Source organism: Streptomyces sp. NPDC007907 (assembly GCF_042959365.1).
Taxonomy (GTDB): Bacteria; Actinomycetota; Actinomycetes; order Streptomycetales; family Streptomycetaceae; genus Streptomyces; species Streptomyces indiaensis.
On record NZ_JBIBKR010000005.1, the window covers coordinates 1 to 55,511 of the forward strand.

The 55,511-nt window shown below is 72.0% G+C and carries 51 protein-coding genes and 1 pseudogene (1 of these 52 running past the window's edge); 19 read left to right on the plus strand and 33 right to left on the minus strand.

The window, feature by feature from the left end; translation table 11 throughout:
• Positions 1–529: 529 nt before the first annotated feature.
• On the plus strand, positions 530–1,564 hold the full coding sequence (gene trpS / locus ACFZDI_RS20630; protein ID WP_391252303.1) for a tryptophan--tRNA ligase: 1,035 nt from the start codon (positions 530–532) through the stop codon (positions 1,562–1,564).
• 45 nt (positions 1,565–1,609) lie between these two features.
• On the opposite strand, the gene proC is transcribed toward trpS, so the two are convergent.
• The 6 genes and pseudogenes from proC to ACFZDI_RS20660 form a co-directional block, all read right to left on the minus strand.
• Positions 1,610–2,422 (minus strand): pyrroline-5-carboxylate reductase, encoded by an 813-nt coding sequence (gene proC / locus ACFZDI_RS20635; RefSeq protein ID WP_234850017.1) that lies wholly within the window; start codon positions 2,420–2,422, stop codon positions 1,610–1,612.
• Between the two features lie 104 nt (positions 2,423–2,526).
• Complete coding sequence (locus ACFZDI_RS20640) at positions 2,527–3,306, minus strand: ABC transporter permease (RefSeq protein ID WP_234850018.1); 780 nt, start codon at positions 3,304–3,306, stop codon at positions 2,527–2,529.
• Positions 3,303–4,106 carry an ABC transporter ATP-binding protein gene (locus ACFZDI_RS20645; RefSeq protein ID WP_234850031.1) on the minus strand — a complete coding sequence of 268 codons (804 nt, stop codon included), beginning with the start codon at positions 4,104–4,106 and terminating at the stop codon, positions 3,303–3,305. The genes ACFZDI_RS20640 and ACFZDI_RS20645 overlap by 4 nt, the downstream gene beginning before the upstream one ends.
• A gap of 294 nt (positions 4,107–4,400) precedes the next feature.
• Positions 4,401–4,562, minus strand: a pseudogene (locus ACFZDI_RS20650) (hypothetical protein); the annotation flags it as partial.
• A 23-nt stretch (positions 4,563–4,585) separates the two neighbouring features.
• The gene (locus ACFZDI_RS20655) at positions 4,586–5,101 is read right to left on the minus strand and encodes an EamA/RhaT family transporter (RefSeq protein ID WP_391252306.1); all 516 of its coding nucleotides are present in this window, start codon (positions 5,099–5,101) and stop codon (positions 4,586–4,588) included.
• Positions 5,102–5,143: 42 nt separating this feature from the next.
• Positions 5,144–5,458, minus strand: coding sequence for an SH3 domain-containing protein (locus ACFZDI_RS20660; RefSeq protein ID WP_234850020.1), 315 nt, complete (start codon positions 5,456–5,458; stop codon positions 5,144–5,146).
• Positions 5,459–5,639: 181 nt separating this feature from the next.
• Here ACFZDI_RS20660 and ACFZDI_RS20665 point away from each other — a divergent pair, with 181 nt between their 5' ends.
• Positions 5,640–7,802, plus strand: a complete 2,163-nt coding sequence (locus ACFZDI_RS20665; RefSeq protein ID WP_391252308.1) for a PQQ-binding-like beta-propeller repeat protein — start codon at positions 5,640–5,642, stop codon at positions 7,800–7,802.
• Positions 7,803–7,864: 62 nt separating this feature from the next.
• On the opposite strand, the gene ilvD is transcribed toward ACFZDI_RS20665, so the two are convergent.
• From ilvD to ACFZDI_RS20685, 4 genes are all read right to left on the minus strand, one after another.
• The gene (gene ilvD, locus ACFZDI_RS20670; protein WP_234850022.1) at positions 7,865–9,718 is read right to left on the minus strand and encodes a dihydroxy-acid dehydratase; all 1,854 of its coding nucleotides are present in this window, start codon (positions 9,716–9,718) and stop codon (positions 7,865–7,867) included.
• A 194-nt stretch (positions 9,719–9,912) separates the two neighbouring features.
• Complete coding sequence (locus tag ACFZDI_RS20675) at positions 9,913–10,545, minus strand: TetR/AcrR family transcriptional regulator (RefSeq protein WP_234850023.1); 633 nt, start codon at positions 10,543–10,545, stop codon at positions 9,913–9,915.
• On the minus strand, positions 10,542–11,366 hold the full coding sequence (locus tag ACFZDI_RS20680; protein ID WP_234850024.1) for a sugar phosphate isomerase/epimerase: 825 nt from the start codon (positions 11,364–11,366) through the stop codon (positions 10,542–10,544). The genes ACFZDI_RS20675 and ACFZDI_RS20680 overlap by 4 nt, the downstream gene beginning before the upstream one ends.
• Positions 11,367–11,461: 95 nt before the next feature.
• Positions 11,462–12,394 carry a Ppx/GppA phosphatase family protein gene (locus ACFZDI_RS20685; RefSeq protein ID WP_234850025.1) on the minus strand — a complete coding sequence of 311 codons (933 nt, stop codon included), beginning with the start codon at positions 12,392–12,394 and terminating at the stop codon, positions 11,462–11,464.
• A gap of 83 nt (positions 12,395–12,477) precedes the next feature.
• Between ACFZDI_RS20685 and ACFZDI_RS20690 the strand changes: the two genes are divergently transcribed.
• Complete coding sequence (locus tag ACFZDI_RS20690; RefSeq protein WP_234850026.1) at positions 12,478–13,287, plus strand: hypothetical protein; 810 nt, start codon at positions 12,478–12,480, stop codon at positions 13,285–13,287.
• An 8-nt stretch (positions 13,288–13,295) separates the two neighbouring features.
• On the opposite strand, the gene ACFZDI_RS20695 is transcribed toward ACFZDI_RS20690, so the two are convergent.
• Positions 13,296–15,020 (minus strand): hypothetical protein, encoded by a 1,725-nt coding sequence (locus ACFZDI_RS20695; protein WP_391252311.1) that lies wholly within the window; start codon positions 15,018–15,020, stop codon positions 13,296–13,298.
• 198 nt (positions 15,021–15,218) lie between these two features.
• Here ACFZDI_RS20695 and radA point away from each other — a divergent pair, with 198 nt between their 5' ends.
• Together radA and disA are read left to right on the plus strand one after the other, a co-directional pair.
• Complete coding sequence (gene radA / locus ACFZDI_RS20700; RefSeq protein WP_234850027.1) at positions 15,219–16,628, plus strand: DNA repair protein RadA; 1,410 nt, start codon at positions 15,219–15,221, stop codon at positions 16,626–16,628.
• 80 nt (positions 16,629–16,708) lie between these two features.
• Complete coding sequence (gene disA, locus ACFZDI_RS20705; RefSeq protein WP_234850028.1) at positions 16,709–17,833, plus strand: DNA integrity scanning diadenylate cyclase DisA; 1,125 nt, start codon at positions 16,709–16,711, stop codon at positions 17,831–17,833.
• 110 nt (positions 17,834–17,943) lie between these two features.
• On the opposite strand, the gene ACFZDI_RS20710 is transcribed toward disA, so the two are convergent.
• Positions 17,944–18,798, minus strand: a complete 855-nt coding sequence (locus ACFZDI_RS20710; RefSeq protein ID WP_234850029.1) for a hypothetical protein — start codon at positions 18,796–18,798, stop codon at positions 17,944–17,946.
• A 729-nt stretch (positions 18,799–19,527) separates the two neighbouring features.
• Here ACFZDI_RS20710 and ACFZDI_RS20715 point away from each other — a divergent pair.
• From ACFZDI_RS20715 to cseC, 5 genes are all read left to right on the plus strand, one after another.
• On the plus strand, positions 19,528–20,484 hold the full coding sequence (locus tag ACFZDI_RS20715) for an A/G-specific adenine glycosylase (protein WP_344369404.1): 957 nt from the start codon (positions 19,528–19,530) through the stop codon (positions 20,482–20,484).
• Positions 20,485–20,767: 283 nt separating this feature from the next.
• Positions 20,768–21,307 (plus strand): SigE family RNA polymerase sigma factor, encoded by a 540-nt coding sequence (locus ACFZDI_RS20720; protein WP_053673910.1) that lies wholly within the window; start codon positions 20,768–20,770, stop codon positions 21,305–21,307.
• Positions 21,295–21,951 carry a hypothetical protein gene (locus ACFZDI_RS20725; RefSeq protein ID WP_234850348.1) on the plus strand — a complete coding sequence of 219 codons (657 nt, stop codon included), beginning with the start codon at positions 21,295–21,297 and terminating at the stop codon, positions 21,949–21,951. Before ACFZDI_RS20720 ends, ACFZDI_RS20725 begins: the two co-directional genes overlap by 13 nt.
• 168 nt (positions 21,952–22,119) lie before the next feature.
• On the plus strand, positions 22,120–22,821 hold the full coding sequence (cseB, locus tag ACFZDI_RS20730; RefSeq protein WP_234850349.1) for a two-component system response regulator CseB: 702 nt from the start codon (positions 22,120–22,122) through the stop codon (positions 22,819–22,821).
• A 14-nt stretch (positions 22,822–22,835) separates the two neighbouring features.
• The gene (cseC, locus tag ACFZDI_RS20735) at positions 22,836–24,185 is read left to right on the plus strand and encodes a two-component system sensor histidine kinase CseC (RefSeq protein WP_391252316.1); all 1,350 of its coding nucleotides are present in this window, start codon (positions 22,836–22,838) and stop codon (positions 24,183–24,185) included.
• Between the two features lie 15 nt (positions 24,186–24,200).
• Here the strand turns inward: cseC and ACFZDI_RS20740 are convergent, their stop codons facing one another.
• From ACFZDI_RS20740 to ACFZDI_RS20750, 3 genes are all read right to left on the minus strand, one after another.
• The gene (locus ACFZDI_RS20740) at positions 24,201–24,647 is read right to left on the minus strand and encodes a VOC family protein (RefSeq protein WP_391252318.1); all 447 of its coding nucleotides are present in this window, start codon (positions 24,645–24,647) and stop codon (positions 24,201–24,203) included.
• A 71-nt stretch (positions 24,648–24,718) separates the two neighbouring features.
• Positions 24,719–25,144, minus strand: a complete 426-nt coding sequence (locus tag ACFZDI_RS20745) for a helix-turn-helix domain-containing protein (protein WP_391253206.1) — start codon at positions 25,142–25,144, stop codon at positions 24,719–24,721.
• 113 nt (positions 25,145–25,257) lie between these two features.
• Positions 25,258–26,841, minus strand: coding sequence for an MDR family MFS transporter (locus ACFZDI_RS20750; RefSeq protein WP_234850352.1), 1,584 nt, complete (start codon positions 26,839–26,841; stop codon positions 25,258–25,260).
• A gap of 124 nt (positions 26,842–26,965) precedes the next feature.
• On the opposite strand from ACFZDI_RS20750, the gene ACFZDI_RS20755 reads away from it, so the two are divergent.
• Positions 26,966–27,562 (plus strand): TetR/AcrR family transcriptional regulator, encoded by a 597-nt coding sequence (locus ACFZDI_RS20755; RefSeq protein WP_234850353.1) that lies wholly within the window; start codon positions 26,966–26,968, stop codon positions 27,560–27,562.
• A gap of 22 nt (positions 27,563–27,584) precedes the next feature.
• On the opposite strand, the gene ACFZDI_RS20760 is transcribed toward ACFZDI_RS20755, so the two are convergent.
• A complete protein-coding gene (locus ACFZDI_RS20760) occupies positions 27,585–28,283 on the minus strand; it encodes a M23 family metallopeptidase (RefSeq protein WP_234850354.1) in 699 nt (232 codons plus the stop codon).
• A 440-nt stretch (positions 28,284–28,723) separates the two neighbouring features.
• Here ACFZDI_RS20760 and ACFZDI_RS20765 point away from each other — a divergent pair, with 440 nt between their 5' ends.
• Positions 28,724–29,362, plus strand: coding sequence for an HAD family acid phosphatase (locus tag ACFZDI_RS20765; protein WP_391252320.1), 639 nt, complete (start codon positions 28,724–28,726; stop codon positions 29,360–29,362).
• Between the two features lie 66 nt (positions 29,363–29,428).
• Here ACFZDI_RS20765 and ACFZDI_RS20770 read toward each other — a convergent pair whose 3' ends face one another.
• The gene (locus tag ACFZDI_RS20770) at positions 29,429–31,954 is read right to left on the minus strand and encodes an ATP-dependent Clp protease ATP-binding subunit (RefSeq protein ID WP_234850356.1); all 2,526 of its coding nucleotides are present in this window, start codon (positions 31,952–31,954) and stop codon (positions 29,429–29,431) included.
• Positions 31,955–32,384: 430 nt separating this feature from the next.
• Here ACFZDI_RS20770 and ACFZDI_RS20775 point away from each other — a divergent pair, with 430 nt between their 5' ends.
• Positions 32,385–33,080 carry an SCO3374 family protein gene (locus ACFZDI_RS20775; RefSeq protein WP_391252323.1) on the plus strand — a complete coding sequence of 232 codons (696 nt, stop codon included), beginning with the start codon at positions 32,385–32,387 and terminating at the stop codon, positions 33,078–33,080.
• Positions 33,081–33,089: 9 nt separating this feature from the next.
• Here ACFZDI_RS20775 and ACFZDI_RS20780 read toward each other — a convergent pair whose 3' ends face one another.
• From ACFZDI_RS20780 to ACFZDI_RS20825, 10 genes are all read right to left on the minus strand, one after another.
• A complete protein-coding gene (locus ACFZDI_RS20780) occupies positions 33,090–33,425 on the minus strand; it encodes an Lsr2 family protein (protein WP_010048839.1) in 336 nt (111 codons plus the stop codon).
• A gap of 264 nt (positions 33,426–33,689) precedes the next feature.
• A complete protein-coding gene (locus ACFZDI_RS20785; RefSeq protein ID WP_234850358.1) occupies positions 33,690–34,223 on the minus strand; it encodes an amino-acid N-acetyltransferase in 534 nt (177 codons plus the stop codon).
• Between the two features lie 9 nt (positions 34,224–34,232).
• A complete protein-coding gene (locus tag ACFZDI_RS20790; protein ID WP_234850361.1) occupies positions 34,233–34,679 on the minus strand; it encodes a BlaI/MecI/CopY family transcriptional regulator in 447 nt (148 codons plus the stop codon).
• A 184-nt stretch (positions 34,680–34,863) separates the two neighbouring features.
• Positions 34,864–35,052: a hypothetical protein gene (locus tag ACFZDI_RS20795; protein ID WP_234850359.1), complete on the minus strand. Its 189-nt coding sequence runs from the start codon at positions 35,050–35,052 to the stop codon at positions 34,864–34,866.
• A gap of 18 nt (positions 35,053–35,070) precedes the next feature.
• Positions 35,071–35,733, minus strand: coding sequence for a hypothetical protein (locus tag ACFZDI_RS20800; RefSeq protein ID WP_391252326.1), 663 nt, complete (start codon positions 35,731–35,733; stop codon positions 35,071–35,073).
• A 354-nt stretch (positions 35,734–36,087) separates the two neighbouring features.
• Positions 36,088–36,885 (minus strand): type III pantothenate kinase, encoded by a 798-nt coding sequence (locus tag ACFZDI_RS20805; protein ID WP_234850973.1) that lies wholly within the window; start codon positions 36,883–36,885, stop codon positions 36,088–36,090.
• 14 nt (positions 36,886–36,899) lie between these two features.
• Positions 36,900–37,874, minus strand: coding sequence for a carboxylating nicotinate-nucleotide diphosphorylase (nadC, locus tag ACFZDI_RS20810; protein ID WP_391252328.1), 975 nt, complete (start codon positions 37,872–37,874; stop codon positions 36,900–36,902).
• 5 nt (positions 37,875–37,879) lie between these two features.
• Positions 37,880–39,589, minus strand: coding sequence for an L-aspartate oxidase (locus ACFZDI_RS20815; RefSeq protein ID WP_391252331.1), 1,710 nt, complete (start codon positions 39,587–39,589; stop codon positions 37,880–37,882).
• On the minus strand, positions 39,586–40,587 hold the full coding sequence (gene panC, locus ACFZDI_RS20820; RefSeq protein ID WP_391252333.1) for a pantoate--beta-alanine ligase: 1,002 nt from the start codon (positions 40,585–40,587) through the stop codon (positions 39,586–39,588). The genes ACFZDI_RS20815 and panC overlap by 4 nt, the downstream gene beginning before the upstream one ends.
• Positions 40,584–41,513 carry a DUF2520 domain-containing protein gene (locus tag ACFZDI_RS20825; protein WP_391252335.1) on the minus strand — a complete coding sequence of 310 codons (930 nt, stop codon included), beginning with the start codon at positions 41,511–41,513 and terminating at the stop codon, positions 40,584–40,586. The genes panC and ACFZDI_RS20825 overlap by 4 nt, the downstream gene beginning before the upstream one ends.
• A 189-nt stretch (positions 41,514–41,702) precedes the next feature.
• Here ACFZDI_RS20825 and ACFZDI_RS20830 point away from each other — a divergent pair, with 189 nt between their 5' ends.
• A complete protein-coding gene (locus ACFZDI_RS20830; protein WP_391252337.1) occupies positions 41,703–42,944 on the plus strand; it encodes a beta-eliminating lyase-related protein in 1,242 nt (413 codons plus the stop codon).
• Positions 42,945–42,988: 44 nt separating this feature from the next.
• Here ACFZDI_RS20830 and ACFZDI_RS20835 read toward each other — a convergent pair whose 3' ends face one another.
• Entirely contained in the window at positions 42,989–43,192 is a 204-nt protein-coding gene (locus ACFZDI_RS20835; protein WP_234749905.1) for a hypothetical protein, read from the minus strand.
• 158 nt (positions 43,193–43,350) lie between these two features.
• On the opposite strand from ACFZDI_RS20835, the gene ACFZDI_RS20840 reads away from it, so the two are divergent.
• The gene (locus tag ACFZDI_RS20840; protein ID WP_234749906.1) at positions 43,351–44,457 is read left to right on the plus strand and encodes a DUF5937 family protein; all 1,107 of its coding nucleotides are present in this window, start codon (positions 43,351–43,353) and stop codon (positions 44,455–44,457) included.
• A gap of 52 nt (positions 44,458–44,509) precedes the next feature.
• Here the strand turns inward: ACFZDI_RS20840 and ACFZDI_RS20845 are convergent, their stop codons facing one another.
• A complete protein-coding gene (locus ACFZDI_RS20845; protein ID WP_234749908.1) occupies positions 44,510–45,178 on the minus strand; it encodes a response regulator transcription factor in 669 nt (222 codons plus the stop codon).
• 88 nt (positions 45,179–45,266) lie between these two features.
• Positions 45,267–46,460: a sensor histidine kinase gene (locus tag ACFZDI_RS20850; protein ID WP_234749910.1), complete on the minus strand. Its 1,194-nt coding sequence runs from the start codon at positions 46,458–46,460 to the stop codon at positions 45,267–45,269.
• A 118-nt stretch (positions 46,461–46,578) separates the two neighbouring features.
• Here ACFZDI_RS20850 and ACFZDI_RS20855 point away from each other — a divergent pair, with 118 nt between their 5' ends.
• Positions 46,579–47,589 (plus strand): SAM-dependent methyltransferase, encoded by a 1,011-nt coding sequence (locus ACFZDI_RS20855; RefSeq protein WP_391252340.1) that lies wholly within the window; start codon positions 46,579–46,581, stop codon positions 47,587–47,589.
• Between the two features lie 25 nt (positions 47,590–47,614).
• Here ACFZDI_RS20855 and ACFZDI_RS20860 read toward each other — a convergent pair whose 3' ends face one another.
• Entirely contained in the window at positions 47,615–48,766 is a 1,152-nt protein-coding gene (locus ACFZDI_RS20860; RefSeq protein ID WP_234749913.1) for an NADH-quinone oxidoreductase subunit D, read from the minus strand.
• 31 nt (positions 48,767–48,797) lie between these two features.
• Here ACFZDI_RS20860 and ACFZDI_RS20865 point away from each other — a divergent pair, with 31 nt between their 5' ends.
• A complete protein-coding gene (locus tag ACFZDI_RS20865) occupies positions 48,798–49,328 on the plus strand; it encodes a PH domain-containing protein (RefSeq protein WP_361113357.1) in 531 nt (176 codons plus the stop codon).
• Positions 49,325–50,659, plus strand: coding sequence for a PH domain-containing protein (locus ACFZDI_RS20870; protein WP_391252343.1), 1,335 nt, complete (start codon positions 49,325–49,327; stop codon positions 50,657–50,659). Before ACFZDI_RS20865 ends, ACFZDI_RS20870 begins: the two co-directional genes overlap by 4 nt.
• A 257-nt stretch (positions 50,660–50,916) precedes the next feature.
• On the opposite strand, the gene ACFZDI_RS20875 is transcribed toward ACFZDI_RS20870, so the two are convergent.
• Both ACFZDI_RS20875 and ACFZDI_RS20880 read right to left on the minus strand, forming a co-directional pair.
• Complete coding sequence (locus ACFZDI_RS20875) at positions 50,917–52,233, minus strand: hypothetical protein (protein WP_391252345.1); 1,317 nt, start codon at positions 52,231–52,233, stop codon at positions 50,917–50,919.
• 129 nt (positions 52,234–52,362) lie between these two features.
• Positions 52,363–53,487 (minus strand): alpha/beta hydrolase-fold protein, encoded by a 1,125-nt coding sequence (locus ACFZDI_RS20880; protein WP_391252347.1) that lies wholly within the window; start codon positions 53,485–53,487, stop codon positions 52,363–52,365.
• Positions 53,488–53,717: 230 nt separating this feature from the next.
• On the opposite strand from ACFZDI_RS20880, the gene ACFZDI_RS20885 reads away from it, so the two are divergent.
• A protein-coding gene (locus tag ACFZDI_RS20885; RefSeq protein WP_391252349.1) for a phosphatidylglycerol lysyltransferase domain-containing protein crosses the window boundary here: on the plus strand, positions 53,718–55,511 show its 5' portion. 48 nt of this gene lie beyond the right edge of the window; the window shows 1,794 of its 1,842 coding nt (coding positions 1–1,794); its start codon is at positions 53,718–53,720; its stop codon lies beyond the right edge, outside the window.

A 55,511-nucleotide genomic window follows, 5' to 3' on the forward strand; every position in this document is an offset into this window, starting at 1 on the left:
TTTCCCTTTCCGGCGGTTCCGACTCTATCAGATCCTTTCGGGCCTGATCCCCGGTCAGCGGGGTTTGTCTTTGCGGCTGTTGGGCCGTTCCGACGAGTGAGACTTTAGCGGATTCCCCGGCTCCCGAGCGAATCGGGGGCCGCGTCCTTTCGAACGTGGATTCCTCATTCCGTAAATACACATGCCAATGAAGCGACGGCAGACGTACTGCGCATCGATGAATGGTGGGTACTTGCGGAGTGGCTGCCCGGGGACCGACCGGAGTCGGCGCTCACGTCGGGCAACTCGGAGAACACTACGGACGGGGGTAGGGCGTGTCAACCCGGGGGCGGACGGCAGTCCCGGGGCGTAGCCTGGGCCGCATGACGACGCATACGTGCACCCAGCTGTGGTGGGCCGCCTGACGGCGGCCGTCCTCACGTATGCACACGACGGCCGCCGCTTCGGCGGCCGTTTTCGTTTCTCCCTCCCGGATCCACGGAGGGGCGGCCGCCCGGGGCGGCGGTCCCGGCCAGGAGGTGGAGGAGAGATGACGCGGGTCTTCAGCGGGGTCAAGCCGACGGGGCATCTGACGCTGGGGAACTACTTGGGAGCCATGCGGCGGTGGGCTGCCGTGGACCAGCACGAGGCCGAGGCCTTGTTCTGTGTCGTCGATCTGCACGCGCTGACCGTCGACCACGATCCCGCGCGGGTACGCAGGCTGAGCCGGCAGTCGGCGACGCTGCTGCTGGCGGCCGGGCTGGATCCGGGGTTGTGCACGGTGTTCGTGCAGAGCCACGTGGACGAGCACGCCCGGCTGTCGTACGTGCTGGAGTGCGTAGCCACCGACGGTGAGATGCGGCGGATGATCCAGTACAAGGAGAAGGCCGCGCGGGAGCAGCGGCGGGGCGGGAGTGTGCGGCTGTCGCTGCTGACGTATCCCGTGCTGATGGCGGCGGACATCCTGGCGTACGGGGCCGACGCGGTGCCGGTCGGGGACGATCAGCGGCAGCATGTGGAGCTGGCGCGTGATCTGGCCGTGCGGTTCAACCAGCGGTACGGGCACACGTTCGTGGTGCCGCGGGCCACGCGTCCGGGGGTGGCGGCGCGGGTGATGAATCTGCAGGACCCGGCGTCGAAGATGGGCAAGAGCGACGACGTCGGGCCGGGGATCGTCTATCTGCTGGACGAGCCGGACGTGGTGCGGAAGAAGGTCATGCGGGCGGTGACCGACAGCGGGCGGGAGGTCGTCTACGACCGGGATGACCGGCCGGGACTCGCCAATCTGCTGGAGATCCTTGCGGCCTGCACCGGTCAGGGTCCCGAGGAGCTGGCCGGGTCGTACACGTCGTACGGGGATCTGAAGAAGGACACCGCCGAGGCCGTGGTCGAGGTGCTCCGGCCCCTTCAGGAGCGGCACAAGGAGTTGTGCGCGGATCCCGCGTATGTGGAGGGGGTGCTGCGGGACGGGGCCGAGCGGGCCCGGGGGATGGCCCGGCCGACGGTGGATGCGGCGTACCGGGCGATCGGGTTGCTGCCCGCCGTGGAGGAGGTGGCCGTGGCGGGTTCCGTGCTGCGTGGGTGAGGGGTGCGGGCGGCCGGGGGGGGGGGGGGGTCCGCCCCCGGGTGCTCAGCTGTTGTTGCCGGAGGCCAGGGCGCGGCTGCGGTCGCGGGCGGCTTCGAGGGCGGCGATGAGGGCGGCCCGTACGCCGTGGTTCTCCAGTTCGCGGATGGCGTTGATCGTCGTGCCGGCGGGGGAGGTGACGTTCTCGCGGAGCTTGACGGGGTGTTCGCCGCTGTCGCGGAGCATCGTCGCGGCGCCGATGGCGGACTGGACGATGAGGTCGTGGGCCTTGTCGCGGGGCAGTCCGAGGAGGATGCCGGCGTCGGTCATGGCTTCGACCAGGTAGAAGAAGTACGCCGGGCCCGAGCCGGAGAGGGCGGTGCAGGCGTCCTGCTGGGACTCGGGGACGCGGAGCGTCTTGCCGACGGCGCCGAAGATCTCCTCGGTGTGGGCGAGGTGGTCGGCGGTGGCGTGGGTGCCGGCGGAGATGACGGACATGGCCTCGTCGACGAGCGCGGGGGTGTTCGTCATGACGCGGACGACCGGGGTGCCGGGGGCCAGGCGCTCTTCGAAGTAGGCCGTGGGGATGCCGGCGGCGCCGCTGATGACCAGGCGGTCGGCGGGGACCTGCGGGGCGAGCTCGTCGAGGAGGGTGCCCATGTCCTGCGGCTTGACCGTGAGGATCAGGGTGTCGGCGGTCTTGGCGGCCTCGGGGTTGGTGACCGGGGTGACGCCGTAGCGGGTGCGGAGTTCCTCGGCTCGTTCCTGGCGGCGGGCGGTGACCAGGAGGTCGGACGGGGTCCAGCCGGCGCGGATCATTCCGCTGAGCAGGGCTTCGCCGATCTTGCCGGTGCCGAGGACTGCGACTTTCTGGGTCATGGCGCGGGGTGCCTCCGAAGGGTGCGTCGTCCGGGGTCCATCCTCGCACCGGAGGGTGGGGGGCGGCTGGGGTGTCCGCTGGGCGGGATGTCGCGCCGGGCCGGCTACGCCGTACGGCGCCTGAGGGTCGCGGCACCCAGGATGAGGACCAGGAGGGCGCAGCCCGCGACGATCAGGACGTCCCGGACGAAGGTGGCGGTCATGTCGGTGTGGCGCAGCACCTCGTTCATGCCGTCGACGGCATAGGACATGGGCAGGACGTCGGAGATGGCTTCGAGGACCGGGTGCATGGTGTCGCGCGGGGTGAACAGGCCACAGAGCAGGAGCTGGGGGAAGATCACCGCCGGCATGAACTGGACCGCCTGGAATTCCGAGGCCGCGAAGGCCGAGACGAAGAGGCCGAGGGCCGTGCCGAGGAGGGCGTCGAGGAGGGCCACCAGGAGGAGGAGCCAGGGGCTGCCGGTGACGTCGAGGCCGAGGAACCAGACGGCGAGGCCCGTCGCCAGGGCGGACTGGATGATCGCGAGGGTGCCGAAGGCGAGGGCGTAGCCGGCGATGAGGTCGCCCTTGCCGAGGGGCATGGCGAGGAGGCGTTCGAGGGTGCCGGAGGTGCGTTCGCGCAGGGTGGCGATGGAGGTCACCAGGAACATCGTGATGAGCGGGAAGATGCCGAGGAGGGACGCGCCGATGCTGTCGAAGGTGCGGGGGCTGGCGTCGAAGACGTAGCGCAGCAGGAGCAGCATCAGGCAGGGGATGAGGACCAGCAGCGCGATGGTGCGGGGGTCGTGGGTGAGCTGGCGGATGACCCGGGCGGCGGTTGCGGTGGTGCGGGAGGCGTTCAGGGCCCTGGGTGGGGTGGCCGGCCGGGGCGTGGTGGTGGTCATCGGGTCGTCTCCTTCGTGCGGGCTGCTGTCCTGGCCTGGTCCACCAGGTGGAGGAAGGCCTCCTCGACCGTGTCGGCGCCGGTGCGGGCGCGCAGGGCGTCGGGGGTGTCTTCGGCGAGGAGTCGTCCGTCGCGCATGAGGAGGAGGCGGTGGCAGCGTTCGGCCTCGTCCATGACGTGGGAGGAGACGATGAGGGTGGCGCCGCGGCCGGTCGCGATGTTCTCGAAGAGGTTCCACAGGTCGCGGCGCAGGACCGGGTCGAGGCCGACGGTCGGTTCGTCGAGGACCAGCAGGTCGGGGGCGCCGAGAAGGGCCACGGCCAGGGAGACGCGGTTGCGCTGGCCGCCGGAGAGGTCGCCGGCGAGGGAGTCGGCGTGGGTGGTGAGGTCGACGTCGGCGATGGCGCGGGTGACGTCTTCGGCGCGGTGGCCGGCGGCTGCCCGGCCGGGGTTCAGGATCGCGGCGAAGTACTCGAGGTTCTGGCGGACGGTCAGGTCGTCGTAGACGGAGGGGGCTTGGGTGACGTAGCCGATGCGGGTGCGCAGGGCGGGGTGTCCGGCGGGCCGGCCGAGGACGTCGAGGGTGCCGGTGACCTTGGCCTGGGTGCCGACGAGGGCGCGCATGAGGGTCGACTTGCCGCAGCCGGAGGGGCCGAGGAGGCCGGTGATCCTGCCGCGGGGGATGGTGAAGCCGAGGTCCCGCAGGACGGTGCGGGGGCCGCGGACGACGGTGAGGTTCTCGGCGTGGACGGCCGGGGTGTCGGGACCCGGGCCTGGTGAGCCCGGAGCATTATTCATCATGCGATGAATAATGCTCCGGGTGGTCGGGTGCGTCAAGCGGCTGGGTGGGGTTGCCCGGCGTCGGGTGCGTCGAACGGCTGGGCGGACCGTTCGACGGGTGAAGTCGCCGAGGCCGGCGGGGCCGGCGTCGACGTTGCGCTTCTCGGTGGCGACGTCGATGCCGAAGTGGCGCTGGGTGCGGGCGGCGGCGTCGGTGATCCAGGGGACGTCGAGTGCGTCGGTGTTCCACCGGAGGTCGAGGGCTCCGCCGGGACGCAGGACACGCAGGGCTTCCGGGACGGCGCGGGCCCGGTCGGTCCGGTGCCGGGCCTGGTTGTAGGTGACGAGGTCGGCGGAGGCGTCGGTGAGGGGGAGGTCGTCTCCGTGCCGCGGGCGATCGGGACGGCGGGGAGAGGACCTGACCGGCCGCCCTCTCGCCGGTGCCCGCTTCGCGGACATCGGCGCCGGTACCGGCATCGCCCGGCGGCGCACGCCGGAAGCTACGCGCGGCGGCGGTTCTTCGGGTTGCCCGAGCGGCGGGTGGTGCGCTTCTCGTACTGCTTGCGGGCCTCTTCGTACTCCTCGCGGTGCAGCTTCTCCCCGGGGGCCTCGGTGAGGGAGCGGAGGAAGTAGGCGAGGAGGGAGCCGACGAAGCCGACGGTCAGGAGGCCCCGCAGGGACGCCTGGCGCTCGGGGTCGTGGCGGCTGGCGAAGCCGTCCCAGGTGTGGCGGAAGGCCATCGCGCTGCAGATCGCGAACATCGCGACCATGAGGACCGTGACGAAGCCGCCGATCGCGGCGATCTGGAGGCCCTGGTAGGCGAGGCGGAGGACGAGGCAGGAGGCGGCGGCGGTGGCCAGGGAGCCGGCGGCAACGGCGATACGACGGGGCGTGTATCCGCGGTCGTGGTACAGCCAGGTCGTGCCGAAGAAGCGCAGGGGCTCGGGGCGGGGGCCAGGAGTCGTCCCGGCCGTGGAGCCCGCGGCGGCGGCAGGGATGCTGTCTTCTGCACTCACGGGTCGATTATGACCCTTGCCGGGCCGCGGGCTCGGGGCGGGCTAGGCGCAGCGCGGGCGGACGTAGCCGTCGCTGTTGGTCTGCACGTAGGCGTCCGCGACGTACTCGCCGTCGTCGATGTTGTCCCAGATGTTCGAGGTGCCGTACGGGCCCGCCACCGTGGTGCCGGGCCGCTGGCAGAAGATGGTGACCCGCGCTCCCTCGGGCAGGACGCGGACGATGCCGTAGCCGGTGCCGGGGCCGCTGCGGACGTTCAGGCGGACGCCAGGGGCGACGGCGTACGAGCGCAGGGCCGACGCCGCCATGGTGACGGTCTCGCCCTCGCCCGCGAGTTCTTCGACGTGGTCGACAGACATGTGTTTCTCCCCCGTTGAACCCCATGACTGTCATGGGGTGCCGTTGATTCCCCCGAGTCACACGATGAAACACGTGTGCGCAACTCGTGCGTGGAGGCTAGCAAGCCGCCTCTGTCTCGTACGAGTCTTCGACTAGGCTCCGTGCGTCGCGCGCGCGGACGAACAGCACGGGGGTGGTTCCATGGCGCCGCAGCGGAATGCCGGAGCGGGCGCGGAAGCGGAGCTTCCCGAACACGCCGGTCACTACCGTCTGGAGTCCCGTCTGGGGTCGGGCGGGATGGGTGTCGTGCATCTGGCCCGGAGCACCTCGGGGATGAAGCTCGCGGTGAAGGTCGTGCACGCCCAGTTCGCCAAGGACCCTGACTTCAGGGGGCGTTTCCGGCAGGAGGTGGCGGCGGCGCGCAGGGTGAGCGGCGCCTTCACCGCACCCGTCGTCGACGCCGACCCGGACAGTGAACGGCCCTGGATGGCCACGCTGTTCATCCCGGGTCCGACCCTGTCCGATCACGTCAAGCGGAACGGCCCCATGGAGGCGGCCCAGCTACGGCGCCTGATGGCGGGGTTGGCGGAGGCGCTGCGTGACATCCATCGCGCCGGGGTCGTCCACCGGGATCTGAAGCCGAGCAACGTCCTGCTCGCCGACGACGGACCGAAGGTCATCGACTTCGGCATCTCGCGGCCGGTGGACAGCGAACTGCGCACCGAGACCGGGAGGTTGATCGGCACACCGCCCTTCATGGCGCCCGAGCAGTTCCGGCGCCCGCGCGAGGTGGGTCCGGCCGCCGACGTCTTCGCGCTCGGGTCGGTGATGGTGCACGCGGCCACGGGGCAGGGGCCGTTCGACTCCGACAGCCCGTACATCGTCGCCTACCAGGTGGTGCACGACGAGCCCGACCTGACCGGTGTGCCGGACGAGGTGGCGCCTCTGGTGTGGCGGTGTCTCGCGAAGGAGCCGGAGGAGCGGCCGACCCCCGACGAGCTGATGCGGGAACTGCGGTCGGTGGCCGCCTCGTACGACACGCAGACGTTCATACCGGCCCAGCGGACCTGGGACACCGAAGGTTCGGGACCACCCGCCGGGAGACCCGCCCGTGCGGCGGAAGCGGATCCCGCGGTGGAAGCCGGTGCCGCGGTGGAAGCCGGCCCCACGACGCATGCCGGTCGTGGCAGGAAGCTGCGGCTCGGCAGGCGGGCGGCCCTGGGAGCCGGGGCGTTCGGCCTGGCCGTCGTCGGTGCCCTGGCCTCGTTCCCGTTGCTCGACGGTGACGGCGGCTCACCCCGGCCCGCCTCACCGCGGACCACCTCGGCCGCGTTCAGCGGGTGGCGGACGACACCGGCGGCCGGGGACAGCGCCCCCCTGTGCTCCCACGGGGCGGGACGCCTGCTCTGTGCCACGTCCGGACTGGTCTTCGCCCTGGATCCGTCCGACGGGCACGTGCTGTGGCGGCACCCCGTCGGCAAGGGGCCCCGGAAGGAGCCGCCGGTGCTGGCGGGTGGCCTCGTGCAGCCCGCGATGGACCCGGGGCGTCGCCTGAAGGCGTTCGATCCGGCCTCGGGCGAGGTGCGCTGGCAGCGGGACGCCCCGGGAACCGGCAGCGCGGTGTACGCCGGCGGCATGCTGCTGTTCACGGGCACCGACGGGAAGGTCGCCGGTGTGGACGGCGCCTCCGGTGACCCGCGCTGGAGCCACCGGATCCCCGGCCATGAGATGCCGTACGTCGCCACCTTCACCGGTGACCCGTCGGCGTACCTCGCCAGCGCGTCGCAGGACGGGAGCGGCACCCGGGTCACCGCCGTCGATCCGGAGACGGGCGACGTGCGGTCGGACGCCCGGCTCGACGGGACGCTCAAGCCCATCGGCGCCACGGACGGATCGGTGTTCCTGCTGTCCCTCGACACGGTGCACGGCGATGCGCGAGCCGTGGTCCGCTACACCCCGAAGACGGGTGAGACCCGACGGGTGCCCCTCACCACCCCCCTCCAGCAGCCCCATGGCGCCGTGCGCGGGAACACGGCCTACCTCCTGGGGACCGGGGGATCGCTGGTGGCCGTCGACCTCGTGGCGCGTGAGCAGCTGTGGAGCCTGGAGACGGGCATGATGCGGGGGTCCACGCCGGTCGCCGGTGACCGGTACGTGTACGTGACGGCGTCGGACGGGCGGCTGCTCGCCGTCGACGCGCGGCGCGGGAACCTGGCCGGGCAGACCCCCGCCCGGCTGGGCGACCGGCCGGACCGGGTCGCGGCCGGGCTGCCCGAGCCCGTGGTCGTGGGCGACCGGGTCTACGGCAGCGCGCCGGACGGGACCGTCTTCGGCGTGAACGGGCGCGATCCGGCGGCCTGGTAGCCGGCGGGCATGCGCGAGGGCCGCCCCCGCAAGCGGGAGGCGGCCCTCGGCGTGAGCGGGGGTCAGCCCAGCTTCGACACGTCTCGGACCGCGCCCTTGTCGGCGCTCGTGGCCATCGCCGCGTAGGCGCGCAGGGCCGCGGAGACCTTGCGGTCGCGGTTCTTCGGGGCGTAGACGCCGTTGAGGGCCTGCTCGCGGCGGGTCAGTTCGGCGTCGTCCACCAGGAGCTCGATGGTGCGGCCCGGGATGTCGATGCGGATGCGGTCGCCGTCCTCGACCAGGGCGATGGTGCCGCCCGCGGCCGCCTCGGGCGAGGCGTGGCCGATGGAGAGGCCGGAGGTGCCGCCGGAGAAGCGGCCGTCCGTGACCAGCGCGCAGGTCTTCCCGAGGCCGCGGCCCTTCAGGTACGAGGTCGGGTAGAGCATCTCCTGCATGCCGGGGCCGCCCTTGGGGCCCTCGTAGCGGATGACGACGACGTCGCCGTCCTTGACCTGCTGGGTGAGGATCTTCTGGACGGCCTCCTCCTGCGACTCGCAGACGACCGCCGGGCCCTCGAAGGTCCAGATGGATTCGTCGACGCCGGCCGTCTTCACGACGCAGCCGTCCACGGCCAGGTTGCCCTTGAGGACCGCCAGGCCGCCGTCCTTGGAGTAGGCGTGCTCGGCGGAGCGGATGCAGCCGCCCTCGGCGTCCTCGTCCAGGGCCTCCCAGCGCTCGGACTGGGAGAAGGCCTCGGCGGAGCGGACGCAGCCGGGGGCCGCGTGCCACAGCTCGACCGCCTCGGCGGAGGGGGAGCCGCCGCGCACGTCCCAGGTCTTCAGCCAGTCGGCGAGGGAGGGGCTGTGGACGGAGTGCACGTCCTCGTTGAGCAGCCCGGCGCGGTGCAGCTCGCCGAGCAGGGCGGGGATGCCGCCGGCGCGGTGCACGTCCTCCATGTAGTACGTGCGGTCCTTGGCCACGTTGGGGGCGACCTTGGCCAGGCACGGCACGCGGCGGGAGACCTCGTTGATCTCGTCCAGGCCGAAGGGGACACCGGCCTCCTGGGCGGCGGCCAGCAGGTGCAGGATCGTGTTGGTGGAGCCGCCCATGGCGATGTCGAGGGCCATGGCGTTCTCGAAGGCCGCGAAGGACGCCACGCTGCGCGGCAGGACCGTCTCGTCGTCCTGCTCGTAGTAGCGGCGGGTGATGTCCATGACCGTGTTGGCCGCGTTGACGTACAGCTGCTTGCGGGCCGTGTGTGTGGCGAGGACCGATCCGTTGCCCGGCAGGGACAGGCCGATGGCCTCGGTCAGGCAGTTCATCGAGTTGGCGGTGAACATGCCGGAACAGGAGCCGCAGGTCGGGCAGGCGTTCTCCTCGATGCGGAGGATGTCCTCGTCCGAGATCTTGTCGTTCACGGCGTCGGAGATCGCGTCGACCAGGTCGAGCGTGCGGACGGTGCCGTCGACGAGCGTGGCACGGCCGGACTCCATCGGGCCGCCGGAGACGAAGACCGTGGGGATGTTCAGCCGCAGGGCGGCGTTGAGCATGCCCGGGGTGATCTTGTCGCAGTTGGAGATGCAGATCAGGGCGTCCGCGCAGTGCGCCTCGACCATGTACTCCACGCTGTCCGCGATCAGGTCGCGCGAGGGCAGGGAGTAGAGCATGCCGCCGTGGCCCATGGCGATGCCGTCGTCCACGGCGATGGTGTTGAACTCGCGCGGGATGCCGCCGGCGGCGACGACCGCCTCGCTGACGATCCGGCCGACAGGCGCCAGGTGCGTGTGCCCGGGGACGAACTCGGTGAAGCTGTTGGCGACCGCGATGATCGGCTTGCGGCCGATGTCCCCGCCCGGTACACCGGAGGCGCGCATAAGGGCGCGGGCGCCCGCCATGTTGCGGCCGTGGGTGACTGTGCGGGACCTCAGCTCGGGCATCGTCGCTCGCTCCTTCAGAGACGTCGTCAGAGAGTTCGGAGATTTCTGACTGCTGTCGAGCGTACGCCGGTCATCCAGAGGGCGGGACAAAGTGTCCGGAATGCGGGACGACCGTCTCGGACGACGGCACCCGTGACGGCCTCTGCGGGCCTCACGGATCGGTCAGGTGCCCCCAGATCACCGGGCCGGACGCCTCACGGTTCGGTCAGGTGACCCTGCACGACCGGGGCCAGTCGCGCGACGATCTGTTCCGGGTCCGCCGAGGCCAGCGGCTCGATCCGCAGGACGTACCGCAGGATCGCGGTGCCCACGAGCTGCGCGGCGGCGAGCTCGGCCCGCAGCTCGGCGTCCGGCAGCTCCAGCTGCACGGCGATGCGGCGCAGCACCTGCGTGGCGATGATCCGCCGGAAGACGGCGGCCGCTGTCTCGTTGGTGAGGGCGGAGCGGACGATGGCGAGCAGCGGCGCGCGCGTCGCCGGGTTCTCCCAGATGCCGAAGAAGAAGCGGACCAGACGCTCCCCCACCCCGTCGAGCGGGCCCTCCTCGATGGCCCGGGGCGCTTGCAGGGCCGGGCCGAAGGACTGGGTGATCGCCGCCTCGAAGACCTGCTCCTTCGTCCCGAAGTAGTGGTGCACGAGCGCCGAGTCGACCCCGGCGGACTTGGCGATGCCGCGCACGGACGTCTTCTCGTAGCCGCGCTCGGAGAACTCGTCGCGGGCGGCGGTCAGGATGCGGTCGCGGGTGTCGGCCGACTCCGTGCGCGGGGGGCGGCCGCGGCGGCGGGCGGTGGTGCCGGACGCGCTGCCTGCCGGGGCCCGGCCGGTCATCGCCGGGGCACCTTCACGGCCGAGGCGAGGTGCAGGCGCGTGAAGGCCAGGGCCTCCGCCAGGTCGGCCTCGCGCTCCGCGCTCGACATCGCCCGGCGGGTGTTGACCTCGATGACGACGTGCCCGTCGAAGCCGGTCAGGGCGAGCCGCTCCAGCACCTCGGCGCAGGGCTGGGTGCCGCGGCCCGGCACCAGGTGCTCGTCCTTGGCGGAACCCCGCCCGTCGGCGAGGTGGACGTGTCCGAGCCGGTCCCCCATGCGGTCGACCATGTCGAGGGCGTCGGAGCGCGCCGTCGCCGTGTGGCTGAGATCGATCGTGAAGTGCCGGTAGTCGTCCTTGGTGACGTCCCAGTCGGGGGCGTACGCGAGCATCTCGCGGTCGCGGTAGCGCCAGGGGTACATGTTCTCGACGGCGAACCGCACGTCCGTCTCGTTCGCCATGCGCCAGATGCCGGAGACGAAGTCGCGGGCGTACTGGCGCTGCCAGCGGAACGGCGGGTGGACGACGACCGTGCTCGCGTCGAGCTTCTCGGCCGCCGCGCGGGCCCGCTGGAGCTTGGTCCACGGGTCGGTGGACCAGACGCGCTGCGTGATGAGCAGGCAGGGGGCGTGCACGGCCAGGACCGGGATCTGGTGGTAGTCGCTGAGCCGGCGCAGGGCCTCGATGTCCTGGCTGACCGGGTCCGTCCAGACCATGACCTCGACCCCGTCGTAGCCGAGGCGCGCGGCGATCTCGAAGGCCGTGGCCGTCGACTCCGGGTAGACCGAGGCCGTCGACAGGGCGACCTTCGCGTCCGGGATCTTCACGGCTGGCTCTGCCATGCAGGACAGATTACGGGGTGGGGTCGGGGTGGGGTGGGGGGCCTCTTGGCCGTTGTGGTGTTTGCCATAGCGGCGGGCCCCCTACGCGGACTTCCTCACGCGGACTCCATGTGATCCAGGCGGCGCAGGATCACGCCCTCCCGCAGTGCCCAGGGGCATATCTCCACGCGCTCGACGCCGAAGAGGTCCAGCGCGGCCTCGGCCACCAGGGCGCCCGCCAGGAGCTGCCCGGCGCGGCCCTCCGAGACGCCCGGCAGCTCCGAGCGCTCCCGTTCCGTCATGGCGGCCAGCCGCGGGACCCAGCCCTCCAGGGACTCCCGCTTGAGCTCGCGCTGGACGTAGGGGCCCTCTGCGGAGCGGGCGGCGCCGGCGATGCGGGCCAGCTGCTTGAACGTCTTCGACGTGGCGACGACGTGGTCGGGGGTGCCCAGGCGGCTGAACTCGCCGACGGTGCGGGCGATCTCGGTCCGCACGTGGCGGCGCAGGGTGCGCACGTCCTCCGGGTCGGGCGGGTCACCGGGCAGCCAGCCGGCGGTCAGACGCCCGGCGCCCAGCGGCAGCGAGGCGGCCGCGTCGGGCTCCTCGTCGATGCCGTAGGCGACCTCCAGGGAGCCGCCGCCGATGTCCAGGACCAGCAGCTTCCCGGACGACCAGCCGAACCAGCGGCGGGCGGCGAGGAAGGTCAGGCGGGCCTCCTCCGCGCCGGTGAGGACCTGGAGCTCGACGCCGGTCTCGGCGCGCACGCGGGCGAGCACGTCATCGGCGTTACGGGCCTCCCGCACGGCGGAGGTGGCGAACGGCAGGACCTCTTCGACGCCCTTGTCCTCGGCGGCCTGGAGCGCTTCCTTGATCACCGAGATCAGCCGGTCGACGCCGTGGGGGCCGATCGCGCCGTCGTCGTCGAGGAGCTGGGCGAGGCGCAGTTCCGCCTTGTGCGAGTGCGCGGGCAACGGGCACGCGCCGGGGTGCGCGTCCACCACGAGCAGATGCACCGTGTTCGATCCCACGTCGAGGACACCGAGTCTCATGTACGGAACGCTACTGCCCACGGGGCCGTGTGCCGTCCTCGGTGGGGGTACAAGCGCCGTATCCGGGCCCGTACCCTGGACTCGTGCCAAAGACGAAAAAGGCGAAGCGCGACAAATCACCGGCTGTCGTGGACTCCGACGAGAAGGGCCTCGACTTCGCTCGCGCGTGGGTGGAGTTTCCTGATCCGGCGGACGACGAGCAGGTCTTCCGCTGCGATCTGACATGGCTGACCTCTCGCTGGAACTGCATCTTCGGCAGCGGCTGCCAGGGCATCCAGGCCGGCCGCGCGGACGACGGGTGCTGCACGTTGGGTGCCCACTTCTCGGACGAGGACGACGAGAAACGCGTCGCCGAGCACGTGGCCAGGCTCACGCCGGACATCTGGCAGCACCACGCCGAGGGCACGCGGGGCGGCTGGGTCTCCGAGGACGAGGACGGCGAGCGGCAGACGCGGCCTTTCCAGGGCTCGTGCATCTTCCAGAACCGGCCGGGCTTCGAGGGGGGCATGGGCTGCTCCCTGCACATCCTCGCCCTGAAGGAGGGCCGCGAGCCGCTGGAGACCAAGCCGGACGTGTGCTGGCAGCTGCCGGTGCGGCGGACCTACGAGTGGATCGACCGGCCCGACGACACGCGCGTGCTGCAGGTGTCGATCGGCGAGTACGACCGCCGGGGCTGGGGCCCGGGCGGCCACGACCTGCACTGGTGGTGCACGTCGGCGACCTCGGCGCACGGCGCCGGTGATCCCGTGTACGTCTCCTACCGGCCGGAGCTGATCGAACTGATGGGCAAGGCCGGCTACGACCGGCTGGTGGAGCTGTGCGAGGAGCGGCTGGCCTCGCAGCTGCCGCTGGTGGCGCCGCACCCCGCGGATCCGGCCGGTCCGGTGGCCTGAGGGCCCGGCTACGAGGTGACCGGGCTCGGGTCGCCGCTGTCCGAGGACGGCGGCGTCGAGCCCGTCGGCTCCGTCGGGCCGGGATCCGTGGGCGTGGGGTCCGGGTCGGCCGACGGGGGCGGGATGGTCGGCGTCGGATCGGGGTCCGGGGCAGAGGTCGTGGGTGTCGGGTCGGGATGGGCCGGGTCCGGGTCGCTCGGGCCACCGGGGTGCGGGCGTGGGTCCGGATCCGCGGGGGCGGGCGCGGTGCCGTAGCCCTCGATGTGGACGGCGGCGCCCACCGGTGCGACCGCCACCTGCGCCTGCCAGGGGCCGGCGGGCTCCCGCAGGTGATCGACGTAGACCTTGACCGTCACCGACTCGCCGGGGCGGAGCGTTCCCGAGGAGCGGCTGAGGTAGAGCCAGTGGGCCCCGGTGGACGCGGACCAGCGGACCGGGGCCGGGCCGGTGGCGGTCAGGGTGACCAGGGTGGTGTCGCCGCTGTGGTCGGCCGTGACCTCCAGGGCGCTCGCGCGGCCCGCCCCGGCGACGCCGATGACCTCCACGGAGACGTCGGCCTTGCCGTCCTTGCCGAAGCGCGGGCCCGGGCGGGTGCTCGCGTTGCCCGTGTTCTCGTAGCCGCCGCCCGCCATCTCGCCGTCCAGGGCGAACGGGTCGTCCGCCTCGCGCGCGGAGGCCGAGCGGCCGTCCTGGCCCTCGCCTACCGGGGTACCCCGGTAGGACGCCCACAGGGCCAGGACGGGAGCGGCCACGACGGTGGCGACGACGGTCGTGGTGATGGCACGCGCGCGCAGGCGGTCCCGGCGGGCGGCGTGGTCCTTGGGGTCCATCGGGAAGCCGCGCCGGTCGAAGCGGGGTGCGGCGCTCCGCGCGCGCGGCTGATGGGCCATGGCGATGTGCACGGCCGCGCGGGGCGCCGGCAGGACGGGCAGCTCGGCGGGCGTCACGCTGGTGCCGGGCCAGCGGCCGGGGATGGCGCGCTCGGCGGTGCGGCGGCAGCGCGGGCAGTCGTCGACGTGCCGGACGAGCTCGCGGCGCAGGGCCGTGCCGAGCACGAGCCGGTCGTCGCCGACGAGGTGCGCGACGCTCGGACACGCCCCCGTCTCGACCACGGCGAGAGCCGCACGGGTGCGTTCCACCTCGCACGCGGCGGAGGCGAGCAGATCCCGGGCGGCGGCCGGGGCCATGCCGAGGACGGCGGCGACCTCGTGTGCGGCGAGGTGGTGGCGCACGGCCAGTTCGAGCGCCTCGCGCTGCTCCGGGGTGGTGCCGGCGGCCTCCGGCCAGGCCAGCAGGGCCAGTTCGCGACGGCGTCGCTCCTGCACCTCCTCGGAGACGGCCGGGGCGGCGGGACGGTCGGCGTGCTGCCGGTCGGCACGGCCCGCCGCGTGGCTGCTCTGACGTTTCTGCTTGATCTCGGCCAGCTTGCGCAGGCACGCCCAGCGGGCCAGCGCGTAGAGCCAGGCCCTGCGGTCCGCGGGTGCCTCGGGGGCCTGCCGGCCGCGGCGTTCGGCGAGTGCGAGGACGTCGCCCAGGGCAGCGGTCGCGGCCTCGTGGTCGCACAGCACCGACAGGCAGTAGGTGAACAGGCCGTCCAGGTAGGGCTCGTAGTGCGCGGGCGGCTGCTGCTCCAGCGTGCGCGCAGCCCCGCGGTCACGCGCTTCCCGGTGCGACCGGTGTGCGCCGGCCGGGCGGGTCGAGCGGGTCGAGATCTCCGGAGTACTGCTCGTCATTCGGCGACCGTAGGGGGCCGGGAGTGGCGCCTTCAGGTGGCTTGAGCACATTTAATCCCTACGGGTGAAACGATCCCTCAATCGGGGACATGAACCGGTCGTTCCACGGCCGGCGAGGGGTGGGCGGACCCCAGGCGCGCGGGTGGGCGCCGTCGGCCGGTCGCCGCGATGTCAGTGCCTGCGGTTACGGTTCCGTCCATGGCTGCCCGTACGAAGACCACCAAGGACCGCCCGTCCTACCGCTGCACGGAGTGCGGCTGGCAGACGGCGAAGTGGCTCGGCCGCTGCCCCGAGTGCCAGGCCTGGGGGACGGTCGAGGAGTACGGCGCGCCCGCGGTGCGCACCACGACACCGGGCCGGGTCACCACCTCCGCCCTGCCCATCGGCCAGGTGGACGGACGGCAGGCCACCGCCCGCCCCACCGGCGTGCCCGAGCTGGACCGCGTGCTCGGCGGCGGGCTGGTGCCCGGCGCGGTGGTGCTGGTCGCGGGCGAGCCGGGCGTCGGCAAGTCCACACTGCTGCTCGACGTGGCGGCCAAGTCCGCGAGCGACGAGCACCGCACGCTCTACGTCACGGGCGAGGAGTCGGCGAGCCAGGTCCGGCTGCGGGCCGACCGCATCGGCGCCATCGACGATCACCTCTACCTGGCGGCCGAGACGGACCTGGCCGCGGTGCTGGGCCACTTGGACGCGGTGAAGCCGTCGCTGCTGATCATGGACTCGGTGCAGACGGTGGCCTCGCCCGAGATCGACGGCGCACCCGGGGGCATGGCCCAGGTGCGGGAGGTCGCGGGCGCCCTCATCCGGGCCTCCAAGGAACGCGGCATGTCCACGCTCCTGGTGGGCCACGTCACCAAGGACGGCGCGATCGCCGGCCCGCGCCTGCTGGAGCACCTGGTGGACGTCGTCCTGCACTTCGAGGGCGACCGGCACGCCCGCCTGCGTCTGGTGCGCGGCGTCAAGAACCGCTACGGCACCACCGACGAGGTCGGCTGCTTCGAGCTGCACGACGAGGGCATCACGGGTCTCGCCGACCCGAGCGGACTCTTCCTGACCCGCCGGGCCGAACCGGTCCCGGGCACCTGCCTGACCGTCACCCTGGAGGGCCGCCGCCCGCTGGTCGCCGAGGTCCAGGCGCTCACCGTCGACTCGCAGATCCCCTCCCCGCGCCGCACCACCTCGGGCCTGGAGACCTCCCGCGTCTCGATGATGCTGGCCGTGCTGGAACAGCGGGGTCGGATCAGCGCCTTGGGCAAAAGGGACATCTACTCCGCGACGGTCGGCGGGGTGAAGCTGTCGGAGCCGGCCGCCGACCTGGCCGTCGCCCTCGCCCTGGCGAGCGCCGCGAGTGACACACCTCTCCCCAAGAACCTCGTCGCGATCGGCGAAGTGGGCCTCGCGGGCGAGGTGAGACGAGTCACGGGCGTGCAGCGCAGACTGGCGGAGGCCCACCGTCTGGGCTTCACACATGCCCTGGTGCCGGCCGATCCGGGCAAGGTCCCGCCGGGCATGAAGGTGCTGGAAGTCGCGGACATAGGGGACGCCCTGCGGGTCCTTCCCCGCTCCCGTCGCCGAGAGGCCCCACAGGACGAGGAGGGTCGCCGGTAGACTTTGCCCTGGTCTCGCCCGTCCGTGCGAACCGAGCGCGCGACACGGGGGCGCCCAGAACCTGCGACCGGAGGAGTGCAGTGGCAGCCAACGACCGGGCATCGTCTCCCGGAAAATCCGGCGGGAGTGCCGGTACCGATGGCCTGATGCGCGCCTCCCTGAGCGCCGTGGCACCCGGCACCGCCTTGCGTGACGGCCTGGAGCGCGTGCTCCGGGGCAACACCGGCGGGCTCATCGTGCTCGGCTCCGACAAGACCGTCGAGGCGCTGTGCAGCGGCGGTTTCGTGCTGGACGTCGAGTTCACCGCGACCCGTCTGCGCGAGCTGTGCAAGCTGGACGGCGGCATCGTGCTGTCCTCCGACCTGTCGAAGATCCTGCGCGCCGGCGTGCAGCTGGTCCCCGACCCGACCATCCCCACCGAGGAGACGGGCACCCGGCACCGCACCGCCGACCGCGTCAGCAAGCAGGTCGGCTTCCCGGTGGTCTCCGTCTCCCAGTCGATGCGGCTGATCGCCCTGTACGTCGACGGGCAGCGCCGCGTCCTGGAGGACTCGGCGGCGATCCTGTCCCGCGCCAACCAGGCCCTCGCGACCCTGGAGCGCTACAAGCTCCGCCTCGACGAGGTCGCGGGCACGCTGTCCGCGCTGGAGATCGAGGACCTGGTCACCGTCCGGGACGTCTCGGCGGTCGCCCAGCGCCTGGAGATGGTCCGTCGCATCGCCACGGAGATCGCCGAGTACGTGGTGGAGCTCGGCACGGACGGCCGGCTCCTGGCCCTCCAGCTCGACGAGCTGATCGCGGGCGTGGAACCCGAGCGCGAGCTGGTCGTGCGGGACTACGTCCCCGAGCCCACGGCCAAGCGCTCCCGCACGGTCGACCAGGCCCTCGCCGAACTCGACGCCCTCACCCATGCCGAGCTGCTCGAACTGTCCACGGTGGCCAGGGCATTGGGCTACACCGGCGCGCCCGAGACGCTGGACTCGGCGGTCTCCCCGCGCGGCTACCGTCTCCTCGCCAAGGTGCCCCGGCTCCCCGGCGCGATCATCGACCGCCTCGTCGAGCACTTCGGCGGACTGCAGAAGCTGCTCGCCGCGAGCGTCGACGACCTGCAGACGGTGGACGGCGTGGGCGAGGCCCGGGCCCGCAGCGTCCGCGAGGGGCTGTCGCGCCTGGCGGAGTCCTCGATCCTGGAGCGGTACGTGTAGCGGACGCGCACGGCTCTGTGCGCAGACGGCTGAGGGCGGTACCCGGGAAGGGGTACCGCCCTCGTGCGTCTGCGCGCTGCCTCTCGCCCGGCTGCCCGGCTTACGTCGTCCTAGTCGGCCGAGAGCACGAACGACGTCTGCACCTTCGCGAAGCCCGGAGCCTTGGCTTCCACCAGGTAGGTGCCCGCCCCGGCCGAGCCGGCGGGAGGCGTGGCGCACTTGGAGGCGCTCGGCTTGCGGTCCCACTTCACGGTGTAGGTGATGCCGCTGCCGGCGGCGACCCGGTACAGCTGGTGCGCGGCGGCCTTGGGGCAGTCCTCGGAGGACCAGTAGTCGTCGTCGCTGCTCGCCGGGGCGATGGTGAACACCGCGTTCTTCGGCCCGAGATCGATCTTGCAGTCGCTGCCGGAGACGTTCCGCGCGGTCAGCAGGAACGTGGGCGTCTGCTCGGGGTCGTAGGTGTTGTGCCGGCTGCGGAGGCTGAACTTGACGGCGCTCGCGGTGCAGTTGGGGAGGGTGGAACCGGCAGGCAGGGTGTCGCCCGCGCCGACGCCACCGGCGGTGGCGCCGCCACCCGGGCCGCCGGCACCGCCGGCCCCCTCGGAGCCCCCGGACCCTGAACCGTCTCCCGACCCGTCCCCGGAGCCGTCGCCCGAGCCGTCACCGGAGCCGGACGACGAGCCGCCCGAACCACCAGAACCGCCCGAACCGCCGCCGCCCGACTCGTCGCGTCCGCCGGGTGCTTGGCTGATGGCCGGACCCGAACCCGACGGGCCGGGCGTGATGGAGGGCGCGGGATTCTTGCCGTTGGCGCCGTTGTCGCCGTCCTTGTCGCCCCCGCCGCCCATCATCACGATCCAGGCGGTCAGCAGCGCCAACACGGCGACCACGGACACCAGTACGACCCTCCGACGCCAGTAGATGGAGGAGGGAAGCGGCCCGACCGGATTGCGCAGTGATCCCACGGCCCAAACCTTACGAGAGATCGGCACGTTCACCGGTCCCACCCGCCGCTACGACCTACAACTTTTCCGGATCATCATCCCGGAAATCACGTCCCACCCCGGTCTTTCGTCAGGTGCGGGACACGATGATCGCGGGGTGTGACGGATTGGGCCCGTCGCCTACCGTGCGTGACCATGCGCCGGACACCCCGATGTGGGTACCGCGCAGAGCCCGGACAGGGACGCGGGCCGTACTGCCGGTCGGCGTCGCGCTGTTCGCGGCCGACTGTGGCGTGCCCGCCCGCAGACACGGCGCGCACCCGTCACACGAGACCTCCGCGCGCCGCTGAGCCGGGCCGCACGACGCTCAGCCGGTCGGGAACGCCCGTGCGCTCCCGGCAGTTCGCGGCGCTGCTCCGTCGACCCACCCGGACACAGGGACGGTTGAGGGCGGCCGAGGAAGCCGAAGCGGCGCGGAAGCCGAAGCGGCGCACGCACACGATCAGCCCACACGCCCCGCACGATCAGCCCGCCACCCGCCCCGCACGACACACACGATCAGCCCGCCACCCGCCCCGCACGATCAGCCCACCCGACACGCACGATCAGCCCGCCACCCGCCCTGCACGATCAGCCCTCCGACCCGCACGATCAGCCACTCGAACAGACACCTGTGATCGCCGGGTGACCGCCCCGGCGGGGTGGCGGTGTGCCCGATTCGGCGCCTCACCGTGGCACCATCAAAGGGCCATGACTGCTCCCACGAAGCCCCAGCGCCCCGCCGCCGACTCCCCCTCCGGTTCCGTCTCCGGCACCTCCTCCGGCCGGCCGCTCGGAGAGGATCTGCACTCCCCCGTCATCGACTGGTTCGCAGAGAACGCCCGTGACCTGCCGTGGCGGCGTCCCGAGGCCGGGGCGTGGGGGGTGATGGTCAGCGAGTTCATGCTCCAGCAGACGCCGGTGAGCCGTGTCCTGCCCGTCTACGAGCAGTGGCTGGAGCGCTGGCCGCGCCCCGCCGACCTGGCCAAGGAGGCGCCCGGCGAGGCCGTCCGGGCCTGGGGGCGGCTCGGCTACCCCCGCCGCGCGCTCCGGCTGCACGGCGCCGCCGTCGCCATAACGGAACGGCACGGCGGTGACGTACCGGCCGACCACGCGCAGCTGCTGGCGCTGCCCGGCATCGGCGAGTACACGGCCGCGGCCGTCGCCTCGTTCGCCCACGGACAGCGGCACCCGGTACTGGACACCAACGTGCGCCGGGTGTTCGCCCGCGCGGTCACCGGCGTGCAGTACCCGCCGAACGCCACCACCGCCGCCGAGCGCAAGCTGGCCCGCGCGCTGCTGCCCGAGGACGAGCGGACCGCCGCCCGCTGGGCCGCCGCCTCCATGGAGCTGGGCGCGCTGGTGTGCACGGCGAAGAGCGAGTCGTGTCACCGCTGCCCGATCGCCGCACAGTGCGCGTGGCGGCTGGCGGGCAAGCCGGAGCACGACGGGCCGCCGCGCCGCGGCCAGACCTACGCCGGCACCGACCGGCAGGTGCGCGGGCGGCTGCTCGCGGTGCTGCGGGAGGCCCACGGTGCCGTTCCGCAGGCGGCTCTGGACCGGGTGTGGCACGAGCCGGTGCAGCGGGCCCGCGCCCTCGACGGTCTCGTCGCCGACGGCCTGGTGGAGCCGCTGGAGGGCGGTTCGTACCGGCTGCCGCTGACCTGACGCACAGACACGTCACAGCCGCGGGTCACCCTTCGTCACAACAACCAGGGGGATGAATCACCCCCAACCCGCCCCAACACCCCCACGTCTTTACCCCGTTCGGATTTCCGTTACACAACCGACGGACAGCCGAGTGCTGGCCGCAGGCTGCTTCGGACAGCGCCGTGACAACGCCTCCGTACCTTCAGATGCGTTCCCGGAAGACACGGGACGACGGAAGACCACAGGCAGTGCACGGGCGGCGGGGAGCCGGCCCGAACGGGGAAACGGGAGGCGGTTCACCATGGCGCAGGGCGAGGTGCTCGAGTTCGAGGAGTACGTCCGCACCCGGCAGGACGCGCTGCTGCGCAGTGCCCGCCGCCTGGTCCCGGACCCGACGGACGCGCAGGATCTGCTGCAGACGGCGCTGGTACGGACGTACGGCCGCTGGGAGACCATCGAGGACAAGCGGCTGGCCGACGCCTACCTGCGCCGGGTGATGATCAACACCCGCACGGAGTGGTGGCGGGCGCGGAAGCTGGAGGAGGTCCCGACCGAGCAGCTGCCGGACGCCTCGGTCGACGACGCCACCGAGCAGCACGCGGACCGCGCCCTGCTGATGGACGTCCTGAAGGTCCTCGCCCCGAAACAGCGCAGTGTCGTGGTGCTGCGACACTGGGAGCAGATGTCCACGGAGGAGACGGCCGCGGCACTCGGCATGTCGGCCGGAACGGTCAAGAGCACGCTGCACCGGGCGCTCGCCCGGCTCCGCGAGGAGCTGGAGTCCCGCGACCTGGACGCACGCGCGCTGGAGCGTGAGGAGCGGGAGCGGTGCGCGGCCTGACCGGCGAGGGTTCTGCACGGACCCGGGGCAGTATTCAGGCGGTGAGCGCGGCACTGGCCGTGCCCACCGCCCTCGCCCTTTTAGTGGCCGGGTGCGGTGCGGGCGGCACCGGCGCCCGTGACGAGGGCCCGGCGCACGCCGACTCGGTGGCGGGCGCGGCCGCCGCGACACCGTCCACCTCGCCGTTCAAGTCTCCCGACACCGTGAACGCGGTCGAGCTCGTCAAGGACGACCCGAAGGTCGCGCCCGAGGTGAAGCGGGAGCTCAAGCCGTGCGTGGCCAACGAGTACCCGGTCGACGTCTCCTACGGCAATCTCACCGACGGCTCCGCGGACGACGTCGTCGTCAATGTGCTGACCTGCGGTGACGCGGTGGGCGTCGGCAGTTACGTGTACCGCGAGCAGGGCGGCTCGTACGAGAACGTCTTCACGTCGGAGGAACCGCCGGTCTACGCGGAGATCGACCGCGGCGACCTGGTGGTGACCAAGCAGGTGTACGACAGGGGTGACCCGGTGTCGAGTCCGTCCGGGGAGAACGTGATCACGTACAGATGGACCTCCGGCCACTTCGCCGAGAAGTACCGCACGCACAACGACTACGGGAAAGTCGCCGGCGACAGCGCGACGCCGGCGCCGGCGGGCTGACGCGGGCGGAAGACCGCGTGAACCGATCGGGGCACCCGGAACGATCCCTCGGTGAACGCACCGCGGGGACTGTGCGTCCAAGGAGGAGAACACATCTCCACCGACCGCACATGTGTCCCCGGCAGTAGAACGCACCCCCACGGAACACAGAGGACAGAGAGCACCGGGATGGCAGACCAGACCCACGTCCTGTTCGTCGAGGACGACGACGTCATCCGCGAGGCCACGCAGCTCGCCCTGGAACGGGACGGCTTCGTGGTCACCGCCATGCCCGACGGGCTGTCGGGTCTGGAGGCGTTCCGGGCGGACCGCCCCGACATCGCGCTGCTGGACGTCATGGTGCCCGGCCTGGACGGGGTCAGCCTGTGCCGCCGGATCCGCGACGAGTCGACCGTGCCGGTGATCATGCTGTCGGCGCGGGCCGACTCCATCGACGTGGTGCTGGGCCTGGAGGCGGGCGCGGACGACTACGTCACCAAGCCGTTCGACGGTGCCGTCCTGGTCGCCCGGATCCGCGCGGTGCTGCGCCGCTTCGGACATGCGGGCGGCGGCCGGGCCGGGGAGCCGGACGCCCCGGCGAGCGGCGGGGTGCTGGCCTTCGGGGACCTGGAGGTCGACACCGAGGGCATGGAGGTCCGCCGCGCCGGGCAGCCGGTCGCGCTGACGCCGACCGAGATGCGGCTGCTGCTGGAGTTCTCCTCCGCGCCCGGCACGGTGCTCTCCCGGGACAAGCTGCTGGAGCGGGTGTGGGACTACGGCTGGGGCGGGGACACCCGGGTCGTCGACGTGCACGTGCAGCGGCTGCGGCAGAAGATCGGCCAGGACCGGATCGAGACGGTCCGCGGCTTCGGCTACAAGTTGAAGGCCTGAGCAGGGGCAGGGGTATGAGGGGGCACTTCCGGCGCCTGGTCGCCGCGGGCCTGGAGCGGGCGGGCATCCGCACGGGCCTCAGATGGAAGCTCAGCGCGGCCATCGCCCTGGTGGGCGCGCTGGTGGCGATCGCGCTGAGCCTCGTGGTGCACAACGCCGCCCGGGTCTCGATGCTGGACAACGCGCGTGACCTCGCCGACGAGCGGATCATGATCGCCCAGCGCAACTTCGAGCTGTCGGGGCGGATGAACTTCCCCAACACCAAGATCAACGACCCGGATCTGCCGCCTGCGCTGCGGGAGCGGGTCGAGGCGGGCCAGCGGGCGACGTACGTGGCCGACCGGCCCGGTGACGTGCCCGACATATGGGCCGCCGTGCCGTTGAAGAACGGGCAGGTGATGTCGCTGCACTCGGGCTTCACCGACCGCAGCTCCGACATCCTGCAGGACCTCGACCAGGCCCTGTTCATCGGGTCGATCGCGGTCGTCCTCGGCGGCAGCGCGCTCGGGGTGCTGATCGGCGGGCACCTGTCCCGGCGCCTGCGCAAGGCGGCCGTCGCGGCGAACCAGCTCGCGGGCGGCGAGACGGACGTGCGGGTGCGGGACGCGATGGGCGGGGTCGTCCGGGACGAGACCGACGACCTGGCGAGCGCGGTGGACGCCATGGCGGACGCCCTGCGCCAGCGCATCGAGGCCGAGCGGCGGGTCACCGCCGACATCGCGCACGAACTGCGCACCCCCGTGACCGGGCTGCTGACCGCCGCCGAACTGCTGCCGCCGGGCCGCCCGACCGAGCTGGTGCTGGACCGGGCCAAGGCCATGCGCACCCTCGTCGAGGACGTGCTGGAGGTGGCCCGTCTGGACGGCGCCTCCGAGCGGGCGGAGTTGCAGGACCTCATGCTGGGCGAGTTCGTCGCCCGGCGGGTGGCGGCCAAGGACCGGGCCATCGAGGTGCGCGTCGTGCACGAGTCGGAGGTCACCACCGACCCGCGCCGCCTGGAGCGCGTGCTGTTCAACCTCCTGGCCAACGCCGCCCGGCACGGCAAGCCGCCCATCGAGGTCACCGTCGAGGGCCGGGTCATCCGCGTGCGCGACCACGGCCCGGGCTTCCCGGAGGACCTGCTCGCCGACGGGCCGAGCCGCTTCCGCACCGGCAGCAAGGACCGGGCCGGGCAGGGCCACGGGCTCGGCCTGACCATCGCTGCCGGGCAGGCCCGGGTGCTGGGCGCCCGGCTGACGTTCCGCAACGTCCGCACGCCCGGGACACCGGAGCACCTGCCGGCCGAGGGAGCGGTCGCCGTGCTGTGGCTGCCGGAGCACGCGCCGACGAACACGGGGAGCTACCCGATGCTGCCGGGGTCGTGAGGGTGCCGCGGCAGTTCAGCAGGACCAGTCCTGGTCCATGTCGAGACCGCCTTCGCGGGGCTGGGTGAACGAGAACCAGTTGCCGGAGTCGTCGCGGAACAGCGCCTCCGTGCCGTACGGGCGCTCCTGCGGCTCCTGGAGGAACTCCACGCCTTTGTCCTTGAGCTTCTTGTAGTCGCCGTGGATGTCGTCGGTGGTCAGCACGCCCGCGCCGAGCGCGCCCTTCGTCACGAGCTTCTTGACCATCTCCGCGGACTCGGGGTCCATCGCGGGCCCGCCGGGCACCATCAGGGTCAGCTCGACGTCGGGCTGGTCGGGCGAGCCGACCGTGAGCCAGCGCATGCCGCCCTCGCCCATGGTCATGTCCGTACGGACCTCCAGGCCCAGCTTCTCCGTGTAGAACTCCTTGGCGCGGTCCTGGTCGAGGACCCAGACGGTCGAGATGGCGAGACCCTTGATCATGGTGTGCTCCTGCTCTGACGCTGCGGCTGCGGCCGGTTGTGCCCGCCCTGCCACGGTAGGCAGCCGGGGTGTCAGTGCGCTTCTCCGGAATTGCGCTTCTCTTCGGCGCCGGGAGCGGAGCGGAAGCCGCCGGCCCAGAGCATGGCGTAGCAGCCGGGTATGAGGGCGGCGCCGCGGCCCACGTGCTTCGTGCGGTACTCGCTGGGGGTCAGCCCGGTCCAGGACTTGAAGCGGGCCGAGAACGTGCCGACGCTGCTGAAGCCGACCAGGTGGCAGATCTCCGTCACCGACAGGTTCGCCGTGCGCAGCAGGTCCTCGGCGCGCTCTATGCGGCGGTGCGTGAGGTACTGGCCGGGGGTCTCGCCATACGCCCTCTTGAAGGCGCGGATGAAGTGGTAGCGGGAGTACCCGGCGTGCGCGGCGACGGTGTCCAGGTCGAGTCCGGGGTCGGCCCAGTCCCGGTCCATCGCGTCCTTGGCCAGCCGGACCTGGCGCATCCTGTCCATGCGACCGATGGTGACACGGGGGTACGACATCGGCCCGGGGCTCATGGCCGGGCAGGACGAAGGCCCCCGGGCGGACACTCCCGGGGGCCCTTCGTGCGGTGCGGTCAGACGGCCTCGACCACGGGCGGCTGCGCCGCCGGGGCGTCGGTCGGGCCGGCCTCCTTGGGTCCCGCTCCCTTCAGCGGCACCTCCTTGACGAACACGGCCGCCGCCAGCGCGACCACCGCCACCACGGCCCCGAGCAGGAAGGCCGAGTGCGTGCCGGCGGACACCGCGTGCTGGTACGCCTCACGGACCAGCACCGGCAGTTTCTCCAGGCTCTTCGCGTCGAGCTGCGCCGACTGCTCGGTCACCTTGGAGCCCAGCGCGCCGCCCCGCTCGGCCATGACGTCCTGGACGCGGTGGTTGAACAGCGCGCCCATGATCGCGACGCCGAAGGAGGAGCCGAGCGTGCGGAAGAGCGTGGTGGAGGAGGAGGCGACGCCCATGTCCCTCATCTCCACGCTGTTCTGCGCGACCAGCATGGTGATCTGCATCAGGCAGCCCATGCCGAGCCCGACCACGGCCATGAAGATCCCGGACGTCACACGGGACGTCCCGGTGTCCATCGTGGACAGCAGGTACAGCCCGACGATCATCAGAGCGCTGCCGAGGACCGGGAAGACCTTGTACTTGCCGGTGTTCGTGGTGACCCGCCCGGCGACCATCGAGGTCACGAGCATCGCCCCGAGCATCGGCAGGAGCAGCAGCCCGGAGTTCGTCGCGGACGCGCCCTGCACGGCCTGTTGGTACAGCGGCAGGAAGAGCGTGGCGCCGAACATCACGAAGCCGGTGATGAAACCGATGACCGACATCAGCGTGAAGTTGAGGCTGCGGAAGATGTGCAGCGGCACCACCGGCTCCGCGGCCCTGGTCTGCCAGAACACGAATCCGACCAGTGCGGCGACGCCGATGCCGATCAGTTCCATGATCCGTGCGGAGCTCCAGGCGTACTCCGTGCCACCCCACGTCGTGACGAGCACGATCGCGGTGATGCCGACGGTCAGCAGCGCGGCGCCCAGGTAGTCGATCCGCGCCTTGGAGCGCTTCTTCGGCAGGTGCAGCACGGCGGTGACGGCGACCAGCGCGACCACGCCGAGCGGCAGGTTGATGTAGAAGGCCCAGCGCCAGCCCCAGTTGTCGGTGATGGTGCCGCCGACCAGCGGACCGCCGATCATGGCCAGCGCCATGACGCCGGCCATCATGCCCTGGTACTTGCCGCGCTCGCGGGGCGGGATCAGGTCGCCGATGATCGCCATGACGCCGACCATCAGACCGCCGGCGCCGAGACCCTGCACCGCGCGGAAGCCGATCAGCTCGCCCATGTTCTGGGCCATGCCGCTGAGCGCGGAGCCGATCAGGAAGATCACGATGGAGGAGAGGAACGTGCCCTTGCGGCCGTACATGTCGCCGAGCTTGCCCCACAGCGGGGTGGAGGCCGCGGTCGCGAGGGTGTAGGCGGTGACGACCCAGGAGAGGTGTTCGAGCCCGCCCAGCTCACCGACGATCGTCGGCATCGCCGTGCCGATGATCATGTTGTCGAGCATCGCGAGCATCATCGCGATCATCAGCGCGAGCAGGACGACCCGCACGCTCCTGGGTTGCTTCCCCCCGGCGTCGGCTGCCGGTGTGTCCGTTGTGTCCGTCATCGCTTCCCACTCCCCCAGCAACCGCTACTTACTTGTCGACCGGCTAGTGACTACACTTCGGAAGCTAGCCGCGGAACTAGCCGGGCGTCAAGTAAGTTTTATGGAAACCGGGCGGCGTAGGAGGATGGGCGGCACCATGGACGGCACCAGGCAGCGGCGCCGCGGGAACACCCGCCGGCGCATCCAGGACGTGGCCCTCGAACTCTTCGCCGAGCAGGGCTACGAGAAGACCTCCCTGCGCGAGATCGCGGAGCGCCTGGAGGTCACCAAGGCGGCGCTCTATTACCACTTCAAGACGAAGGAAGAGATCCTCGTCAGCATCTTCGAGGACCTCACGCAGCCGATCGAGGACCTGATCGAGTGGGGCCGGCAGCAGCCGCACACCCTCGCCACCAAGCAGGAGATCATCCGCCGCTACGCCGACACGCTGGCCGAGGCGACCCCGCTGTTCCGCTTCATGCACGAGAACCAGGCGACGGTCAGGGACCTGCGGATCGGCGAGTCCTTCAAGGCGCGCATCCACAGTCTGCGCGACATCATCGTGGACCCGGACGCCGATCTGGTCGACCAGGTCCGCTGCGCCAGCGCGATCTTCACGCTGCACGCCGGGATGTTCCTGCTCCAGGACATGGGAGACGACCCCGAGGAGAAGAACAAAGCCGTCCTCGAGGTCGCCACGGACCTGGTGACCCAGGCCCACCGGGGAGCCGGCGGCTCCTAGCGGGCCCGCACGGTCAGGCGGGTCAGACCTTCACGCCCTTGGCGCGCAGGAACTTCACCGGGTCGACCGCGGAACCGTAGTTCGGGGTCGTACGGATCTCGAAGTGCAGGTGCGGACCGCTGGAGTTGCCGGTGTTGCCGGACTTGGCGATCTCCTGACCGGTCTTGACGATCTGGCCGACGTGCACCTTGACCTTCGACAGGTGGGCGTACTGGGAGTACGTGCCGTTGCCGTGCTTGATGACGATGGCGTTGCCGTACGCCGGGCCGTCGCCGGCGCCGTTGCCGCCGGCCTTGACCACGGTGCCGCCGTGGGTGGCGAAGACCTGGGTGCCGCTCGGCACGGCGAAGTCCTGACCGCTGTGCTTGTGGGCCCACATGCCGCCGTTCTGGGCGAAGCTCGCGGAAAGCGTGTACTTCTTCACCGGGTCGACCCAGGAGGGCGCGGCCTTCTTGGCGGCGGCCTTCTTCTGGGCCGCCTTCTTGGCGGCGGCAGCCTTGGCGGCCTTCTCAGCCTTCACAGCCTCGGCCTTGGCGACCTTGGCCTGGACGGCGGCCTGCGCCTGGACGGCGCCGGCAGCCCCGGACGCGGCCGTGGTGTCGGCGGCGGACGCGACCCCGGCTCCCAGTGCGACCGAGACACCAAGGCCGGCGGCCAGCACGGTCGCACGGGTGCGGAGCTGGGACGTACGGGAAGAACGGGACGTGACGCGCTGGGACATCGAAACCTCGTATGGAAGGGGACGGAGAAAACCACCCGGCGCACAACCGCTCGCCGTGTGGCCATCCCTTGGTAACCCGAAGTCCGACAAACGCCCAAAAGCGTGATCTACGACGCTAGTTAGTAAATTGCTTCAGTGTTCTACGTCTCTTGACACAGCAGTCATTCGGGACGAATCAGGACACTGGCCTGCACTTCCGCCCGCGCGCAGGCAAAAAAATCCCTTTCCTCCTGATCCGTTATCCACTATTCCAGCTAGTAACGGACATATCGCCTGTGCGGCATGTCACCGGGGGCCCTCTTCGGCCATTCCTTAAATGTGGCGCACGCCTCTAGGCTCCTACCGTTCGGTAACCCTACGGTTCCCCTCGCGCCACCCTCGCGCACAAGCATGCACACGACATGTTGGCAGCGTCACGGACGTGAGAGGACCCCCACGACATGCAGACCCGACGCCCCTGGTTGCGCCGCGTATCAGTGACCGCCGTCTCCGCGGCGGCCCTCGTGGCGATGGCCGCGCCGGCCGACGCCACGACCGCCGCCCCGGCCTCCTCGACCACCGCCGCGCCCCCGTCCGCGGCCGCGGACGTCGACTACGGCACCTGGCAGAAGGACTGCCAGGCCGTGATGGACCAGGCGCTCCCCTACCTGAAGCAGCGGATAGCGGCCACGAAGCCGGGCGAGAAGCAGGCGATCGTCTTCGACATCGACAACACGACGCTGGAGACGGACTTCGGTTTCAGCTATCCGCAACCGGCCAACAAGCCGGTCCTGGAAGCCGCCAGATACGCGCAGGAGCGCGGCGTGGCTCTGTTCTTCGTGACAGCGCGGCCGGACATCATCGCCGCGTTCACGCACTACAACCTGAAGCAGACCGGCTACCAGGTCTCCGGGCTCTACGTCCGCCACTTCATCGACCTCTTCAAGAACGTCGCCGACTACAAGACCGCCCAGCGCGTCGACATCGAGCGCAAGGGCTACACGATCATCGCGAACATCGGCAACAGCACCACCGACCTGTCGGGCGGCCATGCCGAGAGGACCTTCAAGCTGCCGGACTACGACGGGCAGCTGTCGTAGGGGCGCGGACATGCGGAAGGGGCCGGTGCCGAAAGGCACCGGCCCCTTCTCGTCAGGCCGTGACGCTTACGCGTCCTTGCTCAGGTTCGGACCCGTGCCACCGGCCGCCTGCTCGATCGGCGGGACGTCCGGGAGAGCCGCCTTCTCCTCGCCGCGGAAGGTGAAGGTCTTGGTCTCGCCCTCGCCCTCCGTGTCGACGACCACGATGTGACCGGGACGCAGCTCGCCGAAGAGGATCTTCTCCGACAGCGAGTCCTCGATCTCGCGCTGGATGGTGCGACGCAGCGGACGCGCACCCAGCACCGGGTCGTAGCCCTTCCTGGACAGCAGCTCCTTGGCGGACTGGGAGAGCTCGATGCCCATGTCCCGGTCCTTCAGGCGCTCGTCGACCTTGCCGATCATCAGGTCGACGATCTTGAGGATGTCGTCCTGGCTGAGCTGCGGGAAGACGACCACGTCGTCGACGCGGTTGAGGAACTCGGGCCGGAAGTGCTGCTTGAGCTCGTCCTGGACCTTGTTCTTCATGCGCTCGTAGTTGGTCTTCGTGTCACCCGAGGCCGCGAAGCCCAGGTTGAAGCCCTTGGAGATGTCCCGGGTACCGAGGTTGGTCGTCATGATGATGACCGTGTTCTTGAAGTCCACGACCCGGCCCTGGGAGTCGGTCAGGCGACCGTCCTCCAGGATCTGCAGCAGCGAGTTGAAGATGTCCGGGTGGGCCTTCTCGACCTCGTCGAAGAGGACGACCGAGAACGGCTTGCGGCGGACCTTCTCGGTCAGCTGGCCGCCCTCTTCGTAGCCCACGTAACCGGGGGGCGAACCGAAGAGACGCGAGACCGTGTGCTTCTCGCTGAACTCCGACATGTCGAGGGAGATCAGCGCGTCCTCGTCGCCGAAGAGGAACTCGGCGAGCGCCTTGGACAGCTCGGTCTTACCGACACCGGACGGACCGGCGAAGATGAACGAGCCACCGGGACGCTTGGGGTCCTTCAGACCGGCACGGGTACGGCGGATCGCCTTCGACAGCGCCTTGACGGCGTCGTTCTGGCCGATGACCCGCTTGTGGAGCTCCTCCTCCATGCGCAGCAGGCGGGAGGACTCCTCCTCGGTGAGCTTGAAGACCGGGATGCCGGTGGCGGTCGCGAGGACCTCGGCGATCAGCTCGCCGTCGACCTCGGCGACGACGTCCATGTCGCCGGCCTTCCACTCCTTCTCCCGCTTGGCCTTGGCGGCGAGGAGCTGCTTCTCCTTGTCGCGCAGGGAGGCGGCCTTCTCGAAGTCCTGCGAGTCGATCGCGGACTCCTTGTCGCGGCGGACGCCGGCGATCTTCTCGTCGAACTCGCGCAGGTCCGGCGGCGCGGTCATCCGGCGGATGCGCATCCGGGAACCGGCCTCGTCGATCAGGTCGATCGCCTTGTCCGGCAGGAAGCGGTCCGAGATGTACCGGTCGGCCAGGGTGGCGGCCTGGACCAGCGCCTCGTCGGTGATGGAGACGCGGTGGTGCGCCTCGTACCGGTCGCGCAGACCCTTGAGGATCTCGATCGTGTGCGGCAGGGACGGCTCCGCGACCTGGATGGGCTGGAAGCGGCGCTCCAGGGCCGCGTCCTTCTCCAGGTGCTTGCGGTACTCGTCCAGCGTGGTGGCACCGATGGTCTGGAGCTCACCACGGGCCAGCATCGGCTTCAGGATCGAAGCGGCGTCGATGGCGCCCTCGGCGGCACCCGCACCGACCAGCGTGTGCAGCTCGTCGATGAACAGGATGATGTCGCCGCGGGTGCGGATCTCCTTGAGGACCTTCTTCAGGCGCTCCTCGAAGTCACCGCGGTAGCGGGAGCCGGCGACCAGGGCGCCGAGGTCCAGGGTGTAGAGGTGCTTGTCCTTGAGGGTCTCGGGCACCTCGCCCTTGACGATGGCCTGGGCGAGGCCCTCGACGACGGCGGTCTTGCCGACGCCGGGCTCACCGATCAGCACCGGGTTGTTCTTCGTACGGCGGGACAGCACCTGCATGACCCGCTCGATCTCCTTCTCGCGCCCGATGACCGGGTCGAGCTTGGACTCACGAGCGGCCTGGGTGAGGTTCCGGCCGAACTGGTCGAGGACCAGGGACGTGGAGGGGGTGCCCTCGGCAGGACCGCCGGCGGTGGCGGTCTCCTTGCCCTGGTAACCGGAGAGCAGCTGGATGACCTGCTGCCGCACGCGGTTCAGATCTGCGCCCAGCTTCACGAGGACCTGGGCGGCGACGCCCTCGCCCTCGCGGATCAGGCCGAGCAGGATGTGCTCCGTGCCGATGTAGTTGTGGCCCAGCTGAAGGGCCTCGCGGAGCGACAGCTCCAGGACCTTCTTGGCACGGGGGGTGAAGGGGATGTGGCCGGACGGGGCCTGCTGGCCCTGGCCGATGATCTCCTCCACCTGCTGGCGGACCGCCTCGAGCGAAATCCCGAGGCTCTCAAGGGCCTTGGCGGCGACACCTTCACCCTCGTGGATCAGGCCCAGGAGGATGTGCTCAGTGCCGATGTAGTTGTGGTTGAGCATCCGGGCTTCTTCCTGAGCCAGGACGACAACCCGCCGCGCGCGGTCGGTGAACCTCTCGAACATCGTTAATCGCTCCTCAGAGCGGTCAGGCAGTGGGGGGAACTTCCCCTCCCTGTCCTTCCGCAGCTTAGTCCCGCAAGCGGGGACCGCTCATTCCAACTGCCGACACCGTCCTTGGCCTCCTGACCCCGAACGCCGACATCTGCTCCAACCCGATGGTGCGAGACGATGTTCCCGCAGGCCAGGCAGATACCCCACTCGCCAGTACGCCGATGGCGAACGTGAGACGTCCTTTCCTGCGTGTCGCCCCCTCCCACTAGGGATGTCTTACCCGCGGGGAGCGGAAGACCATGCCGAGCGCCCCGGTTCCCTCCGCTACGGGCGAACAACCTTGCGCCTCCCCGCACCACTGGCGCGCCCCCATTTCGCCACCCTGCGCATCGGGCAAGCGACCTAGCGTAACCGGAACGGCCTTCGGACTGTTGCACGTGGCATGTTCGGCGCCCCTCAGCCCGTGACCGCATCCTCGTCCCCGCTCGTTCCGCTCCCCCGCCGGCCGCTCGCCCCGGCCGGCGCGAGCGGTCAGGTCCGGCGGTGGTACGAGAACGAACTGGCGTGGCCCACGGTGCCCGGCGATCCGCTGCGCCTGGTGGTGGGGGTGCGCTACGACGTCCTGGACGTGCCGGCCGAGGCCGGGCACGCGGCGCTGCGGCACGCGCCGCCGGGCTCTCCGGTCGCCCTGCGCGGCGACCGGATGCTGCTCTGGGTGGCCGCGGGCAGCGCGGAGGAGCTTCCGGGGCTGCTGGAGTGGCTGGACTGGGGTTACCTGCCGCTGGATCTGGTCGCGATCGGCGCGGACGGCCTCGTGGAGGCGCCGTCGCCCCCGGAGCCTCACGGGGAGAGGACGGTGCCGTCGTCGTGCGCCTCGCACACCGCGGCGCCCTGCGGGGCCGGTGTTCCGCCCGCTCCGCGGGGCCGGTTCGGTTCCCAGGGGGCCGCTGTGTGGCTGCGGCCCCCCGAGCCGGGATGCGAGGTCGAGGCCTCGCTGCCGACGCTGTCGGCGCCGGGGGGCGCTGGGGACGCCCCCGATCTCGTGCGGCTGGTGAGCACGGTGGCCACGCGGTGCCACCGGATCCGGCTGCGGCGCGCGGGCGCCGAGCCGCCGGCCGTGCGTACGCAGGGTCGGTAGTGCCGCTGTTCAGCCGTTGGCCTTCTCGTAAGCCTCGCGAATGGTCGCGGGAACACGGCCGCGGTCGTTGACCTCGTAGCCGTTCTCCTTCGCCCAGGCGCGGATCGCCGCGGTGTCCTGGCTGCCGCTCGACGCGGCGCGCGCCTTTCCGCGCCCGCCCGAAGCACGGCCTCCGGTACGACGACCGCCCTTCACGTAAGGCTCGAGAAGGCCACGGAGCTTGTCCGCATTGGCAGTGGTGAGATCGATCTCGTACGTCTTGCCGTCCAGCGCGAACGTCACGGTCTCGTCCGCCTCGCCACCGTCGAGGTCGTCGACAAGAAGGACCTGAACCTTCTGTGCCACCGGATTTCCTTTCATCGATATCTTCAGGGCCGGGGTGTGCCGGCGTCCGCCGTATCGCCGTCCCCTGTTATATGCAGTACTGCAGTACTGCGGAAAGCAAACCGCTTTTGCCGGAAAAACACAAACCCCCGGCTGAGACCGGCAGCCCGGGCTCCGTCCGGAAACGTGCGCGTTTCGGACATAGGGAACCGGGGCAGGGCGGCCCGGCGGAATATGCCTTGACGAACCGGCCGTGCGCTCTTGCGGCCGACCGGCATCCGGCGATCACAGATGCAAGAGCATCCGGCTGTTGCCCAAGGTGTTCGGTTTCACTCGTTCGAGTCCGAGGAACTCCGCGACACCCTCGTCATAGGAACGCAGCAGCTCCGCGTAGACATCCGTGTCGACAGGTGTCTCGCCGATCTCCACGAAGCCGTGCTTGGTGAAGAAGTCGACTTCGAAGGTCAGACAGAAAACCCGGCGAACGCCGAGCCAGCGGGCGGTCTGCAGCAACTTCTCCAACACCCGGTGTCCGACACCCGCACCCTTCAGGCCGGGCTTCACCGCGAGAGTGCGGACTTCCGCGAGGTCTTCCCACATCACGTGCAGCGCACCGCAGCCGACGACCTCGGCGTTGTCGTCCCGTTCCGCGACCCAGAACTCCTGGATGTCCTCGTAAAGCGTCACCGTTGCTTTGTCGAGCAGGATGCGGCCGCGCACGTAGGCGTCAAGGAGGCCGCGCACGGCCGGGACATCGCTGGTGCGCGCCCGCCGGACGGTGATGGCTTTTGCGGCGGCTTCGGGGCTCTTCGCGGACATGACGGGACGCTATCGCCCGTCCCGCTCCCGAGCGGAGGCGGGGTTCTCCGGAGGGGCTTCCCCGGGTTCCGGCCGTTCGGGCCGTTCGGGCCGTTCCGCGGATTCCGACGGTTCGGTCGGTTCCCGGGTTTCCGGACCCTGCACGATCCGTACGGCATCGGTGAGTGACCGCCGCTGTTCCTCGCTCATCATGCCGAAGAAGGCGACGAGAGCGGCGGCGGGGTTGTCGCTCTGTGACCAGGCATCGTTCATCAGGGCGGCCGCGTAGGCGGCGCGGGTGGAGACCGCCTCATATCGATAGGCACGGCCTTCCGCCTCGCGGCGCACCCAGCCCTTCTGATGGAGATTGTCCAAAACGGTCATCACGGTGGTGTACGCGATGGACCGTTCCTTCTGAAGATCTTCCAGGACTTCTCGAACGGTCACCGGGCGGTTCCACTTCCACACCCGCGACATGACCGCGTCTTCGAGTTCTCCCAATGGGCGAGGCACAGCTCAGAACAATAGTGGGAGATCCCGGTAATGGCGTGGCGGACGTGCGCTTCACCGGCGAACGTGCACAAAAAGGGCGTACGGCTCGGAAGTGCGGGCGCCGCGGGGTGCGGGTCCGCCGAGTCGTACGCCCTCGGAAGGGGTGGGGTCAGGCGTCGGCCTTCGAGGACGCCGCGCCGGGCCGGCGGGCGCCCTCCACGCGCGCGAGGGCGGCGTCCACGGCCGCGTCCTCCTTGGCCTTGTTGGCGCCGCCCTGGGTCTTCACGATCACCCGGATCACGCCGATGAAGAAGACGGCCATGACGGCCGGGGGCAGCAGCGCGGAGACGTAGTCCATGGCTCCAGGGTAGCCACGTCAGCCCGCGGCGAGCTGCTGGGGGTTGGAGGGCGGGGGCGGGGCCGGCTTGCGGCGCGGGAAGACCTCGCCCGGGGTGGGGATCGGGCGGGAGGGCTTGGGGGTGCCGGGGGCGGGCGCCGGGGTGGGGGCCGGCTTGGGGGGCGCGGGCTTGCGTGCCGGCTTCTTCTCCGGCTGCTTCTCCGGCCTGTCGGCGGCGTCATTGGCCGGGGCGCGGCCGCCGGGGATCGCCAGGAGACGGGTGCGGGTCCGGGAGCCGGGCACGACGGCCACGGGGGCGGGCGCGGTGGCCGCCGGGACGGGCGTGCAGCGGTCCAGAAGGGCCGCTGCGGCGGGATTGCCGCGCAGGGCGCCCAGGGCGGCGAGGTCGTCGGGAACGGGGCGGTAACCGGCGCCCAGGGCCTCGTCCAGGAGTGCGAGGTAGCCGGCGGCGGTGCCGGGGAGGGCGGCGCGGTACCGGCCCAGGTCGGCCACGAGGAAGGCGCGCAGCCTGGCTCCCTCCCGCAGGGCCTCGTCGAGCGACTCTGCGAGGCGGAGACAGTCCTGGACGTCTTCGGCCGAGGCGGGGGTGGGGTGGAGGGCGAGGGCGAGAGCGCGGCGGAGCACACGCAGCTCCTCCACACCGAACGCCATGCCGCCGCGGGATCCGTAGGGCGTGGGCATGCGGCGACGATACGCGCTAATCAGACAAATCTCGCATAGGGGACGGGTGTGGCGCGAGGGACCACTCGTCCCGCCTAGGACCTGCGGTTCGGACCGAGCCGGACGTGCCTGCAACACCGCGGACCGGGGGCTCGGGTCCGGCTGCGCCTGGTGCCTGCAACGCCGCGGACCGGGGGCACAGGTCCGGCCGCGCGTGGTGCCCGCAACGCCGCGGACCGGAGGCGCGGATTCGGCCGCGCCTGGTGCCTGCAACGCCGCGGACCGGAGGCGCGGATTCGGCCGCGCCTGGTGCCTGCCGCCGCGGACCGGGGCGCCGGTCCGGCTGCGCTCACTCGCCCCCGGCCCGGTGGACGCTCACATGCGTGACACGTTCCGCTCGTACACCAGCCGCAGTCCGATCAGCGTCAGCCACGGTTCGTGCTCGTCGATCACCGACGACTCGCCCAGGACCATCGGCGCGAGGCCGCCCGTCGCGATGACGGTGACGTCGTCGGGGTCTTCCGCCAGCTCGCGGGACATGCGGTTGACGACGCCGTCGACCTGGCCGGCGAAACCGTAGATGACGCCCGACTGCATCGCCTCGACCGTGTTCTTGCCGATGACGCTGCGCGGCCGGGCCACCTCGATCTTGCGGAGCTGGGCGCCGCGGACGCCCAGGGCCTCCACGGAGATCTCGATGCCGGGCGAGATGACCCCGCCGACGTACTCCCCCCGCGCGCTGACCGCGTCGAACGTCGTCGCCGTGCCGAAGTCGACGACGATGGCGGGGCCGCCGTAGAGCTCGACCGCCGCGACCGCGTTGATGATGCGGTCGGCGCCGACCTCCTTGGGGTTGTCCATGAGGATCGGCACGCCCGTCTTGACGCCCGGTTCGACGAGGATGGCGGGCACGTCGCCGTAGTACCGGCGGGTCACCTCACGGAGCTCGTGCAGGACCGAGGGGACGGTCGCGCAGATGGCGATGCCGTCGATGCCGTCGCCCAGCTCGTCACCGAGGAGCGGGTGCATGCCCATCAGGCCCTGGAGGAGGACCGCCAGTTCGTCGGCCGTGCGGCGCGCGTCCGTGGAGATGCGCCAGTGTTCGACGATCTCGTCGCCGTCGAACAGGCCGAGGACGGTGTGGGTGTTTCCTACGTCGATCGTCAGCAGCATGGCCCGTACCGCCCCTACTCCGCCGGCCGCAGGTCCAGGCCGATGTCCAGGATCGGCGAGGAGTGGGTGAGGGCTCCGACGGCGAGGTAGTCGACGCCTGTGTCGGCGTACGCCTTGGCGTTGTCGAGGGTGAGGCGGCCGGAGGCCTCCAGGGCGGCGCGGCCCTGGACGATCGCGACGGCCTCCGCGCACTGCGCCGGCGTGAAGTTGTCCAGGAGGATCAGGTCGGCGCCGGCGTCCAGGACCTCGCGGAGCTGGTCCAGGGTGTCGACCTCGACCTCGATGGGGACCTCGGGGAAGCGTTCGCGCACCGCCTGGAAGGCCTGGGCGACACCGCCCGCGGCGACCACGTGGTTGTCCTTGACCAGGGCCGCGTCCGACAGGGACATGCGGTGGTTGACGCCGCCGCCGCAGCGGACCGCGTACTTCTCCAGCGAGCGCAGGCCCGGGGTGGTCTTGCGGGTGTCGCGGACCCGGGCCTTGGTGCCGTCCAGGACGTCCGCCCACGCGCGCGTGGCCGTCGCGATGCCCGACAGGCGGCACAGGATGTTCAGGGCGCTGCGCTCGGCCGTGAGCAGGTCACGGGTGCGGGTGGTGACGGAGAGCAGCTTCTGGCCCGCCTCGACGCGGTCGCCGTCCTCGGCGTGGCGCTCGATCTCGAGTTCCTCCTCGACGACGACCGAGATGACCGCCTCGGCGACGCGCAGGCCGGACACGGTGCCCGCCTCACGGGCGGTGAAGTCGGCCGTGGCCACCGCGTCCTCGGGAATGGTCGCCACCGTCGTCACGTCCACGCCGTGGGCCAGATCCTCCTGGAGGGCCACGTTGGCGATGTCCTCGACCTCGACGGGGTCGAGGCCGGCGTCGGCCAGGAGCTGGGCGAGTGCGGGGTCCAGGCCGCACTCCAGGTATGCCTCGTCGTCCGCGCCGCAGGCGCAGCCGTCTCCGCAGCTCCCGGAGGAGGCGAGGGGAAGGTCGGGGGTGCTCACGTCGGTCACTGCTCCTGGGGGGCCTGGGTGGGGAGGGTCGGGGGGAAGTGTGTGGTGTCCGTGGTGCGCACGGCCAGCGTGCGGTCCGGATTCAGGGTGACGACGATGTGGCGCCGCCAGGTCGTGTCGTCGCGCTCGGGGCGGTCCTCGCGCCAGTGGCAGCCCCGGGTCTCCTCGCGCAGCAGGGCGGCGGCCACCAGGACGCGGGCCACGCACAGCAGGTTGGTGGCCTCCCAGGTGTCGACGCCTGCCTCGGCCGTCTTGCCGTTCTCGGCGAGGGCCTCGCGGGCGTCGGTGTGCAGGCGCTGGAGCTGGTCGGCCGCCTTGCTGAGGGAGCCGGCCGAGCGCAGGACGCCCGCCCCGCCCGTCATGATCCGCTGGATGGCGAAACGGGCTTCCGGGGTCTGCAGGGGGTGCTCGGGGATTTCCGGGTGCGGGACCGGCTGGGGCACGCGCGCGTGCAGGCCCTCGGCCGCGATGTCGTCCGCGATGCGCTCGGCGTAGACGAGGCCTTCGAGCAGCGAGTTGGACGCCAGCCGGTTGGCTCCGTGCACGCCGGTGCAGGCGACCTCGCCGCACGCGTACAGGCCGGGGACGGTCGTCCGGCCGTGGGAGTCGGTGCGGACGCCGCCGGAGGCGTAGTGGGCGGCCGGGGCGACCGGGATGGGCTCGGTGACCGGGTCGATGCCGTGGGCCCGGCAGGCGGCCAGGATCGTCGGGAAGCGGTGCTCCCACATCTCGGCGCCGAAGTGCCGGCCGTCGAGGTACATGTGCTCGGCGTCCTGCTCCAGCATGCGGCGCAGGATGCCCTTGGCGACGATGTCGCGGGGGGCGAGTTCGGCGAGTTCGTGCTGCCCGACCATGAAGCGCACGCCGTCGGCGTCGATCAGGTGGGCGCCCTCGCCGCGCACGGCCTCGGAGACCAGGGGCTGCTGGCCCTCCGCGTCCGGGCCGAGGAACAGCACGGTCGGGTGGAACTGGACGAACTCCAGGTCGCTGACCTCCGCGCCGGCCCGAAGCGCGAGCGCCACGCCGTCGCCCGTCGACACCGACGGGTTGGTGGTCGCGGAGAAGACCTGGCCCATGCCGCCGGTCGCGAGGACCACGGCGGGGGCGTGGACGGCCCCCACGCCGTCGTGCTGGCCCTCCCCCATGACGTGCAGGGTCACACCGGCGGTGCGGCCCTCCGCGTCCGTGAGGAGGTCCAGGACGAGCGCGTTCTCGATGGTGCGCATGCCCCGCGCGCGTACGGCCTCGACCAGGGCGCGGGAGATCTCGGCACCGGTGGCGTCACCGCCGGCGTGGGCGATGCGACGGCGGTGGTGCCCGCCCTCGCGGGTGAGCGCCAGTTCACCCTCGTCGGACTCGTCGAACCGGGCGCCGGTCTCGATGAGGCGGCGTACGGCGTCGGGGCCCTCGGTGACCAGGAGCCGGACCGCGTCCTCGTCGCACAGGCCCGCGCCCGCGACCAGCGTGTCGTCGAGGTGCTGCTCGGGGGTGTCGCCCTCGCCGAGGGCCGCGGCGATGCCGCCCTGGGCCCAGCGGGTGGAGCCGTCGTCGAGACGGGCCTTGGTGACGACGACCGTCCGCAGGCCCGCGGCCTCGCAGCGCAGGGCCGCGGTCAGTCCGGCGACGCCGGAGCCGACGACGACCACGTCCGCGGCGATGGACCACCCGGCGGCGGGCGCGTGCAGACGTATGCCTGTGCTGGTCACGAGGCGGCTCCGAAGCGTGTGAAGGTGAGCGGGACGTTGTCGATCAGCCGGGTCGCCCCGACCCGGGCGGCGACGGCGAGGACCGCGTCGCCCGTGAAGTCGTCCCCGATCTCGGTGAAGTCGGACGGGTCCACCAGGGCGAGGTAGTCCAGCACGAGCGGCGGTTCGAGGCGGGCGGCCTCGTCCAGGACCTGGCGGGCGGCGGCGCGGACGGCCGACGGACCGCCGGGGACGGCCGTCGCCACGGCGTGCGCGTCCGCCGCCGCACGGGACTCCCCTATGGCGCTGAGCGCCTCGGCACGCGCGCGCGTGGCGGGCACTTCGCGGGCCCGGGCCCGCAGCGCCTCCTGCGCGGCATGCCGGTCCTGGCCCGCGAACAGCGCCCCGGACAGGGCGAGGGCGGTGCGCCGCTCGGCGGCCGACAGGTAGCGGTTACGGCTGGACAGGGCCAGGCCGTCCTCCTCGCGGACGGTGGGCACGCCGACGATCTCCACAGCGAAGTTCAGATCCCGCACCATGCGGCGGATCAGGGCCAGCTGCTGGGCGTCCTTCTGGCCGTAGAGGGCGACGTCGGGGCGGGTGAGGTGCAGCAGCTTGGCCACGACGGTGAGCATGCCGTCGAAGTGGCCGGGGCGGGAGGAGCCCTCCAGACGCTCGCCCATGGGGCCCGCGGTGACACGGACCTGCGGTTCGCCGCCCGGGTACACCTCGTCGACGGCGGGGGCGAACACGACGTCCGCGCCCGCCTCCCCGGCCACTTCGAGGTCGGCGTCCAGGGTGCGCGGGTAACGGTCGAGGTCCTCGCCCTGACCGAACTGCAGCGGGTTGACGAAGACGGTGACGACGACCTCGCCGTCCGGCCCGGCGATGCCGCGCGCGGTGCGGATCAGGGTGGCGTGGCCCTCGTGCAGGGCACCCATGGTCATCACCACGGCGCGGCGGCCCGCACGCGCGCGTGCGTGCAGGTCGGCGGCGGTGCGCAGCAGGGCGGTGGTCATCGGGCGTCCTCCTCTGTGCCGTCGGTGCCGTGGGCGAGTACCCCGAGGAGGTCCTCGGCGAGTTCCGGCTTCAGCAGGCCGTGGGCCAGGGCCCGGTCGGCGGTCGCCCGGGCCATCGCCAGGTAGCCGTCGACGGCCTGCGGGGCGTGCCGGCGCAGCTCGGTGACGTGCGCGGCGACCGTGCCCGCGTCGCCGCGCGCGACCGGGCCGGTGAGGGCCGCGTCGCCGGAGCGCAGGGCGTTGTCCAGGGCGGCGCCGAGCAGCGGTCCGAGCATCCGGTCGGGGGCGGCGACACCGGCCGCGCTCAGCAGCTCCATGGACTGGGCGACCAGCGTGACCAGATGGTTGGCGCCCAGGGCGAGCGCCGCGTGGTAGAGCGGCCGGTTCTCCTCGGCGATCCACTCCGGCTCGCCGCCCATCTCGATGACGAGGGCCTCGGCGGCCAGGCGCAGCTCCTCGGGGGCGGTGACACCGAAGGAGCAGCCGGCCAGCCGCTGGACGTCGACGGGCGTGCCCGTGAAGGTCATCGCGGGGTGCAGGGCGAGCGGCAGGGCGCCCGCGCGCAGGGCGGGGTCGAGGACCCGCGCGCCGTACCGCCCGGAGGTGTGGACGAGGAGCTGCCCGGGCCGGACCGATCCCGTGTCGGCGAGGCCGGTGACGAGGTCGGGCAGGGCGTCGTCGGGGACGGTCAGCAGCACCAGGTCGGCCCGCTTCAGGACCTCGGCGGGCGGCATCACCGGCACGTCCGGCAGCAGGTGCGCGGCGCGGCGCCGGGAGGCGTCCGACACGGCGGAGACGGCGACCGGGCGGTGCCCGGCGAGCTGCAGGGACGCGGCGAGCGCGGGACCCACACGGCCGGCGCCGACGACGCCGACGGTGAGCCGCGCGGGGCGGTCCTTGGGGTCTGGCTGTGGGGTTGTGTTCACTCGACGGCGGCCTTCCCGTTCCAGTCCGCTCCGGGTACCGGACGATTTCTCGTCATGTTAACGCGATCGGTTCGAGGGGTGTTCGGCTGTCCACAGGCTGTGCATGCCCGAGCGGCATTCCCGGAAGGGCGTGAGGCCATGCCGAAATGCGGGTGCCCCGCCGCACGCGCGCGGGGCAGGATCCGGGGCATGACCGATGCGGCGGAACGCGACGACCGGGTGACCGACGACCAGGCGACGGATGACGAGGTGACAGACGACGAGGCGACGGGCGACGAGGTGACGGGCGAGGACGGGGGCGCGGGGCTGCGCGCGAGGCGGCTGGCCGCCCATCGCACCGCCCGGCGTGTGCTCGCCCGGTTCGGTTTCCACCAGACTCTCCGGGAGCGGCTGGCGGTGCTGGAGGAGGCGGCCGCCGTCCACGACCTCGACCAGCTGTCCGACCTGTACGGCGACGGTGTCGTCGAGGCGCTGGAGACGAAGGTCGCCGGGCTGCTCGGCACCGAGGCCGCCGCGTTCTTCCCGACCGGCACGATGGCCCAGCAGGTGGCCCTGCGCTGCTGGGCGGGCCGCACCGGGAACCCGACCGTCGCCCTGCACGCGCTCAGCCATCCCGAGGTGCACGAACGCAACGCGTTCAGCGAGGTCGGCGGGCTGCGCCCGGTGCGGCTGACGAGCGAGCCGCGGATGCCCTCCGCCGCCGAGGTGCGCGACTTCGAGGAGCCCTTCGGGGCGCTGATGCTCGAACTGCCGCTCAGGGACGCCGGTTTCGTGCTGCCCACCTGGGAGGAGCTCACCGGGGTCGTCGAGGCCGCGCGGGAGCGGGACGCGGTGGTGCACTTCGACGGGGCCCGCCTGTGGGAGTCCACCGTCCACTTCGGCCGCCCCCTGGCGGAGATCGCGGGCCTGGCCGACAGCGTCTACGTGTCGTTCTACAAGTCCCTGGAGGGCTTCGGCGGTGCGGCGCTCGCGGGACCCGAGGAGCTCGTCGAGGAGGCGAAGACCTGGCGGCACCGCTACGGCGGGATGGTCTTCCAGCAGTTCCCGACCGTGCTGTCGGCGCTGGTCGGGCTCGAACGGCAGCTGCCCCGGCTGCCGGAGTACGTGGCCCACGCGCGCGTGGTGGCCGCCGCCCTGCGCGAGGGGTTCGCCGCGGCCGGTCTGCCGTGGGCACGCGTGCACCCGGAGGTGCCGCACACCCACGACTTCCAGGTGTGGCTGCCCTACGAGCCGGAGGTCCTCACCGAGGCCGCGGTCCGCACGGCCGAGGAGACCGGGGTCGTCCTGTTCGGCGGCGGCTGGGACCGGGGAGGCCCCGGTCTCGCGCTCACGGAGGTGCATGTGCGGGCCGCCGGGCTGGAGTGGAGCGCCGAGGACGTGAAGGCGGCGGTGGCGGAGTTCGTGGCCCGGCTGCCGGAACCTGTCAGGTAGGGCGGACGGTGGTCGGGAGTTCCCGGCCCGGCTGCCGGAGCGGGTCAGGTAAGGCGCCGCCGCCACCGGCTCAGGGCGTTTTGGAACCGGGGCCGGGCCGGGCGGCCCGCCAGGATCGCGCGGAGCCGGCGTTCGTCGCGCCCTTCCCGCACGACCTGCCGGTCGTGGGTGCCGGGCGCCGGCGGGGCGGGTTCGCCGAGGGTCCGGGCGCGGTAGGTGTCGAGGAGGTACTGCTGCGTGACGCTCATGCTGGATCGCCTCCGCGGGACGGGGTGATGGAGGTCCGGAGGCTTCGCGGCTGCCCGGTGGCCCCACCGTGCGCCCGGGCCGGTCGCGGCGTCGCGTCGATTGACGAGGCCCGTCAATCGACGGGGGCGTTGTCGGTGGCCCGGTGCACCATGAGGGCATGAGCGTGCACATCGACATCGAGGGGCTGCGGCCCGAGGCGGTCGCCGTCGTGCCGTCGCCCCTGGCCGAGCTCGGCATGGCGCTGCACGCTCTGTCCGAGCCGGCTCATCACCCGGGCCTGCAGGGCTGGGTGACGGCCGTGACGGCCCGGCTCGACCCGCATCTGGCCGACCGGATGTGCGAGGCGGACTTCCTGTGGCGGACGACGTTCTCGGACCTGTTCCTGCCCTGGGCGGGCCTGCCGGACCGGCGCTCGCTCCCGGGCGCGACCCTCGCCGAGGAACTGGACCAGCTCGACAAGCTGTCCGACGAGCAGTTCGTGGACACGGCACTGGAGTTCACCTGTTCCCCGGCCTACGGCGAATGCGGACCCACGGCGTTGTCCGACCCGCAGACGCGCCGCCGGACACTGGAGCTGGCCGCCGCGCGCGGACCGCGGCAACTGAGCTTCGGGGAGCGGCTGCTGGCCGATCCGCCCCGGATCCGACTTTGGCTGCGGCAGTTCCTCCAGGACTGCGAGGAGGGGTTCTTCGCGGACGTCTGGTCCCGGCTGCGCCACCAACTCGCGGCGGACGCCCGGCACAAGACGGACCTGTTGCGGCGCAAGGGCCTGGCCGAGGGACTGGCCGCGGTGTCCCCGGCGGTCACGCTCGACGCGGCCGCCACCCGGATCACGGTCGACAAGCTGGGCGACGGCCGTACGGCCACGGGCGACGGCGGCCTGCTGCTCGTCCCGACGAGCCTCGGCTGGCCGCATCTGATGGTCCTGCACCGGCACGGCTGGCAGCCGGTGCTGCACTACCCGGTCGGTTCACCGGAGCTCGCCGCACCGCAGGCGCTGGAGCAGTTGGCCCTGCGGATGACCGCGCTGTCCCATCCGGTGCGGATGCGCATGAGCCGCTATCTGGCCCGCAGCGCGCACACCACCAGCGAGCTGACCCAGGTGCTCGGCATGACGGCCCCGGAGATATCCCGGCACTTGGCCGTGCTGAAGAAGGCGGGCCTGATCACCACGCGCCGCCGCGGCCGCTACGTGCTGCACCAGCTGGACGTGACGGTGGTGGCCCGGCTCGGCAGCGAGTTCCTGGAAGGGATCCTCCGGTAGTTCTCCCGGGTGGCTCTCCGGTAGCTCCTCGGCAGCCGGCCCGCGTCCCGGATCAGCCGTGCCCGCCCGCCCGCACCAGCCCGGTCTCGTACGCCAGCACCACGACCTGCACCCGGTCCCGGAGCCCCAGCTTGGTCAGGATGCGGCCCACGTGCGTCTTCACGGTCGCCTCCGACAGCACCAGCCGCGCCGCGATCTCGCCGTTGGACAGCCCCTGCGCGACCAGCACCATGACCTCGCGCTCACGGTCGGTGAGCCGCTCCAGCTCCTTGTGCTGGGGCTGCTTGGTGCCCGGCAGCATCGGAGCGAAGCGGTCCAGCAGCCGGCGGGTGGTGGAGGGCGCGACCACCGCGTCCCCGCTGTGCACGGCCCTGATCGCGGTCAGGAGCTCGGCCGGCGGCACGTCCTTCAGCATGAAGCCGGAGGCGCCCGCCTTCAGCCCGGAGAAGGCGTACTCGTCGAGGTCGAAGGTGGTCAGGATCAGCACCTTCGGCGGGTCGGTGTCCGCGCAGATCCGGCGGGTCGTCTCCACCCCGTCGAGCTTCGGCATGCGGACGTCCATCAGCACCACGTCGACCTCGGTCGTCCGCAGTTCCTGGAGGGCCTCGACGCCGTCCCCCGCCTCCGCCACGACCTCCATGTCGGGCTGGGCGGCGAGCACCATCCGGAACCCGGTCCGCAGCAGCACCTGGTCGTCGACGAGCATCACGCGGATCGTCATCGGGCCTCTTCCATGTCGGGGTCGCCGCAAGGGGCGTTACAGGTCATCGCAGGTCGTTACAGGTGTCAGCGAGGGGCGTGCGGCCGCGTCAGTGCGCGGGTTTGAGCGGCAGCAGGGCACTGATGCGGAATCCTCCGCCCGGGCGCGGGCCGGCGTCCAGGGTGCCGCCGACCATACCGACCCGCTCGCGCATGCCGATCAGACCGTGGCCCTGCCCGTCGAACCCGCCCTCCTCGTACAGCTCGTGCGGGGCGCCCTTGCCGTCGTCCTCGACGAGCAGGCCGAGACCGTCGTCGAAGTACACCAGGCGCACGCTCGCGCCCGCTTTGGGCCCGCCGTGCTTGCGGGTGTTGGTGAGCGCCTCCTGGACGATGCGGTAGGCGGTGAGCTCGACGCCGCTGGGCAGCGGGCGGGGGGTGCCCTCGACCTTGAAGTCGACGGGCAGTCCGGACGTGCGGCACTGCTCGACGAGGTCCTCGATCTGCTGGACGTCGGGCTGCGGCACGTACTCGCCGGCCTCCTGGTGCTCACCGGTGCGCAGCACGCCGAGCAGGCGGCGCATCTCGGCGAGGGCCTGGCGCCCGGTGGAGGAGATGGTCTCCAGGGCCTTCTTCGCCTGGTCGGGCGCGGCGTCTAGGACGTAGGCGGCGCCGTCGGCCTGGACCACCATCACCGAGACGTTGTGCGCGACGACGTCGTGCAGTTCCCGTGCGATCCGGGCCCGTTCGGCGGCGACGGCCACCTTGGACTGTGCCTCGCGCTCCTTCTCCAGACGGGCGGCCCGCTCCTCCAGTTGCGCGAAGTAGGCGCGGCGGGTGCGGATGGAGTCGCCGAGTACCCAGGCGAGGGCGAAGGGGACGGTCTGCAGGACCGCCAGGGCGATGTCGCCCGCGACGCCCGTCTGCTCGTTCGACCAGCGCAACTGCGCGAGAGGGGCCGCGCACAGGCCGGCGACCAGCGCGAAGCGTGACGCCCAGCGGGCACCCTCCACCGCGACCGTGTAGACGATCACCAGCATGGCGAAGTCGGCGGGCAGGATCGCGACGTCGGTGATCAGCTGTGCTACGCCGACCGCGCAGGCCAGCAGCAGCATCTTCTCCGGCATCCGGCGGCGCAGCGCGACGACGAGGCTCAGCAGCAGCGTGATGGGGACGACGGCGGCCCATGGGCCGATCCGCTCGCCTGCCGCCCCGCCCAGCAACGAAATCCCGAGGAGGACCACGGCCCAGAAGCCGTCGACCCACATCGGGTGCCTGCGGAGGAAGTCATAGAGGCGCTGCACGTAACCCAGCGTAGGGAAGCGGGATAGGTGCAGGGGTCAACCGGAGGGCCGATCCGCACCGGGCGCGCGTACTCCGCAAGGTGGAGTTGCGTGCGTTGTGTGCGCATAGCCTGGCCCGGTGACGGCACGGACGAGGGACGAGTGGCGAGGGTGGCGCGGGTGGCGCGGGTGGCGTGAGGCGGCGCAGCACGCCCTGTACGCGCCGGGGGGCTTCTACCGGCGCGCGGAGGGGCCAGCCCGGCATTTCCGGACGTCCGTGCACGCGTCGCCGCTGTTCGCCGGGGCCGTGGCGCGGCTGCTGTGCCGGGTCGACGAGGCGCTGGGGCGGCCCGAGACGCTGGACTTCGTCGACATGGCGGCCGGGCGGGGTGAGCTGACGCGCGGGGTCCTGGCCGCGCTCCCCGCGGATGTGGCGGCGCGCACTCGCGCGTACGCCGTCGAGATCGCCGAGCGGCCCGCCGGGCTCGATCACCGGATCGAGTGGCGGGCCGTGCCCCCGGAGGGGACGACCGGGCTGCTGTTCGCCAATGAGTGGCTGGACAACGTGCCCGTGGAGGTCACGGAGGTGGACGCCGCCGGCGTCGCCCGGCTGGTCATGGTCCGGCAGGACGGGACGGAGCGGCTCGGGGAGCCGGTGACAGGGGCGTCGGCGCGGTGGCTGGAGCGGTGGTGGCCGCTGCCCGGCGAGGAAGGGCTGCGCGCCGAGATCGGACTGCCCCGGGACGAGGCCTGGGCCGGGGCGGTCGCCACGCTCCGGCGGGGCCTCGCCGTGGCCGTGGACTACGCGCACACGGCGGACACCCGGCCGCCGTTCGGGACACTCACCGGGTTCCGGGAGGGCCGGGAGACCACACCCGTCCCGGACGGTTCCTGCGACATCACGGCCCATGTCGCCCTCGACGCGTGCGCGCTGCCCGGTGGCCGCGTGCTCCCCCAGCGCGAGGCGCTGCACGCCCTGGACGTGACCGGCGCACGCCCCCCGCTCACGCTGGCCTCCACCGACCCCGCCGGGTACGTACGCGCCCTCGCGAGCGCCGGAGAGGCCGCCGAGCTCACCGCGCCGGGCGGCCTGGGCGGCTTCGGCTGGCTGGTCCAGCCGGTCGGGATCCCGGACCCCTTCCGGGGATGAGCTTTGCTCGTTCCGGCGGTGAGCCCTACTTGTCGATGTCCCCGACCACGAAGAACATCGACCCCAGGATCGCCACCATGTCCGCCACCAGCGTCCCCGGCAGCAGCTCCGTCAGCGCCTGGATGTTGTTGTACGACGCCGAGCGCAGCTTCAGCCGGTAGGGCGTCTTCTCGCCCTTGCTGACGAGGTAGTAGCCGTTGATGCCGAGGGGGTTCTCGGTCCACGCGTACGTGTGGCCCTCGGGTGCCTTGAGGACCTTCGGGAGCCGCTGGTTGACCGGCCCGGGCGGCAGCTCGGCGAGCCGGTCCAGGCAGGCGTCGGCCAGGTCCAGCGCGTTGTGCGTCTGCTCCAGGAGGCACTCGAAGCGGGCGAGGCAGTCGCCCTCCTGCCGGGTGACCACCTTCAGGGTGTCCTGGAGGTCGCCGTAGGCGAGGTACGGCTCGTCCCGGCGCAGGTCGAAGTCGACGCCCGAGGCACGGCCGATCGGTCCGCTGACCCCGTAGGCGTGCACGGTCTCGGCGGTGAGGGTGCCGACGCCCCGGGTGCGGCCCCGGAAGATCTCGTTGCCGAGCACCAGGTCGTCGAAGCGGTCCATCCGGGAGCGCACGTCGGCGACGGCGGTGCGCGCGCGGGTGGTCCACCCGGCCGGCAGGTCCTCCTTGAGGCCGCCCACGCGGTTGAACATGTAGTGCATCCGCCCGCCGGAGATCTCCTCCATGACGTGCTGGAGTTCCTCGCGCTCGTTGAAGGCGTAGAAGATCGGGGTGATCCCGCCCAGCTCCAGCGGGTACGAGCCGAGAAACATCAGGTGGTTGAGCACCCGGTTCAGCTCGGCGAGCAGCGTGCGCAGCCACACCGCGCGCTCGGGCACCTCCATGCCGAGCATCCGCTCCACCGCGAGGACGACGCCGAGCTCGTTGGAGAACGCCGACAGCCAGTCGTGCCGGTTGGCGAGCATGATGATCTGGCGGTAGTCGCGCGCCTCGAAGAGTTTCTCCGCGCCGCGGTGCATGTAGCCGATCACCGGCTCGGCATGCGTGATGCGCTCGCCGTCCAGGACGAGCTTCAGCCGCAGCACGCCGTGGGTGGACGGGTGCTGCGGTCCGATGTTGAGCACCATGTCGGTGCTCTCCGCGGCGCCGCCGATTCCGACCATGGTCTCCGTCGTAGGAGTCATGGACACAGTCTCTCCTACGTACGCTGGCCCCATGGATACGGGGAGTCCGCAGAACACGGGGCCGGTGGGACCGCAGGGCACGGTCGAGGCCGCCGGGGGTGAGCCGGAGTGGATCGCGCTGCCGCCCGGCCTGCTGAGGATGCGCCGGCTGCTGCTGGTCGTGTGGCTCGGGCTGATCGCCCTGGCGGCCGGGCTGCTGCCGGGGCTGCTGGCCGGTCCCGCCTGGGCCGCCTTCGCCCTGCCGCCGCTGGCGCTGATGGCCTGGGGCTGGGTGATGACCGAGCGCAACTGGCGTTCCTGGCGGTACGCCGAGCGAGCCGACGACCTGCTGATCAGCCGGGGCGTGCTGTGGCGCGAGGAGACGGTCGTGCCGTACGGGCGGATGCAGCTCGTCGAGGTCACCTCCGGGCCCGTCGAGCGGCACTTCGGGCTGGCCAGCGTGCAGTTGCACACGGCCGCCGCGGCGACCGACGCGACCATCCCCGGGCTGGACCCGGCCGAGGCGGAACGGCTGCGCGACCGGCTCACCGAGCTGGGCGAAGCCCGGTCGGCGGGGCTGTGACGGCCCCCGGGGCCGCTCAGGCCCCCGAGGCCGCAGCGGAGATCACCGAGCGGCGACTGCACCCCGTCACACCCCTGCGCCGCGCCTGGGCCCCGGTCGCCGTGCTGTTCGGCTGGGCCGTGCACGACCCCGACGGGGCGCAGCGCCAGCTGACCCGGCTGACGACGACCACGCTGCTGATCGGTCTCGCCGTGCTCATCCCGGCCGCCGCCCTCTACGGCTTCTGCTCCTGGTGGTTCACGCACTTCGCGGTGACCGGGAACGAGCTGCGCATCCGCACCGGGCTCGTCTTCCGGCGCACCGCACACATCCGGCTGGAGCGCATCCAGGCCATCGACGTCACCCAGCCGCTGCTCGCCCGGGTGGCGGGCGTGGCCAAGCTCAAACTCGACGTCATAGGCACCGACAAGAAGGACGAACTGGCCTTCCTCGGTGCGGACGAGGCACGGACGCTGCGGGCCGAACTGCTCGCCCGGGCCGCCGGTTTCGCACCCGAGACCGCGCACGAGGTCGGGGAGGCCCCGGTCCGGCAACTGCTGCGGGTGCCGCCCGGGGTGCTCGCCCTGGCGCTGGTGCTGACGGGCGCGACCTGGGGGTCGCTGGCCGCCGCGCTGGTCGTTCCGCCGGTGCTGTGGCTGGTCACCCACAGCCTGTGGACGGTCCTCGCGGTCGCCCTGCCGCTGCTGGGCGCGGCGGGCGCGAGCAGCGCGGGGCGGTTCGTCGCCGAGTACGACTGGACGGTGGGCGAGTCGCCCGACGGGCTGCGCATCGACCACGGGCTGCTGGACCGGGCGCACGAGACGGTGCCGCCGGGGCGCGTGCAGACCGTGCGGATCGTGGAACCGCTGCTGTGGCGGCGGCGCGGCTGGGTGCGGGTGGAGCTGGACGTGGCGGGCTCGTCCAACTCCGTGCTGGTGCCGGTCGCTCCGCGTGCCCTCGCCGAGGAGGTCGTCGCGCGGGTGCTGCCGGGGGTGAGTGTGCCGGGGCCCGCGACGCTGTCACCGGCGCCGCGCCGCGCCCGCTGGTGCGTGCCCCTGTGGTGGCGCGGGTACGGACTCGCCGTCACGGACGCGGTGTTCGCGGCCCGGTCCGGGCTGCTGGAACGGAGCCTGGCGCTGGTGCCGCACGCCAAGGTGCAGAGTGTGCGCATGACGCAGGGGCCGTGGGAACGGGCCCGGGGCGTCGCCGACGTGTGTGTGGACACGGGCGCGAACAAGACGGTGCGGGCGCGGCTGCGGGACGCCGACGAGGCACGCGAACTGCTGGCGGCCCAGGCCGAACGCTCCCGAACGGGCCGCAGGGACGCCCGCCCGGACCGCTGGATGGCCTGACCCGCCGGGCGCAGGGCCGCACGACCGGGCCCGCGGGACGGCCCGCTCCGACAGGCGCGCACACCCCCGCCGGACGCGGGGACCCGCGCCGGACCCGCGGGACGGCCCGCCCCGCCGGACGAGGGAACCCGGGCCGGACCACTGATGGCCGGGCCTGACGGACGCAAGGACCCGCGCCGGACCGCTGGACGGCAGGACCACCGCCACGACGAAGGGCCCCCGGCCGTGGCCGGGGGCCCTTCGTCGTCGACCGGGCGTCAGGACACCGCGCTGCGCAGGCCCTGTACGTCGATCTGTTCCGTCTCGTCGTGGGCGGTCAGGTCGATGACCTGGCCGATACCGCGCGACTCCTCGTCGGCCGGCTTGTAGCGGGCCTCGGTCTCGGCCTTGTGAAGGGCGAGCGCCTCCTGGCCGACGACATCGGCGAGGTCCTCGTTCTGCACGGCCTCCAGGGCCGCCGGGGACGTACCGGCCTTGGTGCCGAAGAAGTCGAACCCGCCCCCGGCCTGCGGACGCCGCACCGGCGACTGCGGCGGGACGGCCACGGCGGTCGGCACGGTGAAGTGCCCGGAACGCCGCCCCGCGGGCTGCTCGGCCCGCGCGGGCTCCGGAAGTCGGCCGGTCTCACCGGCCGGTACCGCGCCCTCGTCGGCCGGCACGGCGCTCTCCCCCTCGCCCACGGACGTCTCAGCGCCCGCCACCGACGTCTCGGCGCCCGGCACGGTCGTCTCGGCGGTCGTGTGCTCGTGGTCGTCGGCCGCCGTCCCGGACCGCTCCTTCGCCTTCTCCTGCGGCGCCTGCTCCGACTGCTCGCGCTCCTGCTCCTGCTCGGGCTCGGGCTCCAAGTCCTGCGCGGCCCGCGCCTCCTGCGCATCCTCGTCCTTCGGCACGCCGTCGCCGTCACCGTCGCCGCCGCCGTCCGGGTCGGGGACCGTCTCGCCGTCGAACCGGGCGAGCGCCACCGCGGCCCGCAGGAACAGCCGGGATCCCTCCGGCGAGAACACGGCCGGAACCCCGGGCTCCTCCTCCACGGTGAGAGCGTCTGGAGCCTCGTCCGGCTCCGCCGGTGCCTCCGCCGCGTCCGACGCCCCCGCCGGCAGCGCGGCCCGCACCGGAGCGGTCGCCTCTATCTCGAGCACCCGGCGATCCTCCAGGACGCTCGCGCGCTCCGCCTCCGCCGTGGCGTACCGGCGCAGCAGCGCGGCGTGCTCGTTGCGCAGGCCGGCCAGCTCCGTGCGCTTGGCGCGCAGCCGCTGCTCCAGCTTCCCGCGCAGTTCGCGCGACTCCTCGAGGTCGGCCTCCAGTTCGGCGACCCGCTCCTCGAAGCGCCACTCGTCGCTCGCCCGCGCGCGCGTGAGGTCGGCGACGCGCTTGCCCGCCTGGGTGTCCCAACGACGCAGCACGACCGCGCCGATGACCGCCGTCGCCGCGGCGGCCGCGGCCAGGCCGCGGAGCAGCATCGGCTCCGTGAACACCCAGGGCCCCAGAGCGCAGACGAGGGAGACGCCTGCGATCGCCGACGGGGGCAGCATCCTGTGCAGGGGCGGGGAATGGCGGTGACGTCCACGTGGCATGGCCAGAAACTTACCGCGCGTAGGCGAATCATGGTGACCCACCCCGCAAAAACAAAGCCACACTGAAACGTTCACACCACATCAGAACTCGGGGAGAAGCGGAATCGACCGCTCATCCAATTCCCAAGATCATTTCCAGGGGCCGCTCAGCCGCCCGCTCATCCACTCCAGCGCCGCCGGAATCTCGCGCCGCCAGGTGTTGAAGTTGTGCCCGCCGCTTTCGAGGATGATCGACGAGATCCGCGTCCGCCCGGTGTCCCTCACGCGCTCGATGAACCGCAGCGTGTCCCGGTAGTCCTTCTCGCCGACCTTGCTGCTGCTGACCAGCAGGGACGTATCGGGAGCGGGCCGGTGGGCGAGGAACCACAGGAGATCCGCGTGATTGCGCAGCGCCTTGTCTCCCTGGAAGAGATCACCCGTCGTGGCGTCGATCGGCGCCTTGAAGTACGGCGACAGCCCCGCCCCGGCACCGTACACATCGGGATGGTGAAGGGCGATCTTCAACGCGCAGTATCCGCCCGTCGAGTTGCCGATGATGCCCAGTCCGCCCGGCTTTTGGGCCACCCTGTAGTGCGTGCGCAACGCGTCGGGGAGATCCTCGGCGAAGAACGACTCGGTCTGCGGACCGCCCGGGATGTCGACGCACTCCGTGTCCCGGGGCGGCGCCACCGTCGGCCGCAGCATCACCAGGATCATCGGCTTCGCCCGGCCCGCCCGGCTCAGTTCCAGCGCCGTACGCGGATAGTGGAGCTTGTCCACCAGCGCCGACGCCGTACCCGGATAGCCCGTCAGCACGACGGCCGTGGGGAACCGGTGGGTGCGGTACCGCGGCTGGAAGTACTCCGGCGGCAGATAGACGTAGGCGGGCGAGGCGATGTGCGTCGTACGGCCCACGATGTCGACCTGCTGGATCCGGCCGCCGGTCCGCGGCGGCGCACCGCCCGCCCCCGGCACCCGGCGCGAGCCGACCACCTCCAACGGGCCCCCGCCCGGAGGGTGGTCGACGACGACCCCTTGGTCCTTCTCCTGACCGAACAGATCCGCCCAGCTCGCGTAGAACCCGAAGGACTGGTTGGCGGCGAGGCCCACCGCGGCGAACAACGCCACCTGGGTGCCCAGCAGCAGGCCGATACGCCCGCCCACGGCCCGCAGGCTGCGCCGGGCCAGCCGCGGCCACAGCCAGACCGTGCCGGTGAACAGCAGCACGGCGGACAGCACCGCCGACACCAGCACCGGGTTACTCGTCAGACTCATGGGTGACTACCCGTCCACACTCTCCGCCCGGCCGCCCCGCGTGCACACCTTCGCAAGGGCTTGTCCCGGACTTTCCCCGACCTTTGAAGCGGCTTTGACATGGGGAGTGAACCTCTCTCCCCGAGACACCGTCCTAGAGGGCGCAATGTCGCCGGATGCCCGAATCGGCACCGGATCCAAGGTCTCTCGCAGAACTACGGGATGCGATGTCTGTCAGGACAGATGAGGAAATGTCGGGTGGGGTTCCGCCTCGCGGCAACGGAAGCGGCCCGGTCCGCCCGGGCCGGCTGAGCCGGATGGCGCGGGGGCCACGCCCCGAGGCCGTCCCCGTCCTCGTCGGCAGAGCCTGCGCCCTGGTGGGCGTCCTGGACATCGCCGCGGGCGTCTTCCCCCGCTTCCGGTACAGCAGGATGCACGCACTCGCCGAGGTCCTGCCCGGCGCGCTCGGCCCGTTCGCGGCCGCCCTGTCCCTCAGCACCGGTGTGCTGTTGCTGCTGCTCGCCCACGGCCTCAAGCGCGGCAAGCGCCGGGCCTGGCGGGCCGCGGTGGCGCTCCTGCCCGCGGGGGCCGTCGCCCAGTTCACCTACCGGCACTCGCTCCTGGGCGTGCTGATCTCCCTGGCGCTGCTCGCCCCCCTGCTGCGCCACCGCGACCAGTTCAACGCCCTGCCCGACCCGCGCAGCCGCTGGAAGGCCCTCGCCAACTTCGTGCTCATGAGCGCCGGTTCCCTCGCGCTCGGACTGCTCGTCGTCAACGTCCACAGCGGACGCATCGTCGGCGACCCCAGCCTCGCCGATCGCATCACCCACGTCATCTACGGCCTGTTCGGCTTCGAGGGCCCGGTCGACTACCGGGGCGACACCTCCTGGACCGTCGCCTTCTCGCTCGGCGCGCTGGGCCTGCTCACCGCCGTCACCACCATCTACCTGGCGTTCCGCCCCGAGCACCCGGCCGCACGGCTCACCGAGGAGGACGAGGCCCGGCTGCGCGTCCTGCTGGACAAGCACGGGCGCCGCGACTCCCTCGGCCACTTCGCGCTGCGCCGCGACAAGGCCGTCGTCTTCTCCCCCAGCGGCAAGGCGGCGGTGACCTACCGGGTCGTCTCCGGCGTGATGCTCGCCAGCGGAGACCCGATCGGCGACGTCGAGGCCTGGCCCGGCGCCATCGAACGGTTCATGGACGAGGCCAGGGCTCACTCCTGGACCCCCGCCGTCATGGGCTGCTCCGAGACCGGTGGCGAGGTGTGGACTCGCGAGACCGGGCTCGACGCCCTCGAACTGGGCGACGAGGCGGTGGTGGACGTCGCGGATTTCTCCCTGGCCGGCCGCGCGATGCGCAACGTGCGCCAGATGGTCAAGCGCATCGAGCGGGCCGGTTACGAAACCCGGGTACGACGTGTCCGTGACCTCGGCGAGGCCGAACTGGAGCGCATCCGCCGCGCCTGTGACGACTGGCGGGGCACCGACACCGAGCGCGGCTTCTCCATGGCCCTCGGCCGCGTCGGCGACCCTGCCGACGGCGACTGCCTGATCGCCACCGCCCACAAACAGGACGACCATCCGGGCCCCCACGGGGACCTGAAGGCGGTCCTGCACTTCGTGCCCTGGGGCACCGACGGCGCCTCCCTGGACCTGATGCGCCGCGACCGCTCGGCCGACCCCGGCATGAACGAACTGCTCATCGTGGCAGCCCTCCAGGCCGCCCCCCGGTTCGGCATCGCCCGGGTCTCCCTCAACTTCGCCATGTTCCGCGCGGCCCTGGCCCGCGGCGAGAAGATCGGCGCCGGCCCGGTGCTGCGTGCCTGGCGCGGACTGCTGGTCTTCCTCTCCCGCTGGTTCCAGATCGAGTCCCTCTACAAGTTCAACGCCAAGTTCCAGCCGCGCTGGGAGCCGCGCTTCGTCGTCTACCGCGCCTCGGCCGACCTCCCCCGCATCGGGTTCGCCGCCATGCAGGCCGAAGGCTTCGTCAACCTCGCCCTGCCCCTGCCGGGCTTCCTGCGCCGCCGCCGCACGGCCGCCCCGCGC

Coding starts and splice junctions, on each gene's coding strand:
- trpS (WP_391252303.1), top strand. CDS start 530: ATGACGCGGGTCTTCAGCGGGGTCAAGCCGACGGGGCATCTGACGCTG.
- proC (WP_234850017.1), bottom strand. CDS start 2,422: ATGACCCAGAAAGTCGCAGTCCTCGGCACCGGCAAGATCGGCGAAGCC.
- ACFZDI_RS20640 (WP_234850018.1), bottom strand. CDS start 3,306: ATGACCACCACCACGCCCCGGCCGGCCACCCCACCCAGGGCCCTGAAC.
- ACFZDI_RS20645 (WP_234850031.1), bottom strand. CDS start 4,106: ATGATGAATAATGCTCCGGGCTCACCAGGCCCGGGTCCCGACACCCCG.
- ACFZDI_RS20660 (WP_234850020.1), bottom strand. CDS start 5,458: ATGTCTGTCGACCACGTCGAAGAACTCGCGGGCGAGGGCGAGACCGTC.
- ACFZDI_RS20665 (WP_391252308.1), top strand. CDS start 5,640: ATGGCGCCGCAGCGGAATGCCGGAGCGGGCGCGGAAGCGGAGCTTCCC.
- ilvD (WP_234850022.1), bottom strand. CDS start 9,718: ATGCCCGAGCTGAGGTCCCGCACAGTCACCCACGGCCGCAACATGGCG.
- ACFZDI_RS20675 (WP_234850023.1), bottom strand. CDS start 10,545: ATGACCGGCCGGGCCCCGGCAGGCAGCGCGTCCGGCACCACCGCCCGC.
- ACFZDI_RS20680 (WP_234850024.1), bottom strand. CDS start 11,366: ATGGCAGAGCCAGCCGTGAAGATCCCGGACGCGAAGGTCGCCCTGTCG.
- ACFZDI_RS20685 (WP_234850025.1), bottom strand. CDS start 12,394: ATGAGACTCGGTGTCCTCGACGTGGGATCGAACACGGTGCATCTGCTC.
- ACFZDI_RS20695 (WP_391252311.1), bottom strand. CDS start 15,020: ATGACGAGCAGTACTCCGGAGATCTCGACCCGCTCGACCCGCCCGGCC.
- radA (WP_234850027.1), top strand. CDS start 15,219: ATGGCTGCCCGTACGAAGACCACCAAGGACCGCCCGTCCTACCGCTGC.
- ACFZDI_RS20715 (WP_344369404.1), top strand. CDS start 19,528: ATGACTGCTCCCACGAAGCCCCAGCGCCCCGCCGCCGACTCCCCCTCC.
- ACFZDI_RS20720 (WP_053673910.1), top strand. CDS start 20,768: ATGGCGCAGGGCGAGGTGCTCGAGTTCGAGGAGTACGTCCGCACCCGG.
- cseB (WP_234850349.1), top strand. CDS start 22,120: ATGGCAGACCAGACCCACGTCCTGTTCGTCGAGGACGACGACGTCATC.
- cseC (WP_391252316.1), top strand. CDS start 22,836: ATGAGGGGGCACTTCCGGCGCCTGGTCGCCGCGGGCCTGGAGCGGGCG.
- ACFZDI_RS20740 (WP_391252318.1), bottom strand. CDS start 24,647: ATGATCAAGGGTCTCGCCATCTCGACCGTCTGGGTCCTCGACCAGGAC.
- ACFZDI_RS20745 (WP_391253206.1), bottom strand. CDS start 25,144: ATGCGCCAGGTCCGGCTGGCCAAGGACGCGATGGACCGGGACTGGGCC.
- ACFZDI_RS20750 (WP_234850352.1), bottom strand. CDS start 26,841: ATGACGGACACAACGGACACACCGGCAGCCGACGCCGGGGGGAAGCAA.
- ACFZDI_RS20755 (WP_234850353.1), top strand. CDS start 26,966: ATGGGCGGCACCATGGACGGCACCAGGCAGCGGCGCCGCGGGAACACC.
- ACFZDI_RS20760 (WP_234850354.1), bottom strand. CDS start 28,283: ATGTCCCAGCGCGTCACGTCCCGTTCTTCCCGTACGTCCCAGCTCCGC.
- ACFZDI_RS20765 (WP_391252320.1), top strand. CDS start 28,724: ATGCAGACCCGACGCCCCTGGTTGCGCCGCGTATCAGTGACCGCCGTC.
- ACFZDI_RS20770 (WP_234850356.1), bottom strand. CDS start 31,954: ATGTTCGAGAGGTTCACCGACCGCGCGCGGCGGGTTGTCGTCCTGGCT.
- ACFZDI_RS20775 (WP_391252323.1), top strand. CDS start 32,385: ATGTTCGGCGCCCCTCAGCCCGTGACCGCATCCTCGTCCCCGCTCGTT.
- ACFZDI_RS20785 (WP_234850358.1), bottom strand. CDS start 34,223: ATGTCCGCGAAGAGCCCCGAAGCCGCCGCAAAAGCCATCACCGTCCGG.
- ACFZDI_RS20790 (WP_234850361.1), bottom strand. CDS start 34,679: ATGTCGCGGGTGTGGAAGTGGAACCGCCCGGTGACCGTTCGAGAAGTC.
- ACFZDI_RS20795 (WP_234850359.1), bottom strand. CDS start 35,052: ATGGACTACGTCTCCGCGCTGCTGCCCCCGGCCGTCATGGCCGTCTTC.
- ACFZDI_RS20800 (WP_391252326.1), bottom strand. CDS start 35,733: ATGCCCACGCCCTACGGATCCCGCGGCGGCATGGCGTTCGGTGTGGAG.
- ACFZDI_RS20805 (WP_234850973.1), bottom strand. CDS start 36,885: ATGCTGCTGACGATCGACGTAGGAAACACCCACACCGTCCTCGGCCTG.
- panC (WP_391252333.1), bottom strand. CDS start 40,587: ATGACCACCGCCCTGCTGCGCACCGCCGCCGACCTGCACGCACGCGCG.
- ACFZDI_RS20830 (WP_391252337.1), top strand. CDS start 41,703: ATGACCGATGCGGCGGAACGCGACGACCGGGTGACCGACGACCAGGCG.
- ACFZDI_RS20835 (WP_234749905.1), bottom strand. CDS start 43,192: ATGAGCGTCACGCAGCAGTACCTCCTCGACACCTACCGCGCCCGGACC.
- ACFZDI_RS20840 (WP_234749906.1), top strand. CDS start 43,351: ATGAGCGTGCACATCGACATCGAGGGGCTGCGGCCCGAGGCGGTCGCC.
- ACFZDI_RS20845 (WP_234749908.1), bottom strand. CDS start 45,178: ATGACGATCCGCGTGATGCTCGTCGACGACCAGGTGCTGCTGCGGACC.
- ACFZDI_RS20860 (WP_234749913.1), bottom strand. CDS start 48,766: ATGACTCCTACGACGGAGACCATGGTCGGAATCGGCGGCGCCGCGGAG.
- ACFZDI_RS20865 (WP_361113357.1), top strand. CDS start 48,798: ATGGATACGGGGAGTCCGCAGAACACGGGGCCGGTGGGACCGCAGGGC.
- ACFZDI_RS20875 (WP_391252345.1), bottom strand. CDS start 52,233: ATGCCACGTGGACGTCACCGCCATTCCCCGCCCCTGCACAGGATGCTG.
- ACFZDI_RS20880 (WP_391252347.1), bottom strand. CDS start 53,487: ATGAGTCTGACGAGTAACCCGGTGCTGGTGTCGGCGGTGCTGTCCGCC.